At 71.7% G+C, this 42,201-nt stretch carries 34 protein-coding genes; 20 read left to right on the top strand and 14 right to left on the bottom strand.

What is annotated here, in order from left to right; genetic code table 11:
• Positions 1-38: 38 nt before the first annotated feature.
• Positions 39-2,156 (top strand): MDR family MFS transporter, encoded by a 2,118-nt coding sequence (locus ACFWVV_RS29090; RefSeq protein WP_384357127.1) that lies wholly within the window; start codon positions 39-41, stop codon positions 2,154-2,156.
• 13 nt (positions 2,157-2,169) lie between these two features.
• On the opposite strand, the gene ACFWVV_RS29085 is transcribed toward ACFWVV_RS29090, so the two are convergent.
• Positions 2,170-3,018, bottom strand: a complete 849-nt coding sequence (locus ACFWVV_RS29085; RefSeq protein WP_384357125.1) for an ABC transporter permease — start codon at positions 3,016-3,018, stop codon at positions 2,170-2,172.
• A complete protein-coding gene (locus ACFWVV_RS29080; protein WP_384357123.1) occupies positions 3,015-3,965 on the bottom strand; it encodes an ABC transporter ATP-binding protein in 951 nt (316 codons plus the stop codon). The genes ACFWVV_RS29085 and ACFWVV_RS29080 overlap by 4 nt, the downstream gene beginning before the upstream one ends.
• A 133-nt stretch (positions 3,966-4,098) precedes the next feature.
• Between ACFWVV_RS29080 and ACFWVV_RS29075 the strand changes: the two genes are divergently transcribed.
• From ACFWVV_RS29075 to ACFWVV_RS29060, 4 genes are all read left to right on the top strand, one after another.
• A complete protein-coding gene (locus ACFWVV_RS29075; protein WP_384357121.1) occupies positions 4,099-5,373 on the top strand; it encodes a sensor histidine kinase in 1,275 nt (424 codons plus the stop codon).
• Positions 5,370-6,038, top strand: coding sequence for a response regulator (locus ACFWVV_RS29070; protein ID WP_384357119.1), 669 nt, complete (start codon positions 5,370-5,372; stop codon positions 6,036-6,038). Before ACFWVV_RS29075 ends, ACFWVV_RS29070 begins: the two co-directional genes overlap by 4 nt.
• A 104-nt stretch (positions 6,039-6,142) precedes the next feature.
• On the top strand, positions 6,143-6,802 hold the full coding sequence (locus tag ACFWVV_RS29065) for a TOPRIM nucleotidyl transferase/hydrolase domain-containing protein (protein ID WP_384357135.1): 660 nt from the start codon (positions 6,143-6,145) through the stop codon (positions 6,800-6,802).
• 187 nt (positions 6,803-6,989) lie between these two features.
• On the top strand, positions 6,990-8,405 hold the full coding sequence (locus tag ACFWVV_RS29060; protein WP_384357117.1) for an NAD(P)/FAD-dependent oxidoreductase: 1,416 nt from the start codon (positions 6,990-6,992) through the stop codon (positions 8,403-8,405).
• Positions 8,406-8,494: 89 nt separating this feature from the next.
• Here ACFWVV_RS29060 and ACFWVV_RS29055 read toward each other — a convergent pair whose 3' ends face one another.
• Entirely contained in the window at positions 8,495-9,562 is a 1,068-nt protein-coding gene (locus tag ACFWVV_RS29055; protein WP_384357115.1) for an ATP-dependent DNA ligase, read from the bottom strand.
• A 105-nt stretch (positions 9,563-9,667) separates the two neighbouring features.
• On the opposite strand from ACFWVV_RS29055, the gene ligD reads away from it, so the two are divergent.
• The 3 genes from ligD (at position 9,668) to ACFWVV_RS29040 (ending at position 12,440) form a co-directional block, all read left to right on the top strand.
• Positions 9,668-10,714 carry a non-homologous end-joining DNA ligase gene (gene ligD / locus ACFWVV_RS29050; RefSeq protein ID WP_384357113.1) on the top strand — a complete coding sequence of 349 codons (1,047 nt, stop codon included), beginning with the start codon at positions 9,668-9,670 and terminating at the stop codon, positions 10,712-10,714.
• Complete coding sequence (locus ACFWVV_RS29045; RefSeq protein ID WP_384357111.1) at positions 10,711-11,961, top strand: ABC transporter permease; 1,251 nt, start codon at positions 10,711-10,713, stop codon at positions 11,959-11,961. Before ligD ends, ACFWVV_RS29045 begins: the two co-directional genes overlap by 4 nt.
• A gap of 212 nt (positions 11,962-12,173) precedes the next feature.
• The gene (locus ACFWVV_RS29040) at positions 12,174-12,440 is read left to right on the top strand and encodes a WhiB family transcriptional regulator (protein ID WP_384357109.1); all 267 of its coding nucleotides are present in this window, start codon (positions 12,174-12,176) and stop codon (positions 12,438-12,440) included.
• Positions 12,441-12,554: 114 nt separating this feature from the next.
• On the opposite strand, the gene ACFWVV_RS29035 is transcribed toward ACFWVV_RS29040, so the two are convergent.
• The 4 genes from ACFWVV_RS29035 to ACFWVV_RS29020 all read right to left on the bottom strand — a co-directional run bounded on the left by ACFWVV_RS29035 (position 12,555) and on the right by ACFWVV_RS29020 (position 17,575).
• Positions 12,555-13,457, bottom strand: a complete 903-nt coding sequence (locus ACFWVV_RS29035) for a chitosanase (RefSeq protein WP_384357133.1) — start codon at positions 13,455-13,457, stop codon at positions 12,555-12,557.
• A gap of 447 nt (positions 13,458-13,904) precedes the next feature.
• Entirely contained in the window at positions 13,905-14,879 is a 975-nt protein-coding gene (locus ACFWVV_RS29030; protein WP_384357107.1) for an acyl-ACP desaturase, read from the bottom strand.
• A 262-nt stretch (positions 14,880-15,141) separates the two neighbouring features.
• Complete coding sequence (locus ACFWVV_RS29025; protein WP_384357105.1) at positions 15,142-16,788, bottom strand: ABC-F family ATP-binding cassette domain-containing protein; 1,647 nt, start codon at positions 16,786-16,788, stop codon at positions 15,142-15,144.
• Positions 16,789-17,164: 376 nt separating this feature from the next.
• Complete coding sequence (locus tag ACFWVV_RS29020) at positions 17,165-17,575, bottom strand: SsgA family sporulation/cell division regulator (protein WP_384357103.1); 411 nt, start codon at positions 17,573-17,575, stop codon at positions 17,165-17,167.
• A gap of 329 nt (positions 17,576-17,904) precedes the next feature.
• Here ACFWVV_RS29020 and ACFWVV_RS29015 point away from each other — a divergent pair, with 329 nt between their 5' ends.
• A complete protein-coding gene (locus ACFWVV_RS29015; RefSeq protein WP_384357101.1) occupies positions 17,905-19,023 on the top strand; it encodes a WD40/YVTN/BNR-like repeat-containing protein in 1,119 nt (372 codons plus the stop codon).
• A 354-nt stretch (positions 19,024-19,377) separates the two neighbouring features.
• On the opposite strand, the gene ACFWVV_RS29010 is transcribed toward ACFWVV_RS29015, so the two are convergent.
• Entirely contained in the window at positions 19,378-19,677 is a 300-nt protein-coding gene (locus tag ACFWVV_RS29010) for a YciI family protein (RefSeq protein ID WP_384357099.1), read from the bottom strand.
• A gap of 92 nt (positions 19,678-19,769) precedes the next feature.
• Here ACFWVV_RS29010 and ACFWVV_RS29005 point away from each other — a divergent pair, with 92 nt between their 5' ends.
• Together ACFWVV_RS29005 and mmpA are read left to right on the top strand one after the other, a co-directional pair.
• Entirely contained in the window at positions 19,770-20,477 is a 708-nt protein-coding gene (locus ACFWVV_RS29005; RefSeq protein ID WP_384357097.1) for an endonuclease V, read from the top strand.
• Between the two features lie 101 nt (positions 20,478-20,578).
• Complete coding sequence (gene mmpA / locus ACFWVV_RS29000) at positions 20,579-20,764, top strand: morphogenic membrane protein MmpA (protein WP_384357095.1); 186 nt, start codon at positions 20,579-20,581, stop codon at positions 20,762-20,764.
• 64 nt (positions 20,765-20,828) lie between these two features.
• On the opposite strand, the gene ACFWVV_RS28995 is transcribed toward mmpA, so the two are convergent.
• Positions 20,829-22,028, bottom strand: a complete 1,200-nt coding sequence (locus ACFWVV_RS28995) for a saccharopine dehydrogenase family protein (RefSeq protein WP_384357093.1) — start codon at positions 22,026-22,028, stop codon at positions 20,829-20,831.
• A 143-nt stretch (positions 22,029-22,171) separates the two neighbouring features.
• Here ACFWVV_RS28995 and ACFWVV_RS28990 point away from each other — a divergent pair, with 143 nt between their 5' ends.
• Genes ACFWVV_RS28990 through ACFWVV_RS28975 form a run of 4 tightly spaced genes read left to right on the top strand, consistent with a single transcriptional unit; the run spans position 22,172 to position 28,008 of the window.
• Positions 22,172-23,392, top strand: a complete 1,221-nt coding sequence (locus tag ACFWVV_RS28990; RefSeq protein ID WP_384357091.1) for a CaiB/BaiF CoA transferase family protein — start codon at positions 22,172-22,174, stop codon at positions 23,390-23,392.
• Complete coding sequence (locus ACFWVV_RS28985) at positions 23,389-24,531, top strand: acyl-CoA dehydrogenase family protein (RefSeq protein WP_384357089.1); 1,143 nt, start codon at positions 23,389-23,391, stop codon at positions 24,529-24,531. The genes ACFWVV_RS28990 and ACFWVV_RS28985 overlap by 4 nt, the downstream gene beginning before the upstream one ends.
• Before the next feature lie 49 nt (positions 24,532-24,580).
• Positions 24,581-25,795: an acetyl-CoA C-acetyltransferase gene (locus ACFWVV_RS28980; protein WP_384357087.1), complete on the top strand. Its 1,215-nt coding sequence runs from the start codon at positions 24,581-24,583 to the stop codon at positions 25,793-25,795.
• Between the two features lie 38 nt (positions 25,796-25,833).
• Positions 25,834-28,008, top strand: a complete 2,175-nt coding sequence (locus ACFWVV_RS28975; protein ID WP_384357085.1) for a 3-hydroxyacyl-CoA dehydrogenase NAD-binding domain-containing protein — start codon at positions 25,834-25,836, stop codon at positions 28,006-28,008.
• 57 nt (positions 28,009-28,065) lie between these two features.
• Here the strand turns inward: ACFWVV_RS28975 and ACFWVV_RS28970 are convergent, their stop codons facing one another.
• Positions 28,066-28,803, bottom strand: coding sequence for a MerR family transcriptional regulator (locus ACFWVV_RS28970; protein WP_384357083.1), 738 nt, complete (start codon positions 28,801-28,803; stop codon positions 28,066-28,068).
• Positions 28,804-28,955: 152 nt separating this feature from the next.
• Between ACFWVV_RS28970 and ACFWVV_RS28965 the strand changes: the two genes are divergently transcribed.
• Entirely contained in the window at positions 28,956-30,767 is a 1,812-nt protein-coding gene (locus ACFWVV_RS28965; protein ID WP_384357081.1) for an AMP-dependent synthetase/ligase, read from the top strand.
• Between the two features lie 50 nt (positions 30,768-30,817).
• Here the strand turns inward: ACFWVV_RS28965 and ACFWVV_RS28960 are convergent, their stop codons facing one another.
• Entirely contained in the window at positions 30,818-31,420 is a 603-nt protein-coding gene (locus tag ACFWVV_RS28960) for an MBL fold metallo-hydrolase (RefSeq protein WP_384357078.1), read from the bottom strand.
• A 301-nt stretch (positions 31,421-31,721) separates the two neighbouring features.
• On the opposite strand from ACFWVV_RS28960, the gene ACFWVV_RS28955 reads away from it, so the two are divergent.
• Positions 31,722-32,645 carry a GlxA family transcriptional regulator gene (locus tag ACFWVV_RS28955; RefSeq protein ID WP_384357131.1) on the top strand — a complete coding sequence of 308 codons (924 nt, stop codon included), beginning with the start codon at positions 31,722-31,724 and terminating at the stop codon, positions 32,643-32,645.
• 121 nt (positions 32,646-32,766) lie between these two features.
• On the opposite strand, the gene ACFWVV_RS28950 is transcribed toward ACFWVV_RS28955, so the two are convergent.
• The 3 genes from ACFWVV_RS28950 to ACFWVV_RS28940 form a co-directional block, all read right to left on the bottom strand.
• Entirely contained in the window at positions 32,767-33,972 is a 1,206-nt protein-coding gene (locus ACFWVV_RS28950) for an NAD(P)-binding protein (RefSeq protein WP_384357075.1), read from the bottom strand.
• Between the two features lie 110 nt (positions 33,973-34,082).
• Positions 34,083-35,081 (bottom strand): sphingomyelin phosphodiesterase, encoded by a 999-nt coding sequence (sph, locus tag ACFWVV_RS28945; protein ID WP_384357072.1) that lies wholly within the window; start codon positions 35,079-35,081, stop codon positions 34,083-34,085.
• 149 nt (positions 35,082-35,230) lie between these two features.
• Positions 35,231-36,736, bottom strand: coding sequence for a M1 family metallopeptidase (locus ACFWVV_RS28940; protein WP_384357069.1), 1,506 nt, complete (start codon positions 36,734-36,736; stop codon positions 35,231-35,233).
• Between the two features lie 201 nt (positions 36,737-36,937).
• Here ACFWVV_RS28940 and ACFWVV_RS28935 point away from each other — a divergent pair, with 201 nt between their 5' ends.
• From ACFWVV_RS28935 to ACFWVV_RS28925, 3 genes are all read left to right on the top strand, one after another.
• Positions 36,938-39,019, top strand: a complete 2,082-nt coding sequence (locus tag ACFWVV_RS28935; protein ID WP_384357066.1) for a Xaa-Pro dipeptidyl-peptidase — start codon at positions 36,938-36,940, stop codon at positions 39,017-39,019.
• Entirely contained in the window at positions 39,019-40,305 is a 1,287-nt protein-coding gene (locus tag ACFWVV_RS28930) for a M14 family metallocarboxypeptidase (RefSeq protein ID WP_384357063.1), read from the top strand. Before ACFWVV_RS28935 ends, ACFWVV_RS28930 begins: the two co-directional genes overlap by 1 nt.
• A 119-nt stretch (positions 40,306-40,424) precedes the next feature.
• The gene (locus tag ACFWVV_RS28925; RefSeq protein WP_384357129.1) at positions 40,425-42,131 is read left to right on the top strand and encodes a BCCT family transporter; all 1,707 of its coding nucleotides are present in this window, start codon (positions 40,425-40,427) and stop codon (positions 42,129-42,131) included.
• The last annotated feature ends 70 nt before the right edge of the window (positions 42,132-42,201 follow it).

Below are 42,201 nucleotides of genomic sequence, written 5' to 3'. Positions count from 1 at the left end.
CGCATGCGGGAACGGCCCACCGGTGTGAAGGTGCAAAGGTGACCACAGCCAGCGAGAACGCCAGCGAGACCGCGGCCTCCCTGCGGGCCGCCGAGCCCGTGCCGCCCGTCCTCGAAGGACGCAGACGCAACATCGTCTTCGGGACGATCATGCTCGGCGTGCTGCTCGCGGCGCTGGACCAGACGATCGTCGGCACGGCCCTGCCGACCATCGTCTCGGACCTGGGCGGCGCCGCCCACATGTCGTGGGTGGTCACGGCCTACCTGCTGGCGGAGACCGTCGCGACGGTGCTGGTCGGCAAGTTCGGCGACCTGTTCGGGCGGAAGGTCGTCTTCCAGATCTCGGCGGTCATCTTCATCACGGGTTCCTTCCTGTGCGGCCTCGCGACGAACATGACCCTGCTGATCGTGTGGCGGGGCGTGCAGGGCATCGGCGCAGGCGGTCTGATGGTCACCGCGATGGCGCTGATCGCCGATGTGATCCCGCTGCGGGAACGCGGGAAGTACCAAGGTGCGATCGGCGCCGTGTTCGGCATCTCAACGGTGGTGGGCCCGCTCCTCGGCGGCCTGTTCACGGACCACATGAGCTGGCGCTGGGCGTTCTACGTCAATGTGCCGATCGCGATCCTGGTGGTCATCGCGGCGGCCCGGACGATCCCGTCCGTCAAGTCGGCGAACAAGCCCCGCATCGACTACCTCGGCATCGCCCTGGTGGCTGCCGGCTCCAGCGCCCTCGTCCTGGCGACCAGCTGGGGCGGCAACGAGTACGCGTGGGGGTCGGCCGTCATCATCGGCCTCTTCGCCGGCGGCGTCCTCGCCCTGGCACTGTTCTGCCTCGTGGAGACGCGGGCCGCCGAACCCATGCTGCCCATGAAGCTCTTCGCCAACCCGGTCTTCACGGTCTGCTCCATCCTCAGCTTCATCGTCGGCTTCGCCATGCTCGGCGCGATGACCTTCCTGCCCACCTACTTGCAGTACGTCGACGGGGACTCGGCCACCGTCTCCGGCGTGCGGACGCTGCCGATGGTGATCGGGCTGCTCATCGCGTCGGTCTTCAGCGGAAACGTGGTCAGCAAGACGGGCACGTACCGGATCTTCCCGATTGTCGGCTCGGCGGTGATGGGAGTCGGCCTCTACCTCCTGTCCCTGATGGGCCCGGACACCAGCACCTGGATGGAGTCCCTGTACATGTTCGTACTGGGGCTCGGCATCGGACTGTGCATGCAGGTGCTGACGATCGCCGTGCAGAACACGGTGGACTACACGGACCTGGGCACGGCGACGTCCGGCGTCACCTTCTTCCGTACGCTCGGCAGCTCCTTCGGCGCCGCCGTCTTCGGCACCATCTACGCGAACTCGCTGAAGCCGAACCTGGAGACGGGGGTGGGCGCGGCGCTGCGGCTGGCCCCACCGGGCACCGACCCGGCCACCCTCGCGAAGGCAGCGCAGAATCCGCAGAGCCTGCACCAGCTCCCGCCGGCCCAGGTGGCGCCGATCGCCCAGGCGTACGCCGACACCCTGAGCAACGTATTCCTGTGGACGGTGCCGGTGGCGGTACTGGGCTTCCTGGTGTCGCTCTTCCTCAAGCAGGTGGAACTGAGGGACAGCGCCCGGGTCGGCTCCGCGGACCTGGGCGAGGGCTTCGGCCAGCCCAGGCCGGGCGGCACGGTCGGCTCCTCGAACGCCCTGGAACTCGCGGTCGCCAAGATCCTGCGGTCCCAGCGCGCGACGACGGTCCGTCAGGTGGTGGCGACCTCCGACACCCGGCTGGACATCGCGGGCGCCTGGGCGGTCATGCAGGTGCAGCTCTTCACCCGGCTGGTCGGCCATGCGTCCCTCGGGCTGATCGCCGGCCGGCGCAACGTGCCGCCGGAGGTCCTGTTCCCGGTCTTCGACCGGATGGTCGACGAGGGCTATCTGACCCGCGACGGCAACTTCCTCTCCCACACTCCGGCGGGCGAGCGCGAGGCACAGGTGATCGCGGACGCCTGGGCCGACTGGCTGGGCGCGCAGCTGGAGAAGGACGTGGGCAGGCCGCGCAGTGCGGAGCTGAAGGCGGCGGCGGACCGGATCGCCAAGCGGCTGCTGGCCGAGGACCTGGCGGAGAACCTGCCGCTCGCGGCACCGGCCAGGACGGGCGCCACCCTGGCCCGCTAGCTCGAACCCGGGCTCAGAGATCCCGGCGGTGTACGAGGCCGAGTGCGAGCGCCAGGGCGAGCACCGGCCACGCCGCCATGACGATCCAGGAGTGGGGATGCGAGGCGGTGTGGGGAAGGTCCGGCATCCAGGCGGGCGTGATCGCGGCCAGGTTCTCCCAGGAGTTCAGCGGCATGGCGTACTTGACCGCGGCGGTCCACGCGTCGTTCTCGTTGAGGAACGAAGGCAGCAGGATCAAAACCAGCGCACAGGCCGCCACCGTGCCGGCGCCGTGCCGCACCAGTACCCCGATGGCCAGGCCGACCAGCGCGCTGACCGGCGCCAGCACCGCGGAAGCGGCCAGCGAACGCAGCACCTCCGGATCGCCCAGCCCCACGTTCGCGTCGCGCCCGGCGAGGATCGTCTGCGTCACCGCGAAGGACACGGCGACCACCAGTACCCCGAAGGCGGCCGTCACCCCGGTGAGGACGAGTGCCTTGGCGGCGAGGAGCGAGCGGCGGGCCGGGACGGCGGCGAGCGTCGTGCGGATCAGGCCGCTCGTGTACTCGTTGGTCACGGTCAGTGCGCCCAGGGTGCCGATCGCCAGCATCAGGACCATGGCGGAGGGCAGCGGAAAGGCGTCCCGGATTGCCCAGGTGGGGACGAATGCGTGCTCGCGGATGCTCACGTCGTAGTGCGGCCAGTTCCGGTGGTCGGCGAGGGCCCCATTGGCGCCGAGGGCGACGACGACCAGTGCGGTCAGCGGAAAGGCCCAGCGGTTCGAGCGCAGTGACCACAGCTTGGTCCACTCGGCGGCAAGCAGATCGGTGAACCGGTCGCCGGGCGAGGCGACGGCGGCGGGGACGGTCGAAACGGCGGTCATCGGGATGCTCCGGATCCGGGAAGGGGCGAGGGCCGGGACGGGGTCGTCGAGGTGGGGTACTCGACGCTTGCGGCGGTCAGTTCCATGAAGGCGTCCTCCAACGAGGAGGTGCGGGTGGCCAGTTCGGAGAGGGCGATCCGCTGCCGGGCCGCGAGTTCGCCGATCCGGGAGGCGGGGAGGCCGGTCACAGTCAGCAGCCCACCGGCGTCCGCCTCCACGCGAGCGCCCTCCGAGACCAGCACCGGGACGAGCGAAGCCGCGTCGGGGGTGCGCACCGACACGCATCTGCGGGTGCCGCGCGCCGCGAACTCCGCCACACCCTCCGCCGCGATCAACTCGCCCCGCCCGATGACGATCAACTGCTCGGCGGTGTTCTCCATCTCCGACATCAAGTGGCTCGACACGAACACGGTCCGCCCCTCCCCGGCGAGGCGCCGGAACAGCGTACGGATCCACAGCACCCCTTCCGGATCGAGCCCGTTGGCCGGTTCGTCGAAGAGCAGTACGGCGGGGTCGCCGAGCAGCGCCCCGGCTATCCCCAGCCGCTGCTTCATGCCGAGCGAGAACCCGCCGATCCGGCGCTTCGCCGCCTGCGCGAGGCCGACCTCCTCCAGCACTTCGCTCACCCGGCGCCGGGGAATGCCGTTGCCGCGGGCCAGCACGGACAGATGGGCCCGGGCGGTGTACCCCTTGTGCACGTCCTGCGCATCGAGCAGCGCCCCGGCGTCCCGCAGCCCGCGAGGCCGGTCCCGGAAGGGGCGGCCGTCGATGAGGGCCGTGCCGGAGGTTGGCTCGTTCAGGCCGAGGATCATCCGCAGCGTGGTGGATTTACCCGCCCCGTTGGGGCCGAGGAACCCGGTGACGTGCCCGGGCCGCACGGTGAAGGACAGACCGCGCACGGCGGTGGTCCCCCCGAAACTCTTCGTCAGTTCGTTGACTTCGATCACCCGCCCCACGGTGCCGGGACCCACCCCGGCCCGGCATCGGCCCGGCGGCCACCTCCGGACGCCCCCGGCCGGCCCGGGGACGTACGCCCCAGGGCCAATGACCCGCCACCGGGCCCGCCGTACGATCGGCCACATGCCCGAGGAACACGCCGCACTCCGCCCGCCGTCACGCCTGCCGCTCCCCGCGCCGGCCCTGCGCACGGCCCTCGCCTGGAGCGGGGCGGCCGCCTTCCCCGTGGCGCTCTGCTTCACGGTGTACGACAGCCAGAACTACCCCACCGGGCTCCAGTTCCTGCTGCCCGCGCTCCTCGCGGTGCTGCCCGTCGGACTGCTGCTCCGGCGCCCGCTGCCCGCCCTGCTCGCCGTCCTGGCGGGCACGTTCGCGGCAGGAACGACGGTGCCCGGCCGCTGGGTGGAGTTCCCGCGCGGACACCCCATGACGCCGATCGTGCTGGAATCGGAGTGGGGCGCGTACTCCCTCCTGGTCTCCGGGGCGGTCGCCGTGGGCATCATCGCCGCCACCCGGCCGCTGCGGGCCGCGGCCGGGGCAGCCGTCGCGGTCTTCGCGGTCCAGGCGGGCACCGCCCCCTACTACACCTCGGGAACGAACCACTACACCATCATCCTGGTGCTGTTCGCTCTCGTCCTCCTCGTCGCGGGCGGTGCTGGCTACTCGGTGCGCGAACGCAGACGGCACGCGGCGGCGCTCGGCGCGCAGGCGGCAGCACAGGCCGTCACCGCCGAACGGCTGCGCATCGCAAGGGAGTTGCACGACATGGTCGCGCACAGCATCGGCATCATCGCCATCCAGGCGGGTGTCGGCAGCAGGGTCATCGACACCCAGCCACAGGAGGCCCGCAACGCGCTGACCGCCATCGAGACCACCAGCCGCGACACCCTGTCCGGGCTGCGCCGGATGCTCGGTGCCCTGCGGCAGGCCGGACCCGTCGGACTCCCGCAGGAGCCCGGGGCCTCGGCCCCGCCGCTCGACCCCGCGCCCGGCCTCGGCGACCTCGACCGGCTGGCCGCGACGACGTCCGCCGCAGGGGTACGGGTCGACGTGGAGTGGGTGGGGGAGCGGTTGCCGCTCCCCGCCGAGCTCGACCTCTCCGCGTACCGCATCGTCCAGGAAGCGGTCACCAACGTCGTCCGGCACGCGCGCACCCGAAGCTGCCGGGTGACTGTCACCCAGCGGGACGAGGAGATCGCCGTGGAGGTCGTCGACGACGGGCCGGGCGGCGGCAGGACGCCGGGCACCGGCTACGGACTGGCCGGAATGCGTGAGCGGGTCGCCCTGCTGCACGGCGAGTTCAGCGCGGGGGCACGGCCCGGCGGCGGCTTCCGGGTGGCCGCCAGGCTTCCCCTGCCGTCCGGGTCCGCCGCGCGGGCGACGGCGGCCGGCCGATGACCGTACGGGTTCTGCTCGTCGACGACCAGCCGCTGGTACGGGCGGGGCTGCGTGTCCTGATGACCGACACCCCCGACCTCGTGGTCGTCGGCGAGGCCGGGAACGGTGCCGAAGCCGTCGCCCTGGTGGACAGGACCCGCCCGGACGTCGTCGTGATGGACATCCGCATGCCCGGCACCGACGGCATCGAAGCCACCCGCCAGATCACCGCGGGCCACCCGCAGGTACGGGTCCTGATGCTCACCACCTTCGACGACGACGCGTACGTCCACGGCTCGCTGCGCGCCGGGGCGAGCGGCTTCGTCGTCAAGGACATGGCACTGGAGGAGATCCTCGCCGCGATCCGCGTCGTCGCCGCGGGCGACGCACTGATCGCCCCCGGCGTCACCCGCAGGCTGATCGCCGAGTTCGCGGCACGGCCCGACCCCGGGCCTGCCGCGGGCCCGCCTCTCGCCCTCGGCGTCATCACCGACCGGGAACGGGAAGTGCTGACGCACATCGGACGCGGGCTCTCCAACACCGAGATCGCCACGACCCTGTTCATCAGCGTCGCCACCGTGAAGGCCCACGTGGCACGGCTCTTCACCAAACTGGACGCCCGCGACCGGGTGCAGCTCGTGATCATCGCGTACGACACGGGGCTGGTGGCACCGCCCGCGAGATGACCACGCCGGTGGAGGTGGCGCCCCCACCGCCGTCGCGCCCCCCCACGTCCCCGCAATCCCTTTGACGCCGCTGCGACACTGGCCCGGTGGACGAGACGAGGCAGTTGCACGAGACAAGCCGCTTGCGGACAGCGATCGTCACCTGGGCGGCCGGCGGCATCGGCGCGCCCGAGGCCGCCCTTACCGTGCGGGAGGCGGCCGTCCGCTCGGGCCCGGTCACCGTCGTGCTCGTCGAAGGGGTCAGCGACCGGGCGGCCCTGGAGGCCCTGGCCGTGCGCCGGGGCCGCGACCTCGACGCTGCGGGCGTCTGTGTCGTCCCGCTCGGCGGCGCGACCAGCATCGGCAGATTCCTGGAACTGCTCGGCCCGTACGGGCTCGGCCTGCGGCTCGCCGGGCTGTGCGACGCGGCCGAGGTGGGCTTCTTCCGCCGCGCCCTGGATCGTGCGGGAATCGGCAGCCCGGACAGCCGCGAGGAACTGGCCGGCCTGGGCTTCCACGTCTGTGACGCCGACCTGGAGGACGAACTGATCCGCGCGCTCGGCCCCGCGGGGGTCGAGCGGGTCGTCGGCACACAGGGCGACCTGAGGTCCCTGCGCACCTTCCGCAACCAGCCCGCCCAGCGCGACCGCACCGAGCGGCAACGGCTCCGCCGCTTCATGGGCACCACCTCCGGACGCAAGGAGGCGTATGCACGGGCCATGGTGCGGGCACTCGACCTCGACCGGGTGCCGCGCCCGCTCGACGACCTGCTCGCCCACCTCTGAGCGCCACCCGGGCAGGGATCCGGGCAGGGATCCGGCACGGGCCGAGGCCCGCGTGGGGCGCGTTCCGCCGGGCCGCACCGCGCGGCACGCCTGCATACCGCAGGTGCACGCCGCCGCCGTCCGGGGCAGGGTGCTCCCGGGGGAACACCCACGGACCGGTAAGCAACTGCCCCGAGGAGCACGCCACATGACCCAGTTCGCAGTGATCGGCGGGGGGATCGCGGGGCTCGCCACCGCCCTCCTCCTCGCCCGGCGCGGCCACCCCGTCACCCTCTTCGAGCGGGACTTCCGCGCACCCGGCCAGGACCTCGACGCCGACTTCTTCGACTGGCCGCGCCCCGCCACCGTCCCGCAGGCCACCCAGCCGCACACCCTCATCGGCGCCGCCCGGGCCGTCCTCATGGAAGAACTGCCCGACGTGTACGAGGAGTTGCTGCGGCGCGGCGCGGCCGAGTACCACGAGCTGGACTGGTACGGCGACCGCCGCCCACCCGCCAGGCCCGGCGACGAACACCTCGTCATGCTCCAGACCCGCCGGATCCTCCTGGAGTCCGTGCTCACCGACGCGCTGCGCGCCGAACCGAACGCCGCCCTGCGCTACGGGGCGCGCGTCACCGGACTGGTGGTCGAGAGCGGGGGAGAGGGAGGCGTCCCGTGCGTCACCGGGCTGCGCACGGGCGAGGCGACCCACCGGGCGGACGTGGTCGTCGACGCCGGCGGGCGGCGCGTGCCCACGGGGGACTGGCTCGTCGAGGCGGGCTGCCGGCCGCCCGTCGAGGAGCGGCACCGTACCGGAGTCGCCTACTTCTGCCGCTGGTACCGGCGCCGGGAGGGGCAGCGGGAGCCCGTGCAGGGAGCTCTGGCACTGGCCGGCGGGGCCTTCGGCGGGTGCGCCGTCTTCCCCTCGGACAACCGGGTCTTCGGGATCGCGCTCTTCCTGCACACCGACGACCCGACCCGGGCCGCGCTGCGGGACCCCGACGTCTTCGAGACCGCGGCCCGCGGCTTCCCCTCCGGGGCCGACTGGCTCTCGCTCGACGTCGAGCCGCTCTCCGGGGTGCTGCCGATGGCCGGGCTCGACAACCGGTGGCGGGCACTGGCCGACGACCGGGGCCCGGTGGTCCGCGGACTGATCCCCGTGGGCGACAGCTTCACCCACACCAACCCCACGATGGCCCAGGGCATCGCGCTGTCCCTCTGGTCCGCGCAGTGGGTGGCGCGGCAGGTGGCGGACGGGGCGGACGCGTCCGGTGCGGGGTTCGCGGCCGACTACCACGCGTGGGCGCTGCGGGTGCTGAGGCCGTGGTTCGACATCCAGGTGCAGACCGACCAGGCGATCGGGGAACGGTACGCGCAGCGCTCGACCGAGCCGCCCACCGGGGCCGCCAGGCAGCGGGCCGCGATGATGGTGTGCGGGCTCAAGGACCCGGTGGTGGGCCGTGCCAGGGCGAAGGTGCGCCACCTGCTGGTGCCACCGGCACAGGCGTACGGCGATCCGGAGGTCCAGCGGCACCTGGAGGCGTGGCTGGAGGCGCACGCACAGTGGGTGCCGGGACAGGTCGGACCCACCCGCGAGGAATGGGAGAAGATCACCTCCAGGTGAGAGGCCGGGGCGGGGGTCCGGCGACACCTCCCCGCCGCGGGTCCGGCGACCCGCACCTCCCCGCCGCGGGGGTCCGGCAGCCCGGGACGCTACAGGGCGCCGCCCAGGACCTCGGACAGGTCGTAGCCGACCGGTTCGTCCAACTGGTCGTAGCGGCAGGAAGCGGGCTCCCGGTCCGGCCGCCATCTGCGGAACTGCGTGGTGTGCCGGAACCGGGTGCCCTGCATGTGGTCGTAGGCCACCTCGCAGACCCGCTCGGGGGCCAGGGCCACCCAGGACTGGTCCTTGCCCGAGTTCCACCTGTTCTGGGTGCCGGGGAGGCGGGCCGACTCGTGGGCCGCCTGGTCCTCCCAGGCGGCCCACGGGTGGTCGGCGGGGGAGCTCAGCCGCAGGGGCGAGAGCTCGTCGACGAGTTCCCTGCGGCGCTGCATGGTGAAGGCGGAGCACGCGCCGACGTGCTGGAGCGCACCCCGGTCGTCGTACAGGCCGAGCAGCAGCGAGCCGACCACCGGGCCCGACTTGTGCAGCCGGTAGCCCGCGACGACGCAGTCCGCCGTCCGCTCGTGCTTGATCTTGTACATGAGACGGGCGTCCGGCCGGTACGGGAGGGTCAGCGGCTTGGCCATGACGCCGTCGAGCCCCGCGCCTTCGAACCGGTCGAACCACAGCTGCGCGACCTCGGGGTCGGTGGTCGCCGGTGCCAGGTGCACGGGAGGGCCCGCTCCGTCCAGCACCTCGATGAGTGCTGTGCGGCGCTGCTCCAGGGGCACGTCGAGGAGCGACAGGTCCTCCAGGGCGAGCAGGTCGAAGGCGACGAAACTCGCGGGGGTCCGCTCGGCGAGCAGGGCGATGCGGGAGTCCGCCGGATGGATGCGGTCGGAGAGCCGCTCGAAGTCCAGCCGGCCGTCCTGAGCGATGACGATTTCGCCGTCGACCACGCAGCGGGGCGGCAGCTCGGCGAGCAGCCCGGCGGCCAGCTCCGGAAAGTAGCGGGTCAGCGGTTTGCCGGTGCGCGAGCCGATGACGATCTCGCCGCCGTCCCGGTGCACGATCGCCCGGAACCCGTCCCACTTGGCCTCGTAGTGCATGCCCGGCGGGATCTTCTTCACCGCCTTGGCCAGCATCGGCTTCACCGGCGGCATCACGGGCAGGTTCATACGGTGCGGAGGGTCCGAGGGCTTCGGGGAGTTTGGTGCCATAGGTCCGACCCTGCCCGATCCTCCGATATGCGGCATATGTAGGCTCGGCCTACCGTGGCGCACATGGGCAAGACGGGCGAGGCGATCGAGCTGGACGCGGGAGGGCGGGCCGTGCGGCTGTCGAGCCCGGACAAGATCTACTTTCCGGAGCGCGGCTTCACGAAGGGTGACGTGGCGCGCTACTACCTGGCCGTCGGCCCCGGCATCCTGCGCGCGCTGCGCGAGCGGCCGACCACCCTGGAGAGGTTCCCCGACGGGGTCGAGGGCGAGTCCTTCTACCAGAAGCGGGCTCCGAAGAACGTCCCTGCGTGGCTGCCGACGGCCACGATCGCCTTCCCCAGCGGGCGCACCGCCGACGAGATCTGCCCGACGGAGATCGCCGCCGTGCTGTGGGCGGCCAACCTGGGGACCCTGACCTTCCACCCCTGGGCGGTGCGCAAGGAGCGCCCGGACCACCCCGACGAGCTGCGCATCGACCTGGATCCGCAGCCCGGCACCGACTTCACCGACGCGGTACGGGTCGCCCACGAGCTGCGTGCGCTGCTCGGCGAACACGGGCTGCGCGGGTGGCCCAAGACCTCCGGGGGACGCGGACTGCACGTGTTCGTGCCGATCGAGGCCCGCTGGGACTTCACCGCCGTACGGCGCGCCGCGATCGCGGTCGGGCGCGAGCTGGAACGGCGGCTTCCCGACAGGGTGACCACCGCGTGGTGGAAGGAGGAGCGCGGCGAGCGGATCTTCGTCGACTACAACCAGACCGCCCGTGACCGCACCATGGCCTCCGCCTACTCCATCCGCCCGAAGCCGCACGCACCGGTCTCCGCCCCCCTGCGCTGGGAGGAGCTGGACGGGGTGCGCCCCGAGGACTTCGACGTGGCGACCATGCCCGCCCGGTTCGCCGAACTGGGCGACGTACACGCGGACCTGGAGCAGCACGCCTTCGCCCTGGACCCGCTCCTGGCGCTGGCGGACCAGGACGAGCACGAGCGGGGGCTCGGCGACATGCCGTACCCGCCGGACTACCCCAAGATGCCGGGCGAACCGAAACGGGTCGCACCGAGCCGCGCGAAGCACGAGAAGAACGACGACGAGGGCGAGGGAGCCGGATGAGCAGCGAGATACCCGGCACGGGAGAGGCACCCGGGGCGGGGCGGACGCCCGGTGAGGGGCAGGCACCCGAGGCCGGGCCGCCGCAGAGGCCCGCAGGGTCGGAAGAGGCCGCAGGGCCGGACGGGGCCGCGACGGCGGACGGTACTGCGCAGACGGCTCCGCCGGGGCGCGCGCCCGGCACCGGGCACGGTGCGCACGGCAGGGTGCCGAACGGGGCCGAGCGGTGGGCGGCGTTCAAGAAGTCGCCGTTCCTGCCCGCGACGGTGCTGGTCTTCATCCTGGCGGTCGCGGCCGGACTGTTCGCCGGTTCCTACACGTACACGATGGCCAACCCCACCCCGCACCGGATCCCCGTCGCCGTGGCCGGTGACCCGCGGGCGCCGCAGATCAGGGCGATGGTGGCCGGGACGGACCAGGCGCTGCCCGGTTCGCTGGAGGTCAGCGACTACCCGACGTACGCGCGGGCCCGTGAGGCGATGGACGAGCAGCAGGCGTTCGCGGTGCTCCGGGCCCAGGGGCCCGGAGCGCTCACCCTGGACGTGGCCGGCGCGTCCGGGGCCTCGGTCGCCCAGCTCCTCGCGGAGACCGGGGTGAAGGTCGGCAGGGCGGCGGGGGTGGAGGTCACCGTCCACGACGTCAAACCGCTCCAGAAGGGCGACCCGCGCGGACTCGCCCTCTTCTACATCTCTCTCGCCGCGGTCATCATCGGCTTCGTCGGAGCCATCCAGCTCAGCGTCCACGCCAGGGGCCTGAACCCGGCCGAACGCATCGGGTTCACCGCCGCCTACGCACTGCTCGGGGCCTTCGCCATCGCCGCGGTGGTGGACTGGCTGCTGGGTGCGCTGGACCTGCCGTTCGTCGAGTCGTGGCTGATCCTGGCGCTGACCATGTTCACCTCGGGCATGGTCTTCACCATGTTCAACACCCTGATGGGACGCTGGGCGATGATCCCCACCTGGGGGCTGATGGTGCTGCTGGGCAACCCGTCCTCCGGCGGTGCCGTGTCCTGGCCGCTGCTGCCCTCGTTGCTCGGCCACATCGGCCAGTGGCTGCCGCCCGGCGCCTCCGTCAATGCCCAGCACACCGCCGTCTACTTCCAGGGCCACCAGCACCTGAAGCCGTTCCTGGTGCTCGTGGCGTGGGCGCTGGTGTCCTGCGCGGTGTTCTGGGTGTGGCGCCACCGCCACCCGGGCGGACGCGACACCACCCCGGCCCACGCCCACGGGGGAGCCCCCGCGGCCGCCTGACCCCGGCACCGCGCCGCCCCCGACGCGCCATGTCCAGGGGCCGGGGCGACACGAGGGCGCGGCGCAATGCCTTGGGAATCCCGGGCGCGGGTGCTGCAATGTCCCGGCACCCGCTTCCCGGGGCGTGCCGGGCCTCCGGGGCGGCCCCGGTCAACGACGCTGTGCGCCACCCGTTGACCGTTTGTTGATCGCGAACGGGCAGCGTGTCCCTCATGCCGACCGACACCACGTCCCGAATCCCCAGCCCCACCAACAGTGCACTGTCCTGGCAGGACGACGCGCTGTGCGCCCAGACCGGACCGGAGTTCTTCTTTCCCGAACCCGGCAGCTCCACCCGTGAGGCCAAACAGCTGTGCGGCGCCTGTGACATGAAGCGCAGCTGCCTCGAATACGCGCTCGCCCACGACGAGCGCTTCGGTGTCTGGGGCGGGCTCTCCGAGAAGGAACGCCATGAGCTGAGGCGTGCCCAGGGGAGTTGACCCGGGCCGTTGCGCCGCGGAGTGGATGGAGGGCGAGAGCCTCGGTGAGTGGGGGACGGCCCCCTCGGCGGGGACGCCCCCCATGGCGGGTGGGGGCGGCCCCGTCGAGGGATGTCAATGGGTGATGCGGAAGTCTTCCCCGTACATCTTCCATTCCAGCGGCGGCTTCAGGTTCATGTTGTTCTTCTGCAGGAACACCCGCTGGGTGGTGTCGATCCGGGACGTGTCGTTGAGCGTCTTCTTCGTCCGGAGCACCTCCCTGGTCTCGTCGAGGAAGGCGTTCAGATAGTCCTTCTCGGCCTTCGCCTTGGCCTTGCCCTCGACCTCGGCGGGCGCCTTGACCTTCTTGCGGGCCGTGTCGCGGATGCCGTAGAAGCCGCGCTTGTCGAGGCCGGGGCCGTGCAGCACCATCGCGTCGTAGTAGATGAACTGGCCGAGCGTGCCCAGGCCGTCCATCTTGGCGAGGTCCACCGCGGGCTTGAAGTAGTACTTGTCGCGGGCGTCGTCCTGCGCCTTGCGGAAGTCCGGCTCCTTGGCCGCGTGCTTCCAGGCCTGGGTGAAGCCCGGGTCGAGACCCTCGTGGGAGGCGGTGCCGTCCACCTTGACGAGCGCGGGCAGGAAACGCGCCAGCGAGTTGTCCGGGTGGGTCTTGGTGTAGTCCTGGATCAGCTGGAGCATGTCGTGGGTGCCCGAGGTGAAGCCGATGACGCCGGCCGTGTAGCCGTTGCCGTCGCCGACGTCGCGGATCGAGGCGTACTGCCCGCGCCAGTTGAGCGAGGAGTTCTCCGCCGTGGAGATGATCTGCGCGGCCCGCTCCTTGGCGGCCGGGTCCGCGAGGCCGGGCGGCAGCTTGGCTATGAGCTCCTGGTCGGTCTTCGGCTTCCCGGCCGACGGGTCGGCCGCCTCGCTGCCGTACTCGGGCTCTGTGTAGATCGGGTCGTCCCCGCCGGGAGTGCCGCCGAAGATTGCGGTGGCCACGATGGCCACCGGGGCGCCGATGAGGACTAGACGGGTCAGAGGTTTCACGCCGGACAGATTACGTGGCCCCGGAGGCGGTACTGCGAGGAGCTCCCGCCAAATCCACGGCACCCCGTCCCGCCGACGGGACACAACCCCCCAAACCCCTCACCGCACAGCGCGGGACGGGAGCGCTCCCCGGCGCGTCGGCGTCACCGGAGCGGTGATGTCAACGCGGTTGGCGAGCAGCCGAATTGGGTCCGGAAGGGAGCGGTGGCCGGTCGTTCACGCGCCGTCGGGGCCGGCACCCGGAGGTACGGAACGGCTGTCGTCGCCGCTTTGGCGGAACAGGTCACCGGCCGGATCGCGGCCGCGCTCGGGACCCGGATCGTTACGTGCCCGGCCGCGGGCTCCGCGACTCGGCCGCGCACGGCGGGGGAGTCCCGAGCCCGCGAGGGACGGCGGCGACGCGGCACCCCGTGCCCGCCGCGGCCGTCCCCCGGGCGGTCAGCCCTGTGCCCGGGCGGCCTTGCGGGCCAGGCGGGCTGCCAGCTTCTCGTCGAACTTCGACGCCTCGGAGTCGAGCCCGCTCATGTAGAGCCCCAGCTCCTCCTGGGCCTTCAGCCCCTCCGGGCCCAGGCCGTCGATGTCCAGCACCTTCAGGAAGCGCAGCACCGGCTGGATCACGTCGTCGTGGTGGATGCGGATGTTGTAGACCCCGCCGATCGCCATCTGTGCGGCGGCCCGCTCGAAGCCCGGCATGCCGTGTCCCGGCATCCGGAAGTTCACGACCACGTCCCGCACGGCCTGCATCGTCAGGTCGGGAGCCAGCTCGAAGGCCGCCCCGAGCAGGTTGCGGTAGAAGACCATGTGCAGGTTCTCGTCCGTGGCGATACGCGCCAGCATCCGGTCGCACACCGGGTCGCCGGACTGGTGCCCGGTGTTCCGGTGCGAGATCCGGGTGGCCAGCTCCTGGAAGGCCACGTACGCCACCGAGTGCAGCATCGAGTGCCGGTTGTCCGACTCGAAGCCCTCGCTCATGTGGACCATCCGGAACTGCTCCAGCTTGTCCGGGTCCACCGCGCGCGAGGCGAGCAGGTAGTCGCGCATCACGATGCCGTGCCGGCCCTCCTCGGCGGTCCAGCGGTGCACCCAGGTGCCCCACGCGCCGTCCCGGCCGAAGAGCGAGGCGATCTCGTGGTGGTAGCTGGGGAGGTTGTCCTCGGTGAGCAGGTTCACCACCAGCGCGATCCGCCCGATGTCCGTGACCTTGGACTGGGCCGGGTCCCACGCCTCGCCGTCCTCGAAGAAGCCGGGGAAGTTGCGTCCGTCCGACCACGGCACGTACTCGTGCGGCATCCAGTCCTTGGTGACCTTCAGGTGGCGGTTGAGTTCCTTTTCCACCACCTCTTCCAGTGCGAACAGCAGATTGGCGTCGGTCCACGCCTCCGAGCTGCCGAGATGGGGAGAGGTGAGCGTCACGGGTACTCCTGGGGAACGGGGACGAAGGTGGTTACCTACGGATTCGTAGGTTACGAGACCGTAGGTTAAGCGCGGCGTGAGTGCTGAGCCAAGTCCCTGTCCGTTATGTGTCGCTACCTGTCGTTATGAATGCAGGTCACGCGGCCGTACAGAGAGACAAGTCACGCCGACGCCGTACGTTCCGGGTTCCCGGACGGCCCCACCCCATGCGTGCGCGGCGAGCCCGCCGGGCGCGGTGCACGGGCACCGCGCCCCGCAGTTCCTAGCCGCGCCCCGCGTCCCCGTCCGTCGCAGCCACCTCCTCCGCTCCCAGGTGCAGCCACCGGGTGATCCCGATCGACTCCAGGAAGGGCTGGTCGTGGCTGGCCACGACCAGCGCGCCCTCGTACGCCTGCAGCGCCTCGGTCAGCTGCCGGACGCTCGCCATGTCGAGGTTGTTCGTCGGCTCGTCCAGCATCAGCAGCTGCGGCGCCGGATCGGCGAGCAGCAGCGCGGCGAGGGTCGCCCGGAAGCGCTCGCCGCCCGAGAGTGTCCCCACCGCCTGGTCGGCCTTGGCGCCCTTGAAGAGGAAGCGCGCCAGGCGTGCTCTGATCAGGTTGTTCGTCGCCGAAGGGGCGAGCAGGGCCACGTTCTGCGCGACGCTCAGCGAGTCGTCCAGCACATCGAGCCGCTGTGGCAGGAAACGCAGCGGGACGTGCCGCTCCACGAGCCCCGAGACCGGCTCCAGCTGTCCGGCGATCGTCCGCAGCAGCGTGGTCTTGCCGGCCCCGTTGCGCCCGGTCAGCGCCACCCGCTCGGGGCCGCGCAGCTCGAACTCGCCGTCCAGGGCGGCCCCGTACGGCATCCGCAGATCCCGCACGAGCAGTACGCCGCGTCCCGGATGGACGGTGGTGTACGGCAGTTCGATGCGGATCTCGGCGTCCTCCCGCACCAGCTCCTCGGCCTCGCCCAGTCGTTCGCGTGCCTCCTTCAGTTTCTCGGCGTGCATGATCCTGTGCTTGCCGGCCGACTCCTGGGCCGACCGCTTGCGCAGACCCATGACGATCTTCGGCTCGCGCTTCTGCTCGTACATCTTCTGTCCGTACTTCTTGCGCTTGGCCAACTTGACCTGTGCCTCGGTCAGTTCGCGCTTCTGCCGCTGCACGTCGGCCTCGGCGACGCGCACCATGCGCTCCGCCGCCTCCTGCTCGACGGCGAGCGCCTCCTCGTACTCGGAGAAGGTGCCGCCGTACCAGCGGACCTCGCCGTCGCGCAGGTCGGCGATCTGGTCGACGCGCTCCAGGAGTTCCCGGTCGTGGCTGACCACCACGAGCACCCCCGACCAGGCGGACACGGCGTCGTACAGCCGCCGGCGTGCGTGCAGGTCCAGGTTGTTGGTCGGCTCGTCGAGGAGCAGCACATCCGGGCGGCGCAGCAGCAGGGCCGCCAGCCGCAGCAGTACGGACTCGCCGCCGGAGACCTCGCCGATCGTGCGGTCCAGGCCGATGTGGCCGAGCCCGAGGCCGTCGAGGGTGGCGCGTGCGCGCTCCTCGACGTCCCAGTCGTCGCCGACGGCGGTGAAGTTCTCCTCGCTCGCGTCCCCGGCCTCGATGGCGTGCAGCGCGGCACGGGTACCGGCGATCTCCAGTGCCTCGTCGACCCGCAGACCGGTGTCGAGCACGAGATTCTGCGGCAGGTAGCCGACGGTGCCCGCCGCCTTCACCTTGCCGCCGGTTGGGGTCAGCTCACCTGCGAAGAGCTTCAGCAGGGTCGACTTCCCGGAACCATTGACCCCGATGAGGCCGGTGCGGCCGGGGCCCACCGCGATCTGGAAGTCGTCGAAGACCGGCGTGCCGTCGGGCCAGGCGAAGGCCAGGGAGGTGCCGGTGAGCGAGGCGAGATGGGGCTGAGCATGGGGGTGGGTTGACACAAGGGCCTCCAGGTTGCGGTGGTGGGACGGGCAACTGGTGGAGACACCGGCAATGCGTGAGAACCTCGCGCCGGGGGCGGACTTCGGCCGGGGCGCTCTCCGCGACGGCCGGTCACCGCGAAGGAACGCGGGACAGCCGTGGAGGGAGAAAGGCCCCAGGAGGAAGAAGGCGGCTCGAACGCCGAGGTCGCACACGGCACACGGAAATCGCAGCCCACTCATGGGTGGCTGCCTCGCGGCACGGTGTCCCGGACCTCAGACGAGCAACGTCCTTCTCCATTCGACGACAACAGGGCGAGAGAAAACCTACGACTGCCGGATCGGCGTTCGCAAACGATTTATTGAGGAGCCGGTGACGGCGCCCCCCACGGCCGCCTCAGCTGCTGAGCAGCTCCACCAGATCCTGGTCGACGTCCAGGAACCGGTGCTCGGTGCCGGCCGGCACCAGCTCCTCCGTCTCCTGCAGGAAACGGCGCAGCTCGCCGGTGCGGATGTGCACCATCGCCACCCCCTCCGTCGCATGGAACTCCAGCACGGTCCGTCCGTACCCGTAGGGCCGTACCAGCACGTCACCGACACCGGCCGACTCCTCCAGGCCGGCCGCCAGCAGCTCCCTGGCGAACGTCCACACCACCTCGATGCCCTCCAGAGTGGCCGGGGGCGGAAAGGCCATGCGTACGGCGAAGGGGTCCGTGCGGTCGTAGTGGAGCGTCGCGGGGACGTTCTCCAGCTGAGGCGCGGAGGAGATCAGTCGGGCCTGCACGGCCTGCTCGATGACGGTGGACAAGGCCAGCACCTCTCATGCTCGGTGGATGCGTCCTGCCGCCCTGTAGGACGACGGAACGCGTAGATCCGTGCACACGGCAACGGCGTGAGCTGCATCACCCGGGGTCCCCGGGCCCACCCGGTCCTCCTCCCGCAGCAGCCCACGTCGTACCGCAGGCACCTGCGGGGTCGCAGTACGGCTCGTTCCCGCTGGCACCGCAGCCACACTGCACCACTCGTGTGTCATGGTGCGGACCGTGTGAAGCCCTGACCGCCACTTCTCCGCGCGTCGACGGGCACCCCCGGCCGCACTCTGGACGACAGCAGTACGGTCCGCTAGCTTCCAGCGCCATGAGGGGTATGGGGAACACGAGAAGAACGGTGTCGGTGGGACTGGGCGCGGTGGCCGTGACGGCCGCCCTGATCGCCGTTCCGGCACAGGCGGCGGACACCGGGGCCCGCACCGCGACGCCGGCCGCCGAGCGCGCGCAGCCGCCCGCCGGGTGGCGGCTGAAGGACACCGGGGTGAGCGACGTACGGTTGAGGGGGCTCGCGGCGGTGAACCGGAACACCGCGTGGGTGGCCGGCTCCAAGGGCACCGTGCTGCGCACCGCCGACGGGGGCCGCAGCTGGCAGAACGTGTCGCCGCCGGGGGCCGCGGGGCTGGAGTTCCGGGACGTCGAGGCCTTCGACGGGCGCCGGGCCGTGGTGCTGGCCATCGGTGAGGGCGAGGCGTCGCGGACGTACCGCACGCAGGACGGCGGCCGCACCTGGACCGAAACCTTCCGCAATACCGACCCCAAGGCGTTCTACGACTGCCTCACCTTCTTCGACAGCCGCCACGGCCTCGCGCTGAGCGACCCGGTCGACGGCAAGTACCGCATCCTGTCCACCGGCGACGGCGGAAAGTCGTGGAAGGTGCTTCCGAACACCGGCATGCCGGACGCCCTCGCGGGCGAGGCCGGTTTCGCGGCGAGCGGTCAGTGCCTGGTCAGCAACGGTTCGCGGGACGTCTGGCTGGCCACGGGCGGCGGCGCGCGCGCCCGGGTCATGCACTCCGCGGACCGGGGCCTCACCTGGAAGGTCACCGACACGACCATCCCGGCGGGCGACCCGGCCCGCGGTGTCTTTGCCCTGGCCTTCCGCGACCGGCACCACGGAATCGCGGTCGGCGGTGACTACCGGGCCGGTCAGCCGTCCCCGGACGCGGCGGCCCGCACCACGGACGGCGGCCGCAGCTGGCGCGCCGCGGACGCCCCGACGGCGGAGTACCGCTCAGGAGTGACCTGGCTGCCGCACAGCCGCTCGGCCGCCCTGGCGGTCGGTCCGACCGGCACCGACCTCACGGTCAACGGCGGCCGCTCGTGGCGGAAGATCGACGGCGGCTCGTACGACACGGTGACCTGCACACGCGACCTCGCCTGCTGGGCGTCGGGCGAAAAGGGCCGAGTAGCCCGCCTGCAATTCTGACCAGCCCCCCCCGCGCAGTTCCCCGCACCCCCCGGCACCGAGCAACCCCAGGGGCGCGGGGAACTGCGCGAGCAACCACGACGCTGCCGCGGCGAAAACCAGCCCCGCGGCCAGCGGTCCAGGGAAGGGGCGGGGAGGGGCTGAATCCCAGCCGCGGCACGGCACGCCGCATGTGTCCCCGCAAGGAGTGCACCCTCACAAGGCCCTGCGCGCCGGGCCACCCGGTACGCCCCCCGGGCGCGCGGCACCCCAGCAAGGCCCGGCAGGCACGGCACCCCCACCACGCCCGGCAGGCACGACACCTCGCAGCCTCCGCGCCAGGGTCGGAGGGCTCCGCCGTGCGCCCCACGGCCCCTACGCCACCGGCACCTCCCGGTACCCCTCCAGCCCCACCGCCGTCTTCGTCGCCACGAACTCCGTGACCCGGTACGCGCACACCCCACCCGTCACGAAGGGGTCCTCCGCCGCCACCGCCTCGATCGCCTGCCGCGAGTCCGCGACCGCGAGGATGACCCCGCCGTCCCGGGGCTGCTTCCGTCCCGAGGCGAGGAAGTAGCCCGCCGTGTACTGGGCGTCCAGCCACGCCACGTGCTCACTCATCAGCGCGTCCACCCGCTCGACCGGCGCGGTGTAGGTCAACTCAAGTACGAACATGGCCGCCAGCGTACCGACCGCATGCGCACACCTGTCCCCGCCCGCCCCGGCACCCCCCGTTGTCGGACCCACCTCCTACAGTGGCGAGCACGATGAACAAGACGCCCCGCCCCACGCCGGCCACCCCGGCCGACGAAGCCGCCGCCCGCGCGATCCAGGACGAACTGCGCGCCCGGGTCGTCCTGGACGAGCCGGGCCCGCCGCCGGGCACCGGTCACGTCACGGGCGTCGACGTGGCCTACGACGACGAGCGCGACCTCGTCGTGGCGGCCGCGGTCGTGCTGGACGCGGCGACGCACACCGTGGTCGAGGAGGCCACGGCGACCGGCCGGGTCGCGTTCCCCTACGTGCCCGGGCTGCTGGCGTTCCGTGAGATCCCCACGGTCCTCGCCGCCCTCGGCCGCCTCGCGGCCGATCCCGGCCTGATCGTCTGCGACGGGTACGGGCAGGCGCACCCGCGCCGCTTCGGCCTGGCCAGCCACCTGGGCGTGCTCACGGGCCGGCCCGTCATCGGCGTCGCCAAGAACCCGTTCACCTTCACCTACGGGCAACCGGGGCCCCGCCGCGGCGACTTCTCCCCGCTCCTCGACGCGCGCGACGGCTCCGAGGTCGGCCGCGCCCTGCGCACCCAGGACGGGGTGAAGCCGGTCTTCGTCTCCGTCGGCCACCGGGTCTCGCTCGACAACGCCTGTGCGCACACGCTCCAACTGGCCGCCGGATACCGCCAGCCTGAGACCACCCGCCGTGCCGACTCGCTGTGCAGACGGGCGCTGGCCGAAGCCCTCGGCGAGAGGCCCTGAGGAGGTGTACGCGGACGCACGCCGAGCAGGCGTGAGAGCACGAGGACAACTGAGTACGCGTACGGATGTGGAAATCGATCAGAACGGGACAGGGTGATTACATGAGCATGATGACGATGAGGGTCAACCCGGACACCGCACCCGCCGCCCCCGAGTACTTCGAAGCGGTCACCGTCCACCGGGCGGGCCGCCGGATGGCGGTCACCGTGCTGGTCGGCGTCCTGTCGATGCTGGGCTGGACAGGGGGCATGATCTACACGATCTCGGGCTGGATATCCGGCGCCTGAGCCCCCGAGGGGACCCCGGACCAGGCCGCCCACGGAAGCACCCCCCCGGTGAGGCCGCCCCGCCTCACTCCGTGTGCGCCACCCGGAACCGGATCCCGGCCCCCTGCAACCGCTCCAGCAGCGCGTCGCCCATCGCCGCGGCCGTCGTCACCTGCCCCGCCGTCGGAGGCAGCTCGTCGAAGGCCAGGCACAGCAGCGACTCGGCGAGGATCTTCGCGGTCTCGCCGTACCCCGGGTCGCCGCCCGACACCTCGGTGAACACCCGCTTCCCGCCGCCCTCGCCGACGAACCGCACGGTGAACCAGCTCTTCGCCCGCGTCGCCTCGTCGGGCCCGGTGCCCGGCGCCACCAGCGAGCCCAGCCACCTGCGCGCCGCCGGGATCTGCGCGAGCGCGACCACCGAGCCCACCGCCAGCGCCCCGCCCGCCGCGACGGGCAGCCGCTTCACCGCCGCGTAGTGCCGGTAGCGGAAGTCGGGACCGTACCGCTCCAGGGCGGCCGCCGAACGAGCCACCACCTGCGCGTCGATCGTCGGCAGCGGCACTGCCCAGGCGCCCACCTCCCGGCTGCGGTGCGGGGTACCCGGCACCGCCCTCGCACGTCGCGCTCCGACCGGGCCCGGCTCCACCGCGCGCCGCTCCCGCGCGGCCCGCAGCATCTGCCGGCCGCGCCCCATCGCGCCCAGCGCCGACGCGAACGTACCGCCGGAGAACCGGGCCCCCGTCCTGACGAACCCGTCGACCCGCAGCGGCACCCCCTCGGGCAGCTGCCGCACCGTGAAGTACGCCCCCAGATCGTGCGGCACGGAGTCAAAACCGCACGCGTGCACCAGCCGCGCCCCGGTCCGCCTGGCCACCGCGTCGTAGCCCAGATACATCCGGTCGACGAACTCCGGCTCACCCGTCAGGTCCGTGTAATCGGTGCCCGCCTCCGCGCACGCGGCCACCAGCGCCTGACCGTGCGTGAGGTACGGGCCGACCGTCGACGCCAGTACCCGCGTACTGCGCGCGAGTTCCCGCAAGGAAGCCGGGTCGCCGGAGTCGGCCCGCAGCAACGGCAGCTCCGCACAGGCCGGGTCGGTCTTGGCCAGCCGTTCCCTGAGCAGCTCCAGCTTCGCGGGCGTACGTCCGGCCAGGGCCCATCGGCACCCCTCGGGGGCGTGCGCGGCGAGGTACTGGGCGGTCAGTTCGCCGACGAAGCCGGTCGCTCCGAAGAGCACGATGTCGTAAGGCCTGTCTCCGGACTTCTCGTGCGGACGCGGCATGCCGTTCCTCCAGTCGTCGGGTCAACTCACCGCATCAGGCTAAGCGCTTGCTCGGTCAGTCGGCCCAGGGGGCTTGTGCAGAGTGGAACACGTTCTTAGCATCACTGCTGTTACATCAGTTGTGTCACAGTGCTGGGGGCTTGATGGCAGGAACAGCAGGCACGCGGAGCGAACACCTTGAGGGACGGCGGCAGGGCCCGCTCACCGGAGTACGGGTGGTGGAGCTGGCAGGCATAGGGCCCGGCCCCTTCGCCGCCATGTGCCTCGCCGACCTGGGCGCCGACGTGGTGCGGGTCGACCGGCCCGGCGGCCCGGGACTCGGTGTCGATCCCGCCCGCGACCTCACCAACCGCAACAAGCGCTCCGTCCTCGTGGACCTCAAGTCACCCGGAGGCCCCGGCCAGGTGCTCGACCTCGTGGAGCGCGCGGACATCCTCATCGAGGGCTACCGTCCGGGTGTCGCCGAACGCCTCGGGGTCGGACCCGACGCCTGTTTCGCGCGCAACCCGCAGCTCGTGTACGGGCGGATGACCGGCTGGGGCCAGGAAGGGCCGCTCGCCCAGCGCGCGGGGCACGACATCTCCTACCTGGCCCTCACCGGCACCCTCGGCATGATCGGCCGCGCCGACGAGCCGCCGACCGTCCCCGCCAACCTGGTCGGCGACTACGCGGGCGGCTCGCTCTATCTCGTCATCGGGGTCCTCGCCGCCCTCCAGCACGCCCGTACCCCGGGCGGCGCGGGCCAGGTCGTCGACGCGGCGATCGTCGACGGCGCCAGCCACCTCGCCACCATGCTGCACGGCATGCTCGCCGCCGGCGGCTGGCAGGACCGCCGCGGGGCGAACCTGCTCGACGGCGGCTGCCCCTTCTACGGGACGTACGAGACCTCCGAGGGCCGGTACATGGCGGTCGGCGCGCTGGAACCGCAGTTCTACGCGGAGTTCAGCGCACTGCTCGGCCTGCCCGACACCACCCCCGACCGCGGCGACCTGGCCCGCTGGGGCGATCTGCGGGAGGCGATCACCGCCCGCTTCAAGGAGCGGACCAGGGACGAGTGGACGGCCGTCTTCGAGACCTCCGACGCCTGCGTCGCCCCGGTCCTGTCGATGCGCGAGGCGCCGCACCACCCGCACCTCGCCGCCCGCGCCACCTACGTCGAACACGCCGGCGTCACCCAGCCCGCCCCCGCCCCGCGCTTCTCCGCGACGCCCGGCGCGATCGGCCGGGGCCCCGCCCTGCCCGGGTCCGGTACCGCCGAGGTGGCCGCCGACTGGGACGTACCGAGCCTCACCGTCGGCGCCGGAACGCAGGGCGATACGCCTCAGAACTGCCGGAAACCGGCCCCACGGAACGAGGAACGATGAAGCGTCGGCTGTTCAGCGCCGAGCACGAGGCCTTCCGCGAGACCGTCCGCACCTTCCTCTCCAAGGAGGTCGTCCCGCACTACGAGCAGTGGGAGAAGGACGGCATCGTCAGCCGCGAGGCCTGGCTCGCCGCCGGAAGGCAGGGCCTCCTCGGGCTCGCCGTCCCCGAGGAGTACGGCGGCGGAGGCAACACGGACTTCCGCTACAGCGCCGTACTCGCCGAGGAGTTCACCCGCGCAGGAGCCGCCGGGCTCGCGGTCGGCCTGCACAACGACATCGTCGGGCCCTACCTCACGGACCTGTCCACCGACGAGCAGAAGCGCCGCTGGCTGCCCGGCTTCTGCACCGGCGAGACGATCACCGCCATCGCCATGACAGAACCGGGCGCGGGCTCCGACCTCCAGGGCATCCGTACCTCGGCCGAGGACAGGGGCGACCACTGGCTGCTCAACGGCTCCAAGACGTTCATCTCCAACGGCATCCTCGCCGACCTGGTGATCGTCGTCGCCAAGACCTCCCCGGAGGGCGGCGCGAAGGGCCTGTCCCTCCTGGTCGTCGAGCGCGGGGCGGAAGGCTTCGAGCGCGGCCGCAACCTCGACAAGATCGGCCAGAAGGCCCAGGACACTGCCGAGCTCTTCTTCCACGACGTCAAGGTCCCCAAGGAGAACCTCCTCGGCGAGCTCAACGGCGCGTTCATCCACCTGATGACCAACCTCGCCCAGGAACGCATGGGCATCGCGGTCGCGGGCATCGCCGCCGCCGAACACCTGCTGGAGATCACCACCCGGTACGTGAAGGAGCGCGAGGCGTTCGGCCGGCCGCTGGCCAAGCTCCAGCACATCCGTTTCGAGATCGCCGAAATGGCCACCGAGTGCGCCGTCACCCGCACGTTCCTCGACCGCTGCATCGTCGACCACTCCCACGGGGAGCTGGACGCCGTCCACGCCTCCATGGCCAAGTGGTGGGCCACCGAACTCCAGAAGCGCGTCGCCGACCGCTGCCTGCAACTCCACGGCGGCTACGGCTACATGAGTGAGTACCGGGTCGCCAAGGCCTTCACGGACGGCCGCATCCAGACCATCTACGGCGGTACGACCGAGATCATGAAGGAGATCATCGGCCGCTCCCTGCTCGGCTGACCCGCCCCCGAAAGTCCCTCCCGGAAGCCCTTCCCGAAAGGCAGTTCTCTTGAGCACCGAAGCGTACGTGTACGACGCGATCCGCACCCCGCGCGGGCGCGGCAAGGCCAACGGCGCACTGCACGGAACCAAGCCGATCGACCTGGTGGTCGGCCTGATCCACGAAATCACGGCCCGCTTCCCCGACCTGGACCCGGCCGCCATCGACGACATCGTCCTCGGTGTCGTCGGCCCGGTCGGCGACCAGGGCTCCGACATCGCCCGCACCGCCGCGATCTCCGCAGGGCTTCCCGACACGGTCGCCGGCGTCCAGGAGAACCGCTTCTGTGCCTCCGGCCTCGAAGCCGTCAACCTGGCGGCGATGAAGGTCCGTTCGGGCTGGGAGGACCTGGTCCTGGCGGGCGGCGTGGAGTCCATGTCGCGCGTGCCCATGGGCTCCGACGGCGGCGCCTGGTTCAACGACCCGATGACCAACTACGAGAACGGCTTCGTCCCCCAGGGCATCGGCGCCGACCTCATCGCCACCATCGAGGGCTACACCCGCCGCGATGTCGACGAGTACGCCGCCCTCTCCCAGGAGCGGGCCGCCGCCGCCTGGAAGGACAACCGCTTCGCACGCTCGGTCGTCCCCGTCCGCGACCGCAACGGCCTGCTGGTCCTCGACCACGACGAGCACATGCGCCCCGGCACCACCGCCGACTCGCTGTCCGCGCTCAAGCCCTCCTTCGCCGCCATCGGCGAGATGGGCGGCTTCGACGCGGTCGCCCTCCAGAAGTACCACTGGGTCGAGGCGATCGACCACGTCCACCACGCGGGCAACTCCTCCGGCATCGTGGACGGCGCGGCCCTCGTCGCCATCGGCACCAAGGAGGTCGGCGAGCGCTACGGGCTGACCCCCCGGGCCCGTATCGTCTCCGCCGCCGTCTCAGGATCCGAGCCCACCATCATGCTCACCGGACCCGCCCCCGCCACCCGCAAGGCGCTCGCCAAGGCCGGAGTGACGATCGACGACATCGACCTCGTCGAGATCAACGAGGCATTCGCGGGCGTCGTCCTGCGCTTCGCCAAGGACATGGGCCTGAGCCTCGACAAGATCAATGTCAATGGCGGCGCGATCGCCATGGGCCACCCGCTGGGCGCCACCGGCGCGATGATCCTGGGCACCCTCGTCGACGAACTGGAGCGCCAGGACAAGCGCTACGGCCTCGCCACCCTGTGCGTCGGCGGCGGCATGGGCGTCGCCACCGTCGTCGAGCGCGTCTGAATCCCGGCCCGCCACCCCACTTACGGAGAAGCCAGAACATGAGCGAGTCCACCACCATCCGCTGGGAACAGGACGAGACCGGCGTCGTCACCCTCGTACTCGACGACCCGAACCAGTCCGCGAACACCATGAACGCCGCCTTCAAGGCCTCCATCGCGGCGGTCGCCGAGCGGGCCGAGGCCGAGAAGGACTCCATCCGGGGCATCATCTACACCTCCGCGAAGAAGACCTTCTTCGCCGGCGGCGATCTCAAGGACATGATCCAGGTCGGCCCCGAGCACGCCCAGCAGGCCTTCGACACCGGCACCGCCATCAAGGCCGCACTGCGCAGGATCGAGACCCTCGGCAAGCCCGTCGTTGCCGCCATCAACGGCGCTGCCCTGGGCGGCGGTTACGAGATCGCGCTGGCCGCCCACCACCGCATCGCCCTCGACGCGCCGGGCTCCAAGATCGGCCTGCCCGAGGTTACGCTCGGCCTGCTCCCGGCGGGCGGCGGCGTCACCCGCACCGTACGGCTCATGGGCATCGCCGACGCGCTGCTCAAGGTCCTGCTCCAGGGCACCCAGTACAGCCCGCAGCGGGCACTGGAGAACGGCCTCGTCCACGAGGTCGCGGCCACCCCCGAGGAGATGCTCGCCAAGGCCCGCGCCTTCATCGACGCCCACCCCGAGTCCCAGCAGCCGTGGGACGTCAAGGGCTACAGGATCCCCGGCGGCACCCCGTCCAATCCGCGTTTCGCCGCGAACCTCCCCGCGTTCCCCGCGAACCTCAAGAAGCAGACGGGCGGCGCCAATTACCCCGCCCCGCGCAACATCCTGGCCGCCGCCGTCGAGGGGGCGCAGGTCGACTTCGAGACCGCGCTGACCATCGAGGCCCGCTACTTCACCGAGCTGGTGACCGGCCAGGTCGCGAAGAACATGATCCAGGCGTTCTTCTTCGACCTCCAGGCCGTCAACTCGGGCGCGAGCCGCCCGAAGGGCATCGAGCGCCGCGAGGTCCGCAAGGTGGCCGTGCTCGGCGCGGGCATGATGGGCGCCGGAATCGCCTACTCCTGTGCGCGTGCCGGCATCGACGTCGTCCTCAAGGACGTCACACCCGAGGCCGCCGCCAAGGGCAAGGCGTACAGCGAGAAGCTCCTCGCCAAGGCGCTGAGCCGGGGCCGCACCACCGAGGCCAAGCGCGACGAACTCCTCGCCCGCATCACCCCGACCGCCGACCCGCAGGACCTCGCGGGCTGCGACGCGGTGATCGAGGCGGTCTTCGAGGACACCGGCCTCAAGCACAAGGTGTTCCAGGAGATCCAGGACATCGTCGAACCGGACGCGCTGCTGTGCTCCAACACCTCCACCCTGCCCATCACCGGCCTGGCCGAGGGCTTGGCGCGCCCCGTCGACTTCATCGGCCTGCACTTCTTCTCGCCCGTCGACAAGATGCCGCTGGTCGAGATCATCAAGGGCGGGCAGACCGGCGACGAGGCCCTGGCCCGCGCCTTCGACCTGGTCCGCCAGATCAAGAAGACCCCGATCGTCGTCAACGACTCCCGCGGCTTCTTCACCTCGCGCGTCATCGGCCAGTTCATCAACGAGGGCGTCGCCATGGTCGGCGAGGGCATCGAGCCCGCCTCCATCGAGCAGGCGGCGGCGCAGGCCGGCTACCCGGCGAAGGTCCTCTCCCTCATGGACGAGCTGACCCTCACCCTGCCGCGCAAGATCCGCAACGAGACGAAGAAGGCCGTCGAGGAAGCGGGCGGCACCTGGCCCGGGCACCCCTCGGACGCGGTCATCGACCGGATGGTTGACGAGTTCGGCCGCCCGGGCCGCAGCGGGGGCGGCGGCTTCTACGAGTACGGCGAGGACGGGAAGCGCACCCGGCTGTGGCCCGGGCTGCGGGAACACTTCACGCGCGCGGGCAAGGAGATCCCCTTCGCCGACATGCAGGAGCGGATGCTCTTCTCCGAGGCCATCGACACCGTCCGCCTCTTCGAGGAGGGCGTGCTCACCTCGGTCGCCGACGCGAACATCGGCTCCATCATGGGCATCGGCTTCCCGGCCTGGACCGGCGGCGTGATCCAGTACATCAATGGCTACGAGGGCGGCCTGCCCGGCTTCGTAGCCCGTGCCCGCGAGCTGGCGGCGGCCTACGGCGACCGGTTCCAGCCGACGGCGCTGCTGATCGAGAAGGCGGAGAAGGGCGAGAAGTTCAGCGACGCCTGACCGGCTCCGCCCCGCCGCGGGCCGCCTTCGCCGACGTGACCCCGGTCCTCGTACCTCTCAGGACCCGTCGACGAAGGCGGCCCGCAGCTCTTCCTTCAGTGATCGCTGGAAGGCCGTGACCAGCGCCTGTAGCACCATCGGCTGCATGTGCGCCGACAGCGACTTCATCGCCTCCACGTGCTCCGGGTCCGACTCACGCTCCCGGTAGGGGCTCCACACCTCGTCGCGGAACAGGTGCGTCAGCTCACGAGCGGCCGAGCGGGTGTGCTCCATGAGGATCGTGCGCGCGGCGAGGATCGTCTCGTGCGCGATCGGCACACCGAGCAACTGGACCCCCAGCGCCAGCAGGCCCGGGTCCACCCGGAAGGAGTCCGGGTCCCCGGCGCGCTCCAGCACGTTCATCGCGGCCAGCCGGTCGACGTCCACGTCCGACAGCGGCCGGCCCGCCCGCCGCTCCAGTTCCGCCCGGGTGGCGTCCTCCGCCGAGTCCGGCGCCCAGGACGCCACCACAGCGCGGTGGATGGCCAGGTCGTGCGCGCTGAGATCGGGCGGCAGCTGCCGCAGATAGCGCTCGATGGCCGCCAGGGTCATGCCGTGGTGCTGCAACTCCTCGATGAGGGCGAGCCGGGAGAGGTGCTCGGGCCCGTAGTGGCCGACCCGGCGCGGGCCGATCGTCGGGGGCGGCAGCAGACCCTTGGTGCTGTAGAAGCGGATGGTGCGGACGGTGACACCGGCGCGCGCGGCCAGCTCGTCGACGGTGAGCGTCGGCTCCCCGGTACCGGTGGTCGTCGTCATGGCTGTGCCCCGTTCCTCCGCTGATCACTGCCGCTGATCGTCCGCCGGCAGTCAGTGCAACAGTATTGCTGTCTCACCAGTGTGGTGAAAGGCTCCCGGGGCGTGCAGGCAATGCCCAGTCGATGTCTCCTCCACGACGACAAGAGGCGGTCATGACCACGACCCTGCGACTTCCCGCCGACCCGGCAGAACTCACCCTTCCCGCCCTGCTGCTGCGCAACACCGAGGATCACGCCGGCCTCCCCGCGCTTTCCTGGCGCAGCGGCGCGGGCTGGGTCACCCTCACCTGGGACGAGGTCCGCCGCAAGACCGCCGTGCTGGCCGCCGGGTACGCGGCGCTGGGCGTGCGGCGCGGCGAGCAGGTGCTCATGATGATGGGAAACCGCCCCGAGCACTGGCTGAGCGACCTGGCCCTCACCCATCTCGGCGCGATCCCGGTCTCGGTGTACGGGACGGCTGCCGCCGAGCAGGTCGCGCACATCGCCCGGCTCAGCGGCGCGCGCTTCGCGATCGTCGAGGGAGAGGCCGAACTCCCGCGCTGGGAAGCCGTACTGGCCGATTCGACGACACCGCTGGAGAAACTGGTGGTGGCGGAGCCGGCGGCGGCGGGCCCGCACCGCACGTACGGCTCCCTGCACGCGACCGGTGCCCGCCTGCACGACCCTGCAGCCTTCGAGAAGGGTCTGCGGGAGATCCGCCCCGACGACCTGCTCACCGTCGTGTACACCTCGGGCACCACCGGCGACCCCAAGGGCGTCCCGATCACCCACGGCATGGTGGTGCGCAACGCGCTCGCCCTGGACCGGGTGGTCGAGCTCCCCGGCCATACGGAACACCTCTGCTACCTGCCCTTCGCCCACATCGCGGAGCGGATCCTCGGCATCTACCTCCCGCTCTTCCGTGCCTCCCACGTGTACCTGTGCGCCGACACCGCGCAGGTGGCCGCCACCGCACGCGAGTTGCACCCGGCCCAGTTCTTCGGGGTGCCCAGGGTGTGGGAGAAGCTGACCACCGCGGTGCGTTCTGCCCTCGCCGGGCTGCCGCCGGAGCAGCGGGCCGCGGTGGAGGCGGCGGGGGAGACCGCCCGGGCCCATGTGGCCTGCCGGGAGCGGGGCGAGGACCCGCCGCCCGAGCTGGAAGCCGCGTACCGGACCGCGAAGAGCCGCGTACTGGACCCCTTGCTGTCCCTCGCGGGTTTCGACCGCCTGGTGTGGACGGCCAGCGCCTCCGCGCCCATGCCGCCGGAAGTGACGCGCTTCTGGACCGGGTTCGGCGTGGTGATCATGGACGCGTGGGGCCTGACGGAGACGGTCGGGGTCTGCACCGCCAACAGCCCCACCCGCGGATTCCGCCTCGGCTCGGTGGGCCGCCCGCTGGAGGGCCTGGAGCTGAGGACCGCCGAGGACGGCGAGATCCTGGTGCGCGGCGAGACGGTGTTCACCGGCTATCTCCGGGCGGACGGCACCCGCGAAAGCGTCCTGGACCGGGACGGGTGGTTCGCGACCGGCGACATCGGCCGCATCGACGAGGACGGCTACCTCTGGCTGACCGACCGCAAGAAGGAAATCATCGTCACGTCGACGGGCAAGAACGTCTCCCCGGCCCTCGTCGAGAACACCCTCAAGGAAAACCCCCTGATCGGGCAGGCCCTGGCTCACGGCGACGGCCGCTCGTACCTGGTGGCCCTGCTGGTGCCGGACGCGGAGAGCGTCACCGCGTGGGCGGCCGCACGGGGCCTCGAAGGACCCGTGACCCCGGATCACCCGGCGGTACGGGAGGAGATCGCACGCGCCGTCGAGACCGCGAACGCCCGCCTCAACCGGACCGAACAGATCAAGCGCTACCGGCTGCTGAGCGAGGAATGGGGCCCGGACACCGGGGAACTGACACCGTCACTGAAGCTGCGGCGGCGGGTGATCCGCGAGAAGTACGGGGCACAGATCGAGGCGCTCTACGAGGGCTGAGGTTCGCGTGGGCGGCACACCGGACCCACCGCCCGCGCACACCCCTCCGCCTATACCGGCACGTCGCCCGAAGCCGCGAACGCCGCCCCGTGCCCCGGCACGATCACGTCGGCAAGCCCCAGCACCCGCAGCCGGGACGCCCGGTGGATCTCCGGGTCCGGGGCCACCGGGTCGACGAGCGGCCCGTTCGGCCGCCACCACAGGTCACCGGCGAACGCCACCACCCCGTCCCGCGTCCCCGCCAGCAGCGTGATGTCCTCGGCGCTGTGCCCCGGGGTGCGGATCAGCCGGAGAGCAGGCGTCAGCTCGTACCCCTCGGCGTCCCGGTCGGTCCACTGGTCCCCGTCGTAGACCGCCTTGTGGTCGTGCACCCGGGCGCGCTGGAACAGGCCGGCGTTCTGGACGTTGTCCGGGTGGTGGTGGCTCAGCACCACGTCGGTGATGTCGTCCGCGGTCAGCCCGAGCGCGGCGAGCGGGCGCAGGATGCTGTCGCGTCCGGGCACCATGCCCGGGTCGAAGACGAGGTGCAGGTCCCCGTCGGTGACGTACGAGACGGTGGCGGCGACCCCGGGTCCCGTCGACAGGGTGTAGCCGGTGTGCAGAACGGTGTAGGAGGCGGTACGGGCGAGAGGCGCTGCGGTCGTTGTCGTCATGGCTCCAGCATTCCGGGCGGCACCCGTGCCCACGAGTGGCCCTTCTGCCAGCGATCGCGGGATTCCTGCCAGGCCGTGCCAGACTCTCCGCATGCCGCTGCCGCCCGCCGTACCCGCCCAAGACCGCACGCCCTCGGGCAGCCCCCGCCGCACCCCGGCGTCGACGGCGGGTCCCGGCCGCCGGGCCCCCGCGCCGACGGCCCCCGCGCCGACGGCCACCGGCCGCCGGGCCACCGGGCCGTCGGCGGGCCCCGGCCGTCCCTTCATCCGGATCGCCGCCTACGCACCCCCCGGCGTCGGCATGCTCGCCGTCGGGCTCGTCGCCGAGGTCTTCGACCCCCGCCCCGGCCTCCCCGCCTTCGACCTCGCCCTGTGCACCGAGCGCCCCGGCACCGTGCGCAGCGACATCGGCGTCCCCCTCACCGTCTCCCAGGGCCTGGACGGCCTCGCCGCGGCGGATCTGGTGATCGCCCTGCCATGGGCGGACTTCCGCACACCGCCCCCGGCCCCGGTCCTCGCCGCACTCGGCGCCGCCCACGCACGGGGCGCCCTGGTGGCCGCCCACTGCGTCGGCACCTTCGCACTCGCCGCGGCCGGACTCCTCACCGGACGCCGGGCCACCACCCACTGGCGGTTCGCCGAGCTGCTGGCAGGCCGCTACCCCGGCACCACCGTCGACGCCGACTCCCTCTACGCCGACGAGGGCCGGATCGTCACCGGAGCAGGCGCAGCCGCGGGCTTCGACCTCTGCCTGCACCTGATCCGCCGCGAGCACGGTGCGGCCGTCGCCAACGCCGTCGCCCGCGACCTGGTACTGCCCTCCCACCGCGAGGGCGGCCAGTCACAGTACCTGGCGGCCCCGGCCCCCGAGGACTGCGGGGACGAACGCCTCGCCGACGTACTGGCCTGGGCGCGCGCCCACCTCCACGAGCCGCTCCCGGTCGCGGAGCTGGCCCGGCGCGCACTGATGAGCAGACGTTCCTTCGCCCGCAGGTTCGCCGCCGCCACGGGTACCACGCCGCACGCCTGGCTCGTCAACCTGAGGCTGACCGCGGCGGAGGAACTGCTGGAGACCACCGACCTGCCGGTCGAGGAGGTCGCCCGCAGGGTCGGCTACGGGAGCGCCGCGGTCCTGCGCGAGCAGTTCGTCCGGCGCAGGGGAGTACCGCCCCGCTCCTACCGGCGCTCGTTCGCCCGCCCGGAGTCCGGCCCGCCGGCCCCGTGAGCCCCGGCCGCCCACTGCGGCGCGGCTCTGCCCGAGCGGGCTGCTCCCCGGCCGGCGCGACGTGGTGCCGGACCGTCCGGCGGGTCATCCGGCCCCCCAGGACTCATGCCGTACCCAGGACTCATGCCGTCTCCCAGGAAGGCAACCCCGCCCCGGTGGGGACGCACCCCGCCGCAGCTGCCGCGAGCTCGCCCGCCCGTACCCCGCTGAAGATCGAGATCTCGCCGCGCATCCCCGGCGCGGCCACCATGTCCCCGGCCAGGAACACCCCGTCGCCCCGGTCGATCGCCGGGCGGTCGCGCCAGGTCAGCCCTGGCAGGTCGAGCGCCCCGGTGCGGCCCCTGGCGGTCGCCCTGCGGCTCCAGGTCAGCCGGTCCCGCCACCTGGGCACCGTCAGGTCCGCCAGCCCGTCCAGCCGCGCCCGCGCATCCGCCAGGTTCTCGCCGGCCCGCACCGGCATGTCCAGCTGGAACAGCGACTCGCCCCGGGGTGCGATCGTCGCGTCCTGCATCGAGTACGACTCGTGGAAACCGCCGTGGTCCAGGTCGAAGGCGATGAACCGGTCCCCGCGCCCCGCCCTTCCGCCCCGGACCGCCAGGTCGAGCAGCGCCACGTGCCCGCTCTCCCACGCCAGCGCGTCGTCACCCAGCAGCCGCCGGGCGGAGGAGAGTTCGGTGGCGACGACCACCGGGCCGCCCCGCGGAAGCTCCGTCACCCGCTCGCCCGGGCGGATCTTCACGCCCCGCTCGCGCGCCCGCTCCTCCATCCGGTCCAGCACCGCCTGCCAGCCGCCCACCACCCACCGCACGGCCGGCACCGACGGTGCGAACACCCGGCACCACAGTTCCCAGACGAATGCGGCCGACAGCCGGCCCGTGTCCGCGTCGTACGTGACGGCGCCGATCGCCCGCGCCGCCGCCCGCGCGGCCTGTTCGCCGTACCGCCGGCCGGCCCACGCGTCGAAGGAGACGTCCACCGGGGCGGTGCGAGGCCGCCCCGGCAGCATCATCCGCACCAGCCCCGCGGGAGGAGCCGCCCGCAGGCGTCCGTCCCGTACGAAACCGAACCGCAGGTCCCGCACCGAGGGGCGGCCCAGCCTGCCCACCAGGCCGCGGTCGGTGAGCCACTTCCAGTGCGCCAGGTCCGCGTAGAAGACGTGCGGGCCCTCGTGCGCGCGGTAGGGGGCGGGCGTCGCGCGGCCCCGGCCGCCCAGCGTGCCGTGCGCCTCGTACAGTTCCACCGTCGCACCGGCCTCGGCCGCGGTGATCGCCGCGGCCAGACCGGCGATGCCGCCGCCGATGACGGATACGTCACGTGTTGCGCTCACGACCGGCTCCCTCGTCGCAGGAAAGGCGGCCACCGGCTGCGGCGCGCCTTCCCCCCGAGGACGTACCGGCAGCCGGCGGATGTGACATCACCTCCCGGCCGCCTGCGGGATCACTTCGCGGAGGCCACCACCGGGTAGTGGTCGCTGAGGTTGGTGTAGGTGTAGGACGTGCCCCAGCTGGAGACCGTCCAGGGCGCGCTCTGCTCCTTGACGACGTGGTTCGTCCAGTTCGCCGGGCGTGCGTGCCCGGTGCGGGGGAGCACGTAGTCGAGGTCCTCGCGCGGGTCGTCGGGGTAGCGCTCGGCGGCGATCGAGTTGTCGGCGGTGTCGAAGGAGTACGGGTGTCCGGTGCGGGCCGACCCGCCGTCGAGGCCGCCGTCCTTGAGCATGGCGGCGTACTCCGGGCTGTGGGAGTCCACGTTGAAGTCGCCCGCCACCAGGACCTGTTCGCCCGCCGGGATCCGCTTGGCGTCCAGGAACGCGTCGATCTGCCGGAACTGGGCGCTGCGCTTGACCGCCGCGTCGCCCGCCGAACAGCCCGGGTCGGTCGACTGCAGGTGCGTGCCGACGACGTGCACCTTCGTACCGTTGACGTCCAGGACGACGTACGCGAAGCCCTTGTTGGAGTACCAGTCCGCGCCGCACGCCTCCTTGAAGACGAACTGCTCCTTGCGGACGATCGGCCACTTGCTGTAGATGGTCACCCCGCCGTCCTCGGGCGTCGTCGCCGAGAAGGATCCCCCTGTCGCGTCCCAGCCGGACCTGCTGCGGCCGACGACGGGGGTCTGGTGCGGGTACTGGGCGGCGGAGTTGCGGCCTAGTGCGTCCGAGGCGGCGTTGTCGAACACCTCCTGCAGGACGACCACGTCATGGCCCTGGAAGAAGGAGGCCGCCGGTATCGCCTTCGCGCGGAAGTCCTGACCCCAGTTGGGGTAGAGGCTCTTGCTGAAGAGGAACGCGTTGTACGACAGGACCTGGAGCGCCGGAGCCGCGGCGGAGCCGGCGACCGGGGCGGCGGTCGCGGCGGGGGCGGCCAGCACGGCGGCCGCGGCGGCGGTCACCACCGTGACGGCGGCGACGAGGGCCTGTCGGCGCGAAGGGGACGGCACAGAGTTCTCCCGTGGGTGAGGTGGGGCGAGAGGTGCGGAAGTTACCGACGCGGCACATCAAATCAGCCCCGGTTACTTCCCGGTAGACAATGTGCACCGTTCATCTGACTTCGCGCCCAACCCCCGCCCCACCGTTCACACCACGGGCGTCAGTGCTCGTGAATCGTGTTCGTCTCCGCGATCTTCTTCCACGACTTCGGCTGCACGGGCTTCGCGCCCGCCGCCGCGTACCCGCGGGCGATCCTCGATTCGGCCGCCGCGGGGGCGGCCGGCTTCTCCGGCTGGAAGAGCCAGGTGTCGAAGAGCTCCGCGAGCGGCCTCTTCGAGATCCTCTCGGCGTACCTCACGAAGTCCGAGACCTTGGCGTTGCCGTAGGCGTACTCCTTCGGCCAGCCCTTGAGGATCTGGAAGAACACCTCGTCGCCGACCTCGTTGCGCAGCGCCTGCACGGCCATCGCCCCGCGGTCGTAGACAGCGATGTCGAACTGCTTGTCCGGACCCGGGTCGCCCGGCTTGACCTGCCAGAACGGGTCATCTGCCGCGCGCGAGGAATAGGCGTAGTCGGCCAGCTCCTGCGCCGTTCCCTCGCCCTCCTTCTCCGACCACAGCCACTGGCTGTAGCGGGCGAAGCCTTCGTTGATCCAGATGTCCTTCCAGTGGTGCACCGACACGCTGTCGCCGTACCACTGGTGCGCCAGCTCGTGCACGACCACCGACACGTTGGCCCCGTTGGCGAACTGCCGCGGGCTGTAGAACGGACGGGTCTGCGTCTCCAGGGCGTAACCGCTGGTCACGTTGGGGACGTAGCCGCCGATCGCGTTGAAGGGGTACGGGCCGAAGACGCCCTCCAGCCACTCGGTGACCTCGGCCGAGCGCTCGATGCTCGCCCTCGCCGCACCGTCGTTGTCGCCGAGGTCCTTGCTGTACGCGTTGAGTACCGGCAGGCCGGAGGCGGTCTTGTCCGTCGTGACATCGAACTTGCCCACGGCGAGGGTCGCCAGGTAGGAGGCCTGCGGCTTGTTGGAGCGCCAGGCGAAGCGGGTCCAGCCGAGCTTCGAACTCTGCGACTGGAGGACGCCGTTGGAGATCGCCTGACTGCCGTCCGGCACCGACACCGAGATGTCGTACGTCGCCTTGTCCAGCGGGTGGTCGTTGCTCGGGAACCACCAGGCGGCCGAGTCCGGCTCCTGCGCGGCGACGCCGCCGTCCGGGGTGCGGTGCCAGGCGGTGAACCCGCCGATCTTCACCTCGGAGGGCTTGCCCGCGTAACGCACCACGATGGAGAGCGGTTTGCCCTTCTCCAGCGGCGTGGCCGGCGTAACGACGAGTTCCTGCTCGCCCTCCTTGGCGAACTTCGCCACCTTGCCGTTCACCCGTACCTCGCTGACCTTCAGGCCCAGGTCGAGGTTGAAGCGGGAGAGGTTCTGCTTCGCGGTGGCCACGAGGGTCGCCGTGCCCTCCAGCAGGTCCGTGACCGGCTGGTACTTCAGCCGCAGGTCGTAGTGGGACACGTCGTATCCGCCGTTGCCGGCGGCCGGGTAGTAGGGGTCTCCGACACCCGGCGCACCCGGAGTGAAGGAGGCGGCCGATGCCGGGATCGCCAGCAGCAGGGTGGCCGCGGCAAGCACGCCGGGGGCGATGAGTCTGCGGTGCACGAGTGCTCCAAGTAGTCAGGTGGAACGATTGGTTGGCACTCTATTCAGCCCCTCTGCCACCAGTCATGTCCATGGTTGCTGCTGTCACACGATCGCCATGCGGCCGACATGTGAACGGGTGTACCTTTTGGCCCCGCCCGTGGCCGTCCGCCGCGTACTGCCCTCTGTTGCGCGGGAGTTGAGGGGCGTTACCGTCCGGCCATGCCGATACCCGTGCGGGCCGCGCGCCCGAAGTGGAGAACCCTCGTCCCCCTGACCGTGGCCGCGATGACGGCCGTACTGCTGGTCCCCGCCGGCGCCGCCCAGGGCGCGCCGGGACAGCCGGCCGCCGCCGAGCAGGCATCCGCCGCCCAGCAGGCACCCGCCGCCCAGGCCGGGCCCGCCGGGAGCAGACCCGTCTACGCGTACGACAAGGCCATCCGCGAATCGGTGTGGGTCGACACCCGCGTCGACGGCGACAAGGACGGCAGGACCGACCGGGTGGCCGTGGACATCGTCCGCCCGCGCGAGACCGACCGCACGGGCCGCCGCATCCCGGTGATCATGGACGCCAGCCCGTACTACTCCTGCTGCGGACGCGGCAACGAGAGCCAGAAGAAGACATACGACGCGCAGGGCAGACCGCTCCGGATGCCGCTCTTCTACGACAACTACTTCGTACCGCGCGGCTACGGCTACCTCGCCGTCGACTTCACCGGAACCAGCCGCTCCGACGGCTGCGTCGACGTCGGCGGCCGCTCCGAGATCGCCTCCGCCAAGGCCGTGATCGACTGGCTGAACGGCCGCGGCACCGGCTACACCACCCGAACCGGCGCCGAGCGCACCCGCGCGACCTGGTCCAACGGCAGCACCGGCATGATCGGCAAGAGCTGGGACGGCACGGTCGCCAACGGCGTCGCCGCCACCGGCGTCAAGGGCCTCAGGACGATCGTGCCCATCGGCGCGATCTCCTCCTGGTACGACTACTACTTCCAGCAGGGCGCCGACCTCTACGACGGCGGCCCCGACGGTCTCGCGGCGCGCATCGAGAACCCGGAGAACGCCGGGCGCTGCGCCCCGGTGAAGAAGTACCTCTCCGACCAGGCGCCCCTCAACGGCGACCGCACCGCCATGTGGGACGACCGCGATTTCGTGCCGGACGCACGCAAGGTGAAGGCCAGCGTCTTCGCCGTCCACGGCATGCAGGACCTCAATGTCCGGATGAACCACTTCGGCAAGTGGTGGGACGCCCTCGCCGAGCAGGGTGTCGAGCGCAAGGTGTGGCTGTCGCAGACCGGGCACGTCGACCCGTTCGACTTCCGCCGCGCCGAGTGGGTGAAGACCCTGCACCGCTGGTTCGACCACGAACTCATGGGCTACGACAACGACATCGACCGTGAGCCCATGGCCGACATCGAGCGCGCCCCCGACCGCTGGTCCACCGACCGGGTGTGGCCGCCGCGCGGTACCGACGCCACCCGGGTCCGCCCCCAGCAGGGGAGCACGGCGGGAGTCGGCACCCTCGGGCTCCGGCGTGCCGAGCCCGGTGCCGCCATGACCTTCACCGACGACCCGAAGCTGGACGAGACCGTCTGGGCCGCGAAGATCGACACGGGCACCCCGGAGAAGGCGGGCTTCGCCACCAAGCCGCTCTCCCGCGACCTGCGCCTCGCGGGCTCCGCCAAGGTCACCCTGAAGGTCACCCCTTCGACCACCAGCGCGAACCTCTCCGCGGTCCTCGTCGACCTCGGCCCCGACACCATCCGTGACTACGGAGCGCGGGGCGAGGGCATCACCACCCTCGACACGCGCAGTTGCTGGGGAGCGAGCGTCCCGGGTGACAGCGCGTGCTTCAAGGACACCGCGGCGACGACCGCCGCCGTCGACTTCACCGTCTTCAGCCGCGGCTGGGCAAGCCTCGCCCACCACCGGGGCGACGGAAAGGCCCGCCCGCTGACCCCCGGCAGGAGTTACGAGATCACCGTCGACCTGGCCGCTTCCGACCACGTCGTGCCCGCGGGCCACCGGCTCGCCCTGATCGTCGCCGGCACCGACGCCGGCCTCGTCGAAGCCCCCGACACCCGGCCCACCGTCGGCCTCGACCTCGCCGGCACCTCGGCGAAGCTGCCCGTGGTGGGCGGCGAACGCGCCTTCGCCCGGGCCACCTCGGGCAACACCGCGGCGGCCCCGCTGTCCCCGGGCGCCCGCGACTCCGTGAGCGTGCCGCAAGACCTGTCCCGACTGCCGGGCGCCTTCGGGCACTCCCCGCAGCCGGGCACGTCCACGCCGAAGGGGGACCAGTAATGAGGGCCCGCGCCCTCGCGGCGCTCCTCGGCACGGCCGCCCTGGCGGTCCCGCTGATCGCCTCTCCCGCCCAGGCGGGGGACGGCGGCAGCACCCCGCCCCGAACCGGATTCGAAGCCTCCGAGGGCGCCCGCTGGACCACCCAGCCGGAGGAACAGACGTTCCTGGCCGCCGTCGACCGGGCCGCCGCCCGGGTCTCCGTCTCCACCATCGGCACCACCAAGCAGGGCCGCCCGCTCCAGCTCGTGCGCATCGGCGAGCGCCGGCACACCGCCTCCACCGTGCTGCTGATCTGCAGTCAGCACGGCAACGAACCGGCGGGCCGCGAAGCCTGCCTCAGCAAGGTCCGCGACCTCGCGTACGCCCGCGACCACCGCACCCGGGACTTCCTGCGCGAGACCACCGTCCTGGTGGTGCCCACCGCCAACCCCGACGGCCGCGCCGCCGACACCCGGGGCAACGCCGACGGCGTCGACATCAACCGCGACCACATCGCCCTGGCCACCGCCGAGGGCCGCGCGCTGGCCGCCGTCATCCGTGACAACAGGCCCGACCTGGTCTACGACCTCCACGAGTACGGCGCCACCCCGCCCACCTACGACAAGGACCTCTTCGACCTCTGGCCACGCAACCTCAACACCGACCCCCACGTCCACGACGAGTCGAAGAAACTCTCCGCGGACTACGTACGCCCGGCGGCCCACGCCTCCGGCTTCAGCACCGGGACGTACGGCATCTGGACCGACCCCGTCATCGGCGAACCCGTCAAACAGGTCGCGGGCGACGGACAGGAGCGCATCCTGCGCAACGCCGCCGGCATCAAGCACTCCGTCGGCCTGCTCATCGAGAGCCGGGTGGACGCGCTGAGCGAGGCCGAGAAGAAGGACCGGGCCCTCAACCAGCGGCGCCGGGTCGCCTCCCACAGCGCCTCGCTCGGCGGCGCGCTCGCCTATGCGGACGAGCGGCGCGGCTCCGTCGAGCGGGCCACCACCAGGGCCCGGCTGGCGGGCTTCGCCGACCGGGGTCCCGTCTATCTGGGGGGCGCCGACAACGATCCCGCCGAGCCCTCCGAAGTCCTCGCCGACCCGCCCTGCGGCTACCGGCTGACCGGCGAGCAGCTCGCGGACGTGAGGGACGAACTCTCCCTGCACGGCGTTGCGTTTGCCCGGGTCGCCGGGGGTGGTTACGTACCCTTGCGGCAATCCCAGCGGGATCTGATTCCCCTGCTCCTCGACCCAAAGGCCGCATATCGCCTCACAAGTGGCCAACCCGACACGCGTTGTTAGCAGACCGTGACGTGCGACATGTGTGATACCGGGTAGCGGCAGGGAATCCTCCCTCCCCGAAAGGTGACCACGTGTCCCACGACGACCCGACGCCGGACGACCGGGCAGCTTCGCCAGTCATGGCGGATCTGCCCGGCAGTCCGCACACCACCCACAGACCGCGTACCGACCGGATCGTGTTCGGCGTCACCGCCGTTCTCACGCTCGCGTTCGTCCTGTGGGGTGCCCTCGCCACCAAGTCGCTGGAGGACGTCTCCGGCAAGATGCTCACGGGCTTGATCCACAACGGCGGGTGGGCGTTCATACTGGCCGCGTCCGCCTTCGTGGTCTTCGCCCTGTGGCTCGCGGTCAGCAGGTACGGAAAGATCACCCTCGGCGAGGAGGGCGAGAAGCCCGAGTTCAAGACGGTCTCCTGGGTCGCGATGATGTTCAGCGCCGGCATGGGCATCGGCCTGATGTTCTACGGTGTCAGCGAACCGCTGGGCCACTTCGCCTCGCCGCCGCCCGGCACCCGCCCCGCAGAGGCCGCGGACGCCATGCAGACCGCCATGGCCACCACCCTCTTCCACTGGACGCTGCACCCGTGGGCGATCTACGCGGTGGTCGGCCTGGCCATCGCGTACAGCACCTTCCGCCGCCGCCGCAGGCAGACGATCAGCGCGGTCTTCACCCCGCTCATCGGTGAGAAGCACGCCAGTGGCGGTGTCGGCCGCGTCATCGACATCCTCGCCATCTTCGCGACGCTCTTCGGCTCGGCGGCCTCGCTGGGTCTGGGCGCGCTCCAGATCGGCAGCGGAATGAAGGAGCTCGGCTGGATGGAGAAGGCGGGCACCGGCCTGCTCATCTCCATCATCGCCGTCCTCACCGTGGCCTTCGTGGCCTCCGCGGTCTCCGGCGTGGAAAAGGGCATCCAGTGGCTCTCCAACACCAACATGGTGCTGGCGCTGCTCCTGGTCCTCTTCGTCTTCATCGCGGGACCGACCATCTTCGTCCTGGACCTCGTCCCCACCTCGATCGGCGCCTACCTGGGCGACCTCCCGCAGCTGATCGGCCGCACCGAGGCCACTGGCGGCCAGGACGTCGCCGCCTGGCTGAGCGGCTGGACGGTCTTCTACTGGGCGTGGTGGATCTCCTGGACGCCCTTCGTCGGCATGTTCATCGCGCGCATCAGCCGGGGCCGCACCATCCGCCAGTTCGTCGGCGGCGTCATCCTGGTCCCCAGCACGGTCAGCCTGATCTGGTTCGCGATCTTCGGCGGCTCCGCGATGAAGCTGAAGGACATGGGCCGGCTGGCGGACGAGTCGACCCCCGAGGGCCAGCTCTTCGGCCTCCTCAAGGAGTTCCCGATCGCCACCGTGACGAGCGTCCTCGTCATGGTCCTGGTCGGCATCTTCTTCGTCTCCGGCGCGGACGCGGCCTCCATCGTGATGGGCACGCTCTCCCAGAAGGGCTCCTTCGAGCCGACCAAGATGGTCGTCGTCTTCTGGGGCGTCGTCACCGGTGCGGTCGCCGCGATCATGCTCCTCATCGGTGACGGCGAGGACGACGCGCTCAAGGGCCTGCAGAACCTGACGATCCTCGTCGCGGCACCGTTCGCGCTGGTCATGATCGGCATGTGCTGGGCCCTGATGCGCGACCTGCGCAGGGACCCGCTCATCGTGCGCGGCGAAATGGGCGTCGAGGCGATCGAGGCGGCCGTCATCGAGGGCCACAAGAAGTACGAGGGCGACTTCGAGCTCCGCATCGGCCCGGGCAACGGCAACGACACCGGATCCACCCAGACCCCGGCGGGAACCTCCGGGGGAGGGGCCACACGGATCTCCTGACCACCGGCCAGGGAGCGGGGCGGGGGGGGTATGATAACCGAACCCATACACAAACCCCCCCCCCCCCGCC

It is taken from the genome of Streptomyces sp. NPDC058663, assembly GCF_042716745.1.
In the GTDB taxonomy this organism is placed as follows: domain Bacteria; phylum Actinomycetota; class Actinomycetes; order Streptomycetales; family Streptomycetaceae; genus Streptomyces.
This window is presented reverse-complemented; position numbering and strand designations above follow the sequence as displayed.

Bases quoted from the DNA above. Each gene is read 5' to 3' on its own strand.
- ACFWVV_RS29085 (WP_384357125.1), bottom strand. From the start codon at position 3,018: ATGACCGCCGTTTCGACCGTCCCCGCCGCCGTCGCCTCGCCCGGCGAC.
- ACFWVV_RS29075 (WP_384357121.1), top strand. From the start codon at position 4,099: ATGCCCGAGGAACACGCCGCACTCCGCCCGCCGTCACGCCTGCCGCTC.
- ACFWVV_RS29070 (WP_384357119.1), top strand. From the start codon at position 5,370: ATGACCGTACGGGTTCTGCTCGTCGACGACCAGCCGCTGGTACGGGCG.
- ACFWVV_RS29060 (WP_384357117.1), top strand. From the start codon at position 6,990: ATGACCCAGTTCGCAGTGATCGGCGGGGGGATCGCGGGGCTCGCCACC.
- ACFWVV_RS29055 (WP_384357115.1), bottom strand. From the start codon at position 9,562: ATGAACCTGCCCGTGATGCCGCCGGTGAAGCCGATGCTGGCCAAGGCG.
- ligD (WP_384357113.1), top strand. From the start codon at position 9,668: ATGGGCAAGACGGGCGAGGCGATCGAGCTGGACGCGGGAGGGCGGGCC.
- ACFWVV_RS29045 (WP_384357111.1), top strand. From the start codon at position 10,711: ATGAGCAGCGAGATACCCGGCACGGGAGAGGCACCCGGGGCGGGGCGG.
- ACFWVV_RS29040 (WP_384357109.1), top strand. From the start codon at position 12,174: ATGCCGACCGACACCACGTCCCGAATCCCCAGCCCCACCAACAGTGCA.
- ACFWVV_RS29015 (WP_384357101.1), top strand. From the start codon at position 17,905: ATGAGGGGTATGGGGAACACGAGAAGAACGGTGTCGGTGGGACTGGGC.
- ACFWVV_RS29010 (WP_384357099.1), bottom strand. From the start codon at position 19,677: ATGTTCGTACTTGAGTTGACCTACACCGCGCCGGTCGAGCGGGTGGAC.
- ACFWVV_RS29005 (WP_384357097.1), top strand. From the start codon at position 19,770: ATGAACAAGACGCCCCGCCCCACGCCGGCCACCCCGGCCGACGAAGCC.
- mmpA (WP_384357095.1), top strand. From the start codon at position 20,579: ATGAGCATGATGACGATGAGGGTCAACCCGGACACCGCACCCGCCGCC.
- ACFWVV_RS28995 (WP_384357093.1), bottom strand. From the start codon at position 22,028: ATGCCGCGTCCGCACGAGAAGTCCGGAGACAGGCCTTACGACATCGTG.
- ACFWVV_RS28990 (WP_384357091.1), top strand. From the start codon at position 22,172: ATGGCAGGAACAGCAGGCACGCGGAGCGAACACCTTGAGGGACGGCGG.
- ACFWVV_RS28985 (WP_384357089.1), top strand. From the start codon at position 23,389: ATGAAGCGTCGGCTGTTCAGCGCCGAGCACGAGGCCTTCCGCGAGACC.
- ACFWVV_RS28975 (WP_384357085.1), top strand. From the start codon at position 25,834: ATGAGCGAGTCCACCACCATCCGCTGGGAACAGGACGAGACCGGCGTC.
- ACFWVV_RS28970 (WP_384357083.1), bottom strand. From the start codon at position 28,803: ATGACGACGACCACCGGTACCGGGGAGCCGACGCTCACCGTCGACGAG.
- ACFWVV_RS28965 (WP_384357081.1), top strand. From the start codon at position 28,956: ATGACCACGACCCTGCGACTTCCCGCCGACCCGGCAGAACTCACCCTT.
- ACFWVV_RS28960 (WP_384357078.1), bottom strand. From the start codon at position 31,420: ATGACGACAACGACCGCAGCGCCTCTCGCCCGTACCGCCTCCTACACC.
- ACFWVV_RS28955 (WP_384357131.1), top strand. From the start codon at position 31,722: ATGCTCGCCGTCGGGCTCGTCGCCGAGGTCTTCGACCCCCGCCCCGGC.
- ACFWVV_RS28935 (WP_384357066.1), top strand. From the start codon at position 36,938: ATGCCGATACCCGTGCGGGCCGCGCGCCCGAAGTGGAGAACCCTCGTC.
- ACFWVV_RS28930 (WP_384357063.1), top strand. From the start codon at position 39,019: ATGAGGGCCCGCGCCCTCGCGGCGCTCCTCGGCACGGCCGCCCTGGCG.
- ACFWVV_RS28925 (WP_384357129.1), top strand. From the start codon at position 40,425: ATGGCGGATCTGCCCGGCAGTCCGCACACCACCCACAGACCGCGTACC.